53 protein-coding genes and 5 pseudogenes (2 of these 58 cut by a window edge) are annotated in these 57,671 nt (G+C 24.6%); 36 read left to right on the top strand and 22 right to left on the bottom strand.

All coding sequences use genetic code 11. The annotated features are described in order from the left end of the window. From J8J04_RS00540 to J8J04_RS00525, 4 genes and pseudogenes are all read left to right on the top strand, one after another. Window positions 1-179, top strand: the 3' portion of a protein-coding gene (locus J8J04_RS00540) for a thymidylate synthase (RefSeq protein WP_212330831.1). 688 nt of this gene lie to the left of the window's left edge; 179 of the gene's 867 nt are visible here — the last part of the coding sequence; its start codon lies off the left edge, out of view; its stop codon occupies window positions 177-179. Then, window positions 176-664, top strand: a complete 489-nt coding sequence (locus tag J8J04_RS00535; protein WP_212330829.1) for a dihydrofolate reductase — start codon at window positions 176-178, stop codon at window positions 662-664. Before J8J04_RS00540 ends, J8J04_RS00535 begins: the two co-directional genes overlap by 4 nt. Before the next feature lie 5 nt (window positions 665-669). Continuing rightward, window positions 670-1,473, top strand: coding sequence for a lysophospholipid acyltransferase family protein (locus J8J04_RS00530; RefSeq protein WP_212330827.1), 804 nt, complete (start codon window positions 670-672; stop codon window positions 1,471-1,473). A gap of 228 nt (window positions 1,474-1,701) precedes the next feature. After that, window positions 1,702-2,156: pseudogene (locus J8J04_RS00525) on the top strand (sigma-70 family RNA polymerase sigma factor); the annotation flags it as partial. 67 nt (window positions 2,157-2,223) lie between these two features. Here the strand turns inward: J8J04_RS00525 and J8J04_RS00520 are convergent. From J8J04_RS00520 to J8J04_RS00470, 11 genes are all read right to left on the bottom strand, one after another. Further along, complete coding sequence (locus J8J04_RS00520) at window positions 2,224-2,397, bottom strand: hypothetical protein (protein WP_212330825.1); 174 nt, start codon at window positions 2,395-2,397, stop codon at window positions 2,224-2,226. Between the two features lie 27 nt (window positions 2,398-2,424). Further along, the gene (locus tag J8J04_RS00515; protein WP_308705499.1) at window positions 2,425-4,635 is read right to left on the bottom strand and encodes a RelA/SpoT family protein; all 2,211 of its coding nucleotides are present in this window, start codon (window positions 4,633-4,635) and stop codon (window positions 2,425-2,427) included. A 103-nt stretch (window positions 4,636-4,738) separates the two neighbouring features. Beyond that, window positions 4,739-5,866 carry a tRNA 2-thiouridine(34) synthase MnmA gene (gene mnmA, locus J8J04_RS00510; protein ID WP_212330822.1) on the bottom strand — a complete coding sequence of 376 codons (1,128 nt, stop codon included), beginning with the start codon at window positions 5,864-5,866 and terminating at the stop codon, window positions 4,739-4,741. A gap of 126 nt (window positions 5,867-5,992) precedes the next feature. Continuing rightward, window positions 5,993-7,747, bottom strand: coding sequence for a nitrilase-related carbon-nitrogen hydrolase (locus J8J04_RS00505; protein WP_212330819.1), 1,755 nt, complete (start codon window positions 7,745-7,747; stop codon window positions 5,993-5,995). A 481-nt stretch (window positions 7,748-8,228) separates the two neighbouring features. Beyond that, window positions 8,229-8,735 carry a hypothetical protein gene (locus J8J04_RS00500; protein WP_212330816.1) on the bottom strand — a complete coding sequence of 169 codons (507 nt, stop codon included), beginning with the start codon at window positions 8,733-8,735 and terminating at the stop codon, window positions 8,229-8,231. 128 nt (window positions 8,736-8,863) lie between these two features. After that, window positions 8,864-10,477 (bottom strand): chaperonin GroEL, encoded by a 1,614-nt coding sequence (groL, locus tag J8J04_RS00495; RefSeq protein ID WP_212330813.1) that lies wholly within the window; start codon window positions 10,475-10,477, stop codon window positions 8,864-8,866. Between the two features lie 146 nt (window positions 10,478-10,623). Continuing rightward, window positions 10,624-10,893, bottom strand: coding sequence for a GroES family chaperonin (locus tag J8J04_RS00490; protein ID WP_212330810.1), 270 nt, complete (start codon window positions 10,891-10,893; stop codon window positions 10,624-10,626). Window positions 10,894-11,236: 343 nt separating this feature from the next. Further along, a complete protein-coding gene (locus J8J04_RS00485) occupies window positions 11,237-12,412 on the bottom strand; it encodes an extracellular solute-binding protein (RefSeq protein WP_212330807.1) in 1,176 nt (391 codons plus the stop codon). Then, window positions 12,409-13,218: an ABC transporter permease gene (locus tag J8J04_RS00480; protein WP_212330804.1), complete on the bottom strand. Its 810-nt coding sequence runs from the start codon at window positions 13,216-13,218 to the stop codon at window positions 12,409-12,411. Before J8J04_RS00480 ends, J8J04_RS00485 begins: the two co-directional genes overlap by 4 nt. Continuing rightward, window positions 13,208-14,056 carry an ABC transporter permease gene (locus tag J8J04_RS00475; RefSeq protein ID WP_212330801.1) on the bottom strand — a complete coding sequence of 283 codons (849 nt, stop codon included), beginning with the start codon at window positions 14,054-14,056 and terminating at the stop codon, window positions 13,208-13,210. The genes J8J04_RS00480 and J8J04_RS00475 overlap by 11 nt, the downstream gene beginning before the upstream one ends. Then, entirely contained in the window at window positions 14,053-15,309 is a 1,257-nt protein-coding gene (locus tag J8J04_RS00470) for an ABC transporter ATP-binding protein (protein ID WP_212330798.1), read from the bottom strand. The genes J8J04_RS00475 and J8J04_RS00470 overlap by 4 nt, the downstream gene beginning before the upstream one ends. Window positions 15,310-15,585: 276 nt before the next feature. Between J8J04_RS00470 and J8J04_RS03345 the strand changes: the two genes are divergently transcribed. From J8J04_RS03345 to J8J04_RS00450, 4 genes and pseudogenes are all read left to right on the top strand, one after another. Beyond that, window positions 15,586-15,720, top strand: a complete 135-nt coding sequence (locus J8J04_RS03345) for a hypothetical protein (protein WP_425305780.1) — start codon at window positions 15,586-15,588, stop codon at window positions 15,718-15,720. A 131-nt stretch (window positions 15,721-15,851) separates the two neighbouring features. Next, a pseudogene (locus tag J8J04_RS00460) lies at window positions 15,852-16,094 on the top strand (30S ribosomal protein S3); the annotation flags it as partial. Window positions 16,095-16,743: 649 nt separating this feature from the next. After that, entirely contained in the window at window positions 16,744-17,916 is a 1,173-nt protein-coding gene (locus J8J04_RS00455) for an NAD(P)-dependent malic enzyme (protein WP_212330795.1), read from the top strand. After that, the gene (locus J8J04_RS00450) at window positions 17,913-19,361 is read left to right on the top strand and encodes a 2-hydroxycarboxylate transporter family protein (RefSeq protein WP_308705497.1); all 1,449 of its coding nucleotides are present in this window, start codon (window positions 17,913-17,915) and stop codon (window positions 19,359-19,361) included. Before J8J04_RS00455 ends, J8J04_RS00450 begins: the two co-directional genes overlap by 4 nt. A 661-nt stretch (window positions 19,362-20,022) precedes the next feature. Here the strand turns inward: J8J04_RS00450 and J8J04_RS00445 are convergent. From J8J04_RS00445 to J8J04_RS00430, 4 genes are all read right to left on the bottom strand, one after another. Continuing rightward, a complete protein-coding gene (locus J8J04_RS00445; protein WP_212330792.1) occupies window positions 20,023-20,169 on the bottom strand; it encodes a hypothetical protein in 147 nt (48 codons plus the stop codon). A gap of 232 nt (window positions 20,170-20,401) precedes the next feature. After that, on the bottom strand, window positions 20,402-21,907 hold the full coding sequence (locus J8J04_RS00440) for a leucyl aminopeptidase (protein ID WP_212330789.1): 1,506 nt from the start codon (window positions 21,905-21,907) through the stop codon (window positions 20,402-20,404). Window positions 21,908-22,257: 350 nt separating this feature from the next. Then, window positions 22,258-22,632: a hypothetical protein gene (locus tag J8J04_RS00435; protein WP_212330786.1), complete on the bottom strand. Its 375-nt coding sequence runs from the start codon at window positions 22,630-22,632 to the stop codon at window positions 22,258-22,260. A gap of 1,134 nt (window positions 22,633-23,766) precedes the next feature. Then, the gene (locus J8J04_RS00430; protein ID WP_212330783.1) at window positions 23,767-24,084 is read right to left on the bottom strand and encodes a hypothetical protein; all 318 of its coding nucleotides are present in this window, start codon (window positions 24,082-24,084) and stop codon (window positions 23,767-23,769) included. Between the two features lie 314 nt (window positions 24,085-24,398). On the opposite strand from J8J04_RS00430, the gene J8J04_RS00425 reads away from it, so the two are divergent. From J8J04_RS00425 to J8J04_RS00390, 9 genes are all read left to right on the top strand, one after another. Continuing rightward, complete coding sequence (locus J8J04_RS00425) at window positions 24,399-24,983, top strand: hypothetical protein (protein ID WP_212330782.1); 585 nt, start codon at window positions 24,399-24,401, stop codon at window positions 24,981-24,983. Window positions 24,984-26,053: 1,070 nt separating this feature from the next. Next, window positions 26,054-26,536 (top strand): DDE-type integrase/transposase/recombinase, encoded by a 483-nt coding sequence (locus J8J04_RS03095; RefSeq protein ID WP_225885793.1) that lies wholly within the window; start codon window positions 26,054-26,056, stop codon window positions 26,534-26,536. Between the two features lie 35 nt (window positions 26,537-26,571). Beyond that, entirely contained in the window at window positions 26,572-26,748 is a 177-nt protein-coding gene (locus J8J04_RS03090; RefSeq protein WP_225885792.1) for a hypothetical protein, read from the top strand. A gap of 1,199 nt (window positions 26,749-27,947) precedes the next feature. Beyond that, the gene (gene pgsA / locus J8J04_RS00415; protein WP_212330779.1) at window positions 27,948-28,607 is read left to right on the top strand and encodes a CDP-diacylglycerol--glycerol-3-phosphate 3-phosphatidyltransferase; all 660 of its coding nucleotides are present in this window, start codon (window positions 27,948-27,950) and stop codon (window positions 28,605-28,607) included. 300 nt (window positions 28,608-28,907) lie between these two features. Next, complete coding sequence (locus J8J04_RS03340; protein WP_212330776.1) at window positions 28,908-29,003, top strand: hypothetical protein; 96 nt, start codon at window positions 28,908-28,910, stop codon at window positions 29,001-29,003. A 366-nt stretch (window positions 29,004-29,369) separates the two neighbouring features. After that, a complete protein-coding gene (locus J8J04_RS00405) occupies window positions 29,370-29,531 on the top strand; it encodes a hypothetical protein (protein ID WP_212330773.1) in 162 nt (53 codons plus the stop codon). Window positions 29,532-30,009: 478 nt separating this feature from the next. Continuing rightward, window positions 30,010-30,159 (top strand): hypothetical protein, encoded by a 150-nt coding sequence (locus J8J04_RS00400; protein WP_212330770.1) that lies wholly within the window; start codon window positions 30,010-30,012, stop codon window positions 30,157-30,159. Window positions 30,160-30,399: 240 nt separating this feature from the next. Beyond that, a complete protein-coding gene (locus J8J04_RS00395; protein ID WP_212330767.1) occupies window positions 30,400-30,558 on the top strand; it encodes a hypothetical protein in 159 nt (52 codons plus the stop codon). Between the two features lie 1,855 nt (window positions 30,559-32,413). Further along, complete coding sequence (locus J8J04_RS00390; RefSeq protein ID WP_212330764.1) at window positions 32,414-32,575, top strand: hypothetical protein; 162 nt, start codon at window positions 32,414-32,416, stop codon at window positions 32,573-32,575. A 5-nt stretch (window positions 32,576-32,580) separates the two neighbouring features. Here J8J04_RS00390 and J8J04_RS03085 read toward each other — a convergent pair whose 3' ends face one another. Continuing rightward, entirely contained in the window at window positions 32,581-33,324 is a 744-nt protein-coding gene (locus J8J04_RS03085) for a hypothetical protein (protein ID WP_225885791.1), read from the bottom strand. 230 nt (window positions 33,325-33,554) lie between these two features. Between J8J04_RS03085 and J8J04_RS00380 the strand changes: the two genes are divergently transcribed. Continuing rightward, window positions 33,555-33,761 carry a hypothetical protein gene (locus J8J04_RS00380; protein WP_212330762.1) on the top strand — a complete coding sequence of 69 codons (207 nt, stop codon included), beginning with the start codon at window positions 33,555-33,557 and terminating at the stop codon, window positions 33,759-33,761. 337 nt (window positions 33,762-34,098) lie between these two features. Here J8J04_RS00380 and J8J04_RS00375 read toward each other — a convergent pair whose 3' ends face one another. After that, window positions 34,099-34,305, bottom strand: a complete 207-nt coding sequence (locus J8J04_RS00375; RefSeq protein ID WP_212330760.1) for a hypothetical protein — start codon at window positions 34,303-34,305, stop codon at window positions 34,099-34,101. 315 nt (window positions 34,306-34,620) lie between these two features. On the opposite strand from J8J04_RS00375, the gene dnaX reads away from it, so the two are divergent. The 10 genes from dnaX (at window position 34,621) to tsaB (ending at window position 46,927) form a co-directional block, all read left to right on the top strand. Further along, window positions 34,621-36,441, top strand: coding sequence for a DNA polymerase III subunit gamma/tau (gene dnaX / locus J8J04_RS00370; protein ID WP_308705495.1), 1,821 nt, complete (start codon window positions 34,621-34,623; stop codon window positions 36,439-36,441). Window positions 36,442-36,480: 39 nt separating this feature from the next. Continuing rightward, complete coding sequence (locus J8J04_RS00365; protein ID WP_212330756.1) at window positions 36,481-36,765, top strand: YbaB/EbfC family nucleoid-associated protein; 285 nt, start codon at window positions 36,481-36,483, stop codon at window positions 36,763-36,765. 98 nt (window positions 36,766-36,863) lie between these two features. Continuing rightward, complete coding sequence (gene rpoE, locus J8J04_RS00360) at window positions 36,864-37,379, top strand: DNA-directed RNA polymerase subunit delta (protein WP_212330754.1); 516 nt, start codon at window positions 36,864-36,866, stop codon at window positions 37,377-37,379. Between the two features lie 165 nt (window positions 37,380-37,544). After that, on the top strand, window positions 37,545-38,192 hold the full coding sequence (locus J8J04_RS00355) for a CDP-alcohol phosphatidyltransferase family protein (protein ID WP_212330751.1): 648 nt from the start codon (window positions 37,545-37,547) through the stop codon (window positions 38,190-38,192). Window positions 38,193-38,265: 73 nt separating this feature from the next. Next, complete coding sequence (locus J8J04_RS00350) at window positions 38,266-39,135, top strand: phosphatidylserine decarboxylase (RefSeq protein ID WP_212330748.1); 870 nt, start codon at window positions 38,266-38,268, stop codon at window positions 39,133-39,135. Between the two features lie 123 nt (window positions 39,136-39,258). Then, entirely contained in the window at window positions 39,259-40,875 is a 1,617-nt protein-coding gene (locus J8J04_RS00345) for a CTP synthase (RefSeq protein WP_212330745.1), read from the top strand. Window positions 40,876-41,203: 328 nt separating this feature from the next. Further along, window positions 41,204-43,216: a DNA topoisomerase subunit B gene (locus J8J04_RS00340; RefSeq protein ID WP_212330742.1), complete on the top strand. Its 2,013-nt coding sequence runs from the start codon at window positions 41,204-41,206 to the stop codon at window positions 43,214-43,216. Between the two features lie 68 nt (window positions 43,217-43,284). Beyond that, a complete protein-coding gene (gene gyrA, locus J8J04_RS00335) occupies window positions 43,285-45,774 on the top strand; it encodes a DNA gyrase subunit A (RefSeq protein WP_212330739.1) in 2,490 nt (829 codons plus the stop codon). Between the two features lie 135 nt (window positions 45,775-45,909). Next, window positions 45,910-46,131, top strand: a complete 222-nt coding sequence (tsaE, locus tag J8J04_RS03080; RefSeq protein ID WP_334199379.1) for a tRNA (adenosine(37)-N6)-threonylcarbamoyltransferase complex ATPase subunit type 1 TsaE — start codon at window positions 45,910-45,912, stop codon at window positions 46,129-46,131. 184 nt (window positions 46,132-46,315) lie between these two features. Then, window positions 46,316-46,927, top strand: coding sequence for a tRNA (adenosine(37)-N6)-threonylcarbamoyltransferase complex dimerization subunit type 1 TsaB (gene tsaB / locus J8J04_RS00325; protein WP_212330735.1), 612 nt, complete (start codon window positions 46,316-46,318; stop codon window positions 46,925-46,927). A 1,313-nt stretch (window positions 46,928-48,240) separates the two neighbouring features. Here the strand turns inward: tsaB and J8J04_RS00320 are convergent. The 5 genes and pseudogenes from J8J04_RS00320 to J8J04_RS00305 form a co-directional block, all read right to left on the bottom strand. Next, a complete protein-coding gene (locus J8J04_RS00320) occupies window positions 48,241-48,972 on the bottom strand; it encodes an amino acid ABC transporter ATP-binding protein (RefSeq protein WP_212330732.1) in 732 nt (243 codons plus the stop codon). A gap of 1,296 nt (window positions 48,973-50,268) precedes the next feature. Further along, the gene (locus tag J8J04_RS00315) at window positions 50,269-51,084 is read right to left on the bottom strand and encodes a hypothetical protein (protein WP_212330729.1); all 816 of its coding nucleotides are present in this window, start codon (window positions 51,082-51,084) and stop codon (window positions 50,269-50,271) included. 581 nt (window positions 51,085-51,665) lie between these two features. Next, a pseudogene (locus J8J04_RS03075) lies at window positions 51,666-51,773 on the bottom strand (IS3 family transposase); the annotation flags it as partial. A 2-nt stretch (window positions 51,774-51,775) separates the two neighbouring features. After that, window positions 51,776-52,119, bottom strand: a pseudogene (locus tag J8J04_RS00310) (YqaJ viral recombinase family protein); the annotation flags it as partial. A 283-nt stretch (window positions 52,120-52,402) separates the two neighbouring features. Then, window positions 52,403-52,597: a hypothetical protein gene (locus J8J04_RS00305; protein ID WP_212330726.1), complete on the bottom strand. Its 195-nt coding sequence runs from the start codon at window positions 52,595-52,597 to the stop codon at window positions 52,403-52,405. 483 nt (window positions 52,598-53,080) lie between these two features. Between J8J04_RS00305 and J8J04_RS00300 the strand changes: the two are divergent. From J8J04_RS00300 to J8J04_RS00265, 8 genes and pseudogenes are all read left to right on the top strand, one after another. After that, window positions 53,081-53,539: pseudogene (locus tag J8J04_RS00300) on the top strand (DnaB-like helicase N-terminal domain-containing protein); the annotation flags it as partial. 11 nt (window positions 53,540-53,550) lie between these two features. Beyond that, window positions 53,551-54,150 carry a hypothetical protein gene (locus tag J8J04_RS00295; RefSeq protein WP_212330721.1) on the top strand — a complete coding sequence of 200 codons (600 nt, stop codon included), beginning with the start codon at window positions 53,551-53,553 and terminating at the stop codon, window positions 54,148-54,150. Continuing rightward, window positions 54,107-54,400, top strand: a complete 294-nt coding sequence (locus J8J04_RS00290; protein WP_212330718.1) for a hypothetical protein — start codon at window positions 54,107-54,109, stop codon at window positions 54,398-54,400. The genes J8J04_RS00295 and J8J04_RS00290 overlap by 44 nt, the downstream gene beginning before the upstream one ends. Window positions 54,401-54,417: 17 nt before the next feature. Further along, complete coding sequence (locus J8J04_RS00285; protein ID WP_212330715.1) at window positions 54,418-54,600, top strand: hypothetical protein; 183 nt, start codon at window positions 54,418-54,420, stop codon at window positions 54,598-54,600. Window positions 54,601-54,714: 114 nt separating this feature from the next. Next, complete coding sequence (locus tag J8J04_RS00280; protein ID WP_212330712.1) at window positions 54,715-55,050, top strand: hypothetical protein; 336 nt, start codon at window positions 54,715-54,717, stop codon at window positions 55,048-55,050. 187 nt (window positions 55,051-55,237) lie between these two features. Next, a complete protein-coding gene (locus J8J04_RS00275; RefSeq protein WP_212330708.1) occupies window positions 55,238-57,028 on the top strand; it encodes a hypothetical protein in 1,791 nt (596 codons plus the stop codon). Between the two features lie 89 nt (window positions 57,029-57,117). Beyond that, complete coding sequence (locus J8J04_RS00270; protein WP_212330705.1) at window positions 57,118-57,417, top strand: hypothetical protein; 300 nt, start codon at window positions 57,118-57,120, stop codon at window positions 57,415-57,417. Between the two features lie 76 nt (window positions 57,418-57,493). Continuing rightward, window positions 57,494-57,671 carry the 5' portion of a hypothetical protein gene (locus J8J04_RS00265; RefSeq protein ID WP_212330702.1) on the top strand. Its footprint extends 725 nt past the window's final position, so 178 of the gene's 903 nt are visible here — the first part of the coding sequence; it begins with the start codon at window positions 57,494-57,496; the stop codon falls past the right edge of the window.

Genomic DNA, 57,671 nt, shown 5'->3' with positions numbered 1-57,671 from the left:
CACACATTTACAATAATCATTTACAACAAATAGCAACCCAAATTAAAAGAGTTCCTAAAAAACTCCCTCAAATGATTTTAAATCCTAATGTAGCAGATATTCATCAATTTCAATTTAGTGATTTTACTTTAAAAAATTATATTTGTGATGAGATTTTGAAAGGAGATATTGCTATATGATTTATTTAATTACAGCTTTGGATAGTAATAATTTAATAGGAAAGGATAACCAATTACCTTGGCATTATCCACAAGACCTTTGTTATTTTAAACAAATGACGGTTAATCAAAATGTTTTAATGGGGTATGAAACTTATAAATCTTTAAAACAATATTTTAAAACTAAACCTTTTAATTTTAATAAAACTTATGTTGCCTCTTTTAACAAGGATTTACAATTACCAGATAGTGAAGTAGTTAATGATTTATCCATATTTTGGAAAAAATTTGTTAATCAAACAACCGCTAATCTTTTTGTTATTGGCGGTGGAAAAATTTATCAACAAGCCATACCTTATGTCGATATTTTATATATTACTCACATTCTTGAAAGACATCAAGGCAATGTTTATTTTCCTCCTATCAATTGGCAACAATTCCAATTGGTTACAAAAGTGATCCAACCACAATTAATTTTTGCAACTTATCAAAAAGGAAAGAAATAACCATCATGTTTATTTTAATATTTATAATTATTTGGCCTTTAGCCACTTTTTCCCTTTTTAAAATTCTTTGGTTAAACTCTTTTTATTTCTTTCCTTGTTATTTACTTTTAGCTTTTTTGTTATCTTTTTTAGTGATTTTTTTAGTTTTATTATTATCCCTTGTTTTGATGTCTTTTTTGCCCCCTAATCATCGTTTTAAAGGTTTTATCATTACAAGTATTTCTAACTTTATCAAATGTTTTTTAAGAATTAAAATAATTGTTAAAAACTTTCATTTACTTCCTTTAGACAAAAATATTGTTATTTATGCTAATCATAAATCACATATAGATCCTTTTGTCATTGCAAGTGCTCTTGCACCAAGAACAGTTGCATTTTCCCCCAAAGATAAATTTCGTTCTTTTTTAGGAAGTCAGCTATTTTTAAAATTAGCTTTTTATGCCTCTGATTGTATGGTGATTGTAAGAAGTGACATTAGAAAAACAGCTTCTAATTTGTTTCAAGCAGTTTCTAAAATCAAAACTGGTTTGGCTATGGTAATTTTTCCTGAAGGAGGAATTAAAGATCGCAATAACGAACAAGCAGTTCCTTTGTTAGGGGGAGCTTTTAAAATTGCTTTTAAAAGTCAAGCAGACATTGTTCCTGTTACTATTAAAGGAGCTAGTCGCATTAAAAATTACTTTTGGTGGCAACAAAAAACAATAGAAGTCATTATTCATTCACCTTTGGAATATAGGAGGTATCAAGAACAAAAAATGCCAGAATTAGTTGTTAATGTTCAACAAATAATTAATTCCGGTTTAAAATAAAAATTTATAAAGTTTAACAAAGATAATGCATATTATTAGCTTCATAATCGCCATCTAAATTGCGTATTTTATAAAAAATGAAGTTAATTACGGTGTTCCAAAAGTTTAGACATTTTTTATTTTTTAAAAATTCTTTAAGACTAATGATTAAGTCATTAGTCTTTTTTCTTTTCAAAGACTAAAATAATTTTCATATCTTTTCAAAAAATATTTTTTGAAAGGAATAAAATATTAAGACAAGAATTATTTAAAGAATTTTTAAAAAATAAAAAGAATTTAGAAATTCGTAATCAATTAATCGATTTACATTTATCGTTAGTAAATAAGATAGTAAACAGATTTAAATATTATCCGCGTTTATTAATTAGGAGAGGATTTATACCAAGAAAGAATCTTAGGATTAATCAAAGCCCTCAATAATTACCAAGATTTAGGTTATGACTTTATTACTTACGCAACTCCAAAAATCAATTTTAAAATCAGAGAACTGATAATAAAAAGCCACTCCCCTTCAATCCCTCAAAAAAATCATAAAACCAATAACACTTCTTTTCAAGAAGAAAAACACGTTTGGCATTATCAAATTCCTAATCCTTATTAATTGTGGCTAAAACAAGTAAACCATGAATTAATTGCTTAAAAAATTAAAAACCAAATTAAATAAAAACGAATTCAATGTTGTTATCCAATAAAGGTTTTTATTAATTTGTATTGTTAATTCTATTTTCTCTTTTTTTCTTTTCTGGATTATTATTGAATTTTTTTCTTTTCTTTTTTAAGTTTTTTAATAAAAGATGCTTGACCATAAATAGTTTCTCCAATAGCTAAAACAAAAAAACAATTAATCCCAAATATTATTAAATTCATAATTTTATTTTTTCTCTCTTCTCCTAAATAATTAATAATAAAATATATGTGAGTCATTGTTATCACTTTGAAAAACAAGAAATTTTAACGATTTCCTCTTTGAATTTGATAAATATTGGATATTTTATGTAAATTGGCCATTAAATTATTTAATTCTTTAATATCGATTACTAAAACTCGTAATTTCACAATAGTTTCTAATTTTTGATTATTAATGACATTAAATTCTAAAATACTAATTTTTAAACTATTCACTTTATTAATCACTTGTTGTAGTAAAGTATTTTTAGTAGTGGCTATTAAATTAATCCATACCGAATATTTAAAATTTACTGTATTCCCCCAACTAGCTATTACCATTCTTGTAGGTTCTGATTGTTTAAAATTAAGACATTCTTCACGATGAACGACAATACCGCGTCCTTTGGTTAAAAAGCCAGCAATAACATCACCCCAAACAGGAGAACAACAACTAGCTAATTTTAATTGAGGATTCTTAAGACCTTCGATAATTACCCCTGTTTCATTTGTGTGAGTTAATTTATTTTGCGATTTAAATATTTGTTTTTTTAAAAGGATTTCGCTTAAATTAGGACCTTTTAAAGATAATAATTTATTAATAACTGTTTTGATATTTAATTGTTTTTTACTAATTTCTTCATAAAATTCATTTAAAGTTTTAATATTGTAACGTTCGAAATGTTTTTGAATTAAATTTTGATCTAAAAACAACTCAATTTTATGCAAAGCCATTTCTTTTTCAATTATTTCTTTTCCCTTTTGAATGGCTAATAAATCTTCTTCTTTTTGGTCTTTTTTTAAAAAAGTTTTAATTTTTCTTTTAGCGTGAGTGGTTTTTACGATACGCAACCAGTCTTTATTAATAGATAGAATATTTTTATTAGTTTTAATAGAAATAATATCCCCATTTTTAAGTTGATAATCTAAGGGAACAATTTGACCATTAACAATAGCTGCTATCATTTTGCTACCAACTTCAGAGTGAATACGAAAGGCAAAATCAACAGGAGTAGAGCCTTTAGGCAGTTCAAAAACTTCTTGTTTAGGAGTGAAAACATAAACATTATCGCTTAAAATATCATTTTTAATAGCGTCAACAAAATCTTTTGAGGTTTCTTCGGGGTGATTTTGTGATTCATTAGTTATTTTCACCAGTTCTTGGTACCATCTTAATTTTTTAGCAATTTCAATTTGTTTATCTTTTTGAGAATAAATTTTATTTTCTTTGTAAGCCCAGTGCGCAGCAATTCCTTTTTCTGCTATTTCATCCATTTCTTTAGTACGAATTTGAATTTCAAATAAAGAACCATCTTTGGTTAAGACTGTTGTATGCAATGATTGATAAAGATTGGGTTTGGGAACGGCAATATAATCCTTAAATCTTAAAGGCAAGGGTGAAAAGTACCCATGAATAATCCCTAATGATTGATAACAAAGATCGACATTATGAACAATAATACGAATCGCTAAAAGATCAAAAATTTCTTCAAATTGAACTTTTCTTTGATTAATTTTTTTATAAATGCTGTAAATATTTTTAATGCGACCTTTGATAATAGCTTTTTTTAATTGATGTTTATCAAAAAGACTTTTAATATCTTGAATAATATTAATGACTGATTTTTCACGCTGTTCTTTTTTTAATTTAATTAAATTAGAAATGCGATAGTATTGTTCAGGAAGGATATATCTTAAGGACAAATCTTCTAATTGTGATTTAATTTGAAAAAGACCTAAACGATGAGTTAAGGGAGCATAAATTTCTAAAGTCTCTTTGGCAATCCGTTTTTGCTTTTCTTGTGGCATAATTCCTAAAGTTTGCATATTATGCAAACGATCAGCTATTTTAATAATAACTACACGAATATCTTTAGCCATAGCTAAAAACATATTTTGTTGATTATCAGTTTGTCCTTTATTTTGGTGAAAAGCAATTTTAGTTAACTTAGTAGCGCGATAAACTAAATAGGCAATATCTTGACCAAAAAGATCAGTTAATTCTTCCATAGTAGTTTGAGTATCTTCTAACAAATCATGAAGTAAACCAGCTATTAAAGTATTTGATTCACTGTTTAATTGAGCTAAAATTTTAGTAACAGCACAAAGGTGAATAAAATAAGGTTCACCTGTTAAACGCAATTGCCCTGCATGCTTTTTTTGAGCAAAAAGATATGCTTGAGTAATTTTATTTAAAATGTTAGTATCACAAATATTTTGCCTAATTAATTTCATTAAATCTTGATATAAAAGATCTTTTTCTAAAACTGCGATCACAATATCACCTTCTTTTTATAATTTTAATGGTTTCCCAACAATTATATTCATTTGAAATAACACATAATAAAAGAGCCAACAGAAGAACAGTTGTTAATATATTTTAAGCATATAATCGTTTTTGATTTTGGTAATAAACTTCTTGAATAAGACCGCCTCCATAACAAATATTTTGATCATAAAAAGCACAAATTTGACCAGGTGTAACAGCTTTAAGAGTTTGAGGGTAATAGATTTCTAAAGTATTATCGTTAATCCATGTTAAAAAAACAGTTTGGTTGGTTTGACGATGACGCATTTTGGCTTGCATTTTAGTTTTCTTGCAACTACCGCGCCAAATAACATCTACTATTAAAGCTTTATCGCTATATAAATAAGGATGAGATTTCCCTGTTTCAACATATAAAGTATTGGTTTTTAAGTTTTTTCCGACCACAAACCAAGGTTCATTAGTTCCTGCAATATCCCCTAATCCTAAATTTTTACGTTGGCCAATAGTATAATACATAACACCTTGATGATATTTTAAAAAAGTACCGTCTAACCTTTTAATTTCCCCTTTTTGAGCAGGTAAATAATTGGTTAAAAATTGGGAAAAATTACGGTCGCCAATAAAACAAATACCAGTAGAATCTTTTTTAGTAGCATTAATAAGTTGATTGTTATAAGCTATTTGTCTTACTTCAGGTTTGGTTAAATTGCCTAAGGGAAAGAGAATGTGTCTTAATTGTGAAGTTTTTAACTGAGATAAAAAATAGGTTTGATCTTTATTCGTATCAGAAGCACAAGCCAAACAAGGAATACCTTGGACATCATAAATAATATTAGCATAATGACCCATAGCAATATATTGAGGATTAAATTTTTGAAAGGCATAATCGATAAAAGTTTTAAATTTAATTTCATTGTTACATAAAATATCAGGATTAGGAGTTAAATTTTTTTTAAAAGCATCGATAAATGATAAAAACACTTTTTGCCAATATTCTTCAATAAAATCAACTCGATGTAAAGGGATTTCCAATTGCAAAGCCACTTGACAAGCATCTTGATAATCAAGTTCTTGAGGGCATGTTTTATTAACAGAAGGATTGCCATGAATATCAAAATTAAGATTACTATCCCAATTGCGCATAAAAACAGCTTCCACTGTATAACCAACTTGCTTTAAAAGTAAAGCAGCAACGGCACTATCAACTCCTCCTGATAAACCTACAATTACTTTTTTCATTTTAATTCTCACTTCCTTATTTTTTTAGTTTAATCATTGATAAAATTCTTCATTTTATTTAGTTATTTAGCAATTATCAAATATAGTTTATTCATTATGATATTTCTTAAAGTTTTTGATATAGTCTTATTGTCTTTGCAAATCAATTGGCAAACGATATTCATTTCGAGGAGAAAGACTATTTTCTAAAATTTTAGGTCCTGGAGCCATATATTGTCTTTTAAATTGACTTTGATGAAAAAGTTTTAAATAAGAAGTAACTAATGCTTGACTTTCTTTTTGATTGAAATTAAAAGTTTGTTCCAATAACCAAGCCATTTTGTCTTTTTCATAACCATTTTTAATATAGTTAAATAAAATAAAATCTTCTATTAATAATTTTTCAGAAATCATATTTTTGGTTTTTTGTTGGTAAAGTGATTGTAAAGTTTGATGATTTTTCCAAAAATCTTTTGTTAAATGAAAAAGAAGCAACTCTTTGATTAAAGTATTAGGAATGCCAACATTAACATTATAAAGGTGATCATAATATCCGCGAGTACTCATATTTCCTATTGCTATATTAGAAAAATTATTATTTTCTAAAAGTAAAATAGGAGGTGTTTGGCCGCTATTTAAAAAAGATAATAATTGCTTTTGATGAAAAAAATTATGTTCGCTAATATGAATAATTTTTTCAGAGATTAAAAAAGTTTTTAAAAGTTGATAATGATTTTGATCTTTAAAAGTTTGAGGATTAAGGACAATAATTAAATCATGATATGATTTGTGTAAAAGTGCAAAAGTTTGGCGCAATACCATAAAAGTTAAAAAATCATTATTATCATCAGTTATTTCTAAAATTACTTTCGCATCAACATTCTTTAATTTAGTTTTTAAAGCTAAAGTTTGAATTTTATTAGCTAATTTTAATTGATGTTCTAAAGGGAAAGCGGTAATAAAAGGAGTACGACTAAATTTATTTTCAAAACAATATAAAGGAATTTCTTGAATTGTAAAATAAGCTTTTAAAAAAGGAAATTCTTGTCCAATTCTTTGATCACCATAAGTAGTATCAATTCTTCTTTGAAATTTAATATAATCAATATCTACATCAACTAATAAACTATGATGTTCTTGGTTAAACAAATCCCCTTCACCTATTAATTGACCTACTACGGCAGCTATTTTATGATTAGAAAATAAATTATCAACAGTAGATTCAGTGATACCGCTACTAGTATAAAAATAACCGCCTATTTGTTTGCGCGAATGATCTAAAACCGCTATTTGGCGTGGAATAACTTTACCAATATGTTCTGTTGATGAGGAGAGATTAAAAATCAAATGAGCTCCATTTAAAGCAAGTATATCACTAGGAGAAAAAATAGTCCATAAATCTTGACAAATTTCTACTCCAAAAATAACATCATATTGTTGATTAATAAATAAAATATCTCCAAAAGGTACTTTTTGACTTAAAATATCAATATGTTGTGAACTCCATGTTTTTCCTGATTGAAACCATCTTTTTTCATGAAATTCTTTATAATTAGGAATAGTTTTTTTAGGAACAATTCCTAAAATTTTGTCTTTTTGAATAACCACAGCTACATTAAATAAAACCTCTTGTAAAGCCAAAGGCATTCCTAAAATATAAACTCCTTCATAAGTATTATTTTGTAATAACCAATCTAAAGCTTTTAAATTTTCTTTTAAAAAAGTAGTTTCAAAAAATAAATCTCCAGCGGTATAACTACTTAAACAAAGTTCTGGAAAAATCACGAAACTAGCTTTACTAATATTTAAAATTTGTTTAATGCTATAAGCATTAGCTAAAGGATTTGCTACTTTCAAAGAAGGACTTGATAATTGAATTTTGATAATACCGTTTTTATACATTTTGTTATTGTTAACTTTCTTAGTTTTTTTAGAAATAATTAATTATTATTATTTGTAGATACATTGGAAAAAGAAACATATGTTTTTGAAAAAAAAGCTTGGTGTTAATAAAAATAATTATATTAATTGCAATTATATTGCTATTTATCAGAATATATAAAGATGAAATAATTTTACTTGTTTGATAATAATTATATAATTATATTTGTGATTGCAAAAAACCATTATATATTATATATATTGTTAATCATAATTTTTAATAAAACCAAAACAAGAAAGCAATTTGCTAAAAGCAATACTGTATTTTTTTAATAAACATAAATTATTTAAAGAGTTTAAGATAACTTATCTTTATTAAAATTACTTTAATATTCTAAGCAAAAAAATTAATACATCAGGGATATAAAAAAAATAAAGAAAAAAAAGCTAGGTTTTAAAGCTAGCTTTTTAAAAAACATATTAGAAAAATTAATTAATTAAATTATTTTTGTTGTCTTTTTTTAATAAAGTAGTAAGAAACTCCGATGATTGCTATAATAACAGTTGCTATTAGAGTCCAAATCCACCATTTTTTGTAAAAAGGTGTTTCAGCGTTTTGTTGTTTTTCTTCTTCTTTATTAGCACTAGCACTTGGCTCAATGCGGTCTAATTCAAAAGCTTCTGAACTTAATATAGTGCTAGTTGATTTTGGTGTAACTTTGATTTTTGTATTGTTGCTGGTAAGTTCAACTTTTTCAATATCTTCTTTAGTAAGACCAACTATTTTTAGCTCATCAATTAGGTTAATTCCTGCTAAAACTTTTTCTACATCTTGAGCATCTTCTATTGATAATGTTACTTTTCTTTTATTGATATCTTTTACTATATCAGCAAACTTTCTTGGGGTAGCAAAAACAGAAGAAGTAACTAAACCTAAACTTAAAACAATAACAACAAATAAAGTAGTTAATTTAGTAATCAAAGACTTTTTAACGTTTTTGTTTTGCATGTTTTTTTTCCTTTCTTTTATGTTTTAAAAGTGTTTTAGTATATATTTCTAAGATAGAAAGATAACCAAAACCTACTATTATTTTAACATAAAAAAAGAAAAAAAGAAAAAAATTACTTAAAAAAATATTATTCAGGCATACTCATATTCATATCACTTGATATTTTCTCATCTTTTAAACTAACAACAGCGGCTTCAGTAGTAATCATTAAAGAAGAAATAGAAGCAGCATTTAAAATAGCTTGACGAGTAACTTTAGTAGGATCAATAATGCCTGCTTGAATCAAATCAACATATTGACCTGTTTTAGCGTTAAAACCAAAATTTATTTTTTGGTGTAACTGTTGTCTTACTATATGATCACCATCAAAACCAGCATTTTCAGCAATTTGATAAGTTGGAGTTAAAAGACTTTCAATAACTACATTAATCCCTTTTTGAATTTCTTTATGATCGCTTGATAAAGTATCTTTTAATTCTTGATAAACTTCAACTAAAGCTTTACCACCACCAACAACAGTTCCTTCAGTAATAGCTGCTTTAGTAGCGTTAAGAGCATCTTCAAGACGTAATTTTTTATCTTTTAATTCAGTATCAGTAGTAGCTCCAACTTTAATTAAAGCAATCCCACCAGTTAACTTAGCTAATCTTTCTTGTAATGTTTTCGTTTCGTAATCCAAAGTAGAATGTTTAATTTGCTTTTCTAATAATTCAATACGCTTATTTAAAGCTTCTGTCATAGCAGCTCCTACTAAGGTAGTATTATCTTTTTTGATAATGGTTTTATTAATAGTTCCTAAATCATCAATTTTAACATCTGTTAATTTCATATTTAATTCTTTCGAAACAAAAGTAGCTTTAGTTAAAACAGCAATATCTTGTAAAATTTCTTTTTGATTATCGCCAAAACCAGGAGCATTAGTAACAACTACATTAAAAGTACCTCTTAATTTATTAGCAACCAAAACTCCTAAAACTTCATTTTCGACTGATTCAGCCACAATTAATAAAGATTTAGATTCTTTCACAACACCTTCTAAAATAGGTAAGATTTCTTGAATAGTACTAATTTTATGATCAGTTACTAAAACTAATGGTTGGTTTAATTCAACTGCCATAGATTCTCTATCTGACGCAAAATAAGGAGAAGCATATCCTTTATCATATTGTAAACCTTGAACTACTTCTAATTCAGTTTCAAATCCTTTGGATTCATCTACATTAATAACACCATTTTTACCAACTTTTTCCATAGCTTGAGCAATAATTTTTCCAATTTCTTGACTTCCTGAAGAAATAGCTGCTACATTTTGAATATCCTCTTGAGCTGCTACTTTTTTAGTTTTAGCTAATAATTTTTGAGAAACTGCTTGCGAAGCTAATTCAATTCCTTCTTTGATTAAAATAGGATTAGCTCCTGCATCAATTGCTTTAAAACCACGATGAATCATACTTTGAGCCAAAACAGTTGCTGTTGTAGTTCCATCTCCTGCTTTATCATTAGTTTTAGCAGCTACTTCATAAACTAATTTAGCACCCATATTTTGATAAGGGTTTTTTAATTCAATTTCTTTAGCAATCGAAACACCATCATTTACAATTATAGGTGATTCATAATTTTTTTCCAAAATAACATTACGTCCTTTTGGCCCTAAAGTTACTTTAACTACATCAGAAATGGCATCAACGCCTTTTAATAATGCTTTTCTAGCATCTTTACCTAAAAGTATTTGTTTACTCATTTTTTTACTCCTTTAAGATTTGTTTTTATTGATGATTTTAGTAAATCAGTTAATGTGATTTATTAACTATTTAACTATTAATTATTTTTAGATATATATATACTATAATATTAATTGCTATATAGTAAAATCATATTATTAAGTTTTTAAGCTTTAATTTGTGCTAAAATATCTTTCATAGCCAAAATTAAATATTCTTCTTGATTTAAAGTAATTTTACTACCAGCATAACTTTTATAAACTACTTCATCATTTTGACAAAGTCCTTCAACTTTAGGACCTATATTAACCACGATGCCAACAGAAGATTTTTCTTTTTCAGATAAAGCCAAAAGAATACCACTGTCAGTTTTAGTTTCTTCCATTTTTAATTTTAAAACAACATTATCATGTAAAGGAACAATTGTTTTCTTCATTTTAAATTCTCCTTTTAGTTTGAATTTGATTTTTGAAAATATTTTAAATATTGAAATATAAATGCGAAATTAAAAAATTATTATTTTGGCAATTATATAAGGTTAGTGCCAAACCAACTTTATTATAACTGAAAATAAAATAAATGTCAATCATTTAAAATAGTAAGCAATATGAGATAATTGCTTTTGATATAAGTGTTTTAGTTATTTTAAAATAAAGGTAGCAGATAGGTGAATCATTTAATGATAAATTAAAAGAAGACCAACTCAAAAGTTAGTTTTAATATGGCGAAAAGGTTTTTAAATGAATTTTAATTTTAGAATAAAGCACTTTGCAACTAATTTAATCTGAGTAAAGCCTCTTTTTAAACTTATAAATCAAATAAATTCCAAAAGTACTTGTAAAAATTAAGAAACTTAAAAGAAAAAGCAAATAATCTTTTTGACTAGGAAAAGCGATGATATCATTCCAATAAGTATTGATTAATTTTTGATTGTTGGCGTTATATTGATAAATAGTGTCCTTGTCTGTGATTTCAATTGATTTGTGATTCTCAACTTCATAAGGAGAATTATATTTCATATATTCTAAATTAGCAAGATAATTTTCTTTTTTTCTTAAAAAATTAATAAATTGATAAACTAAATCTTGTTGACTTCCTTTAGGAATTACTAAAGCATCAACCCAAACATTAGTTCCTTGTAAAGGAGAATCTAAAATAGCTAAATTCTTATTTTTTTCTTTTAAAAACTGAGCATCTCCAGAATAAGCAACAACTACATCATATTGTTCTTGATTTTCTTTATACATACGATCAATTATTTGATCATTAATAAAAGCTAAATTAGGTTTTTTCTTTTTTAATTCCAAAATCCATTCTTTAGCCTTTTTTAAGTTTTCTTCATTTGTTTGAGAAGCTGCTTCTGTTACTTTTAAACCCACCATTAAACCATCACGTGAATTATTACATAAAGCAACTTTTAAATCTTTTTCTTCTAAGATGTTAAAACCTTTGGCTTCTATTATTTTTTGTTGTACTTTTTCTTTGTTATAAAGAAGTACTACTTTTCCCATAAAATAAGGAATAGCATAGAAATTAAATTGAAGGGGCAATTTCTTTGATATGTTGGTGTTGAATTGATTACTATATTCATGATAATAATCTTCTGTTTTTTCTAATTTCTTTGTATCCAACTTTTCTAACTTTTTTTCTTGCATTAATTGATCAATGGCGTATTCACTTAAAATAACTAAATCATATTGATTATTACTTTTAATTTTAGTAACCGCTAATTCATTGGAAGCAAAAAGTACTTGTTTTACTTGAATATTAGTTTCTTTTTCAAATTTTTGTAAAATAGCTGGATTTAAATATTCTCCCCAATTAAATAAAGTAAGTACTTGTTGCTGTTTTTTATTATCTTTAGAATTGATCTTAATAACACTTAAAGTTATTATTAAAATAACCATAACTACAAAGATCAAATACCAAAATAAAGAAAATCTTGTTAATTTCATTTTAATCTTTTAACTGTTCTTTTTTGATACATCACTAAATCAAAAATAACTTTGGAACTAGTTAAAATAATTAAAATAGTAGATAAAGCATTAACAGTAGGATTAATAGTTCCCTTAAGGCTATAAATATAGGCAGAAATATTTTGATATTCAGCACCACCAACAAAATAAGATATCATAAAATCATCAAAAGATAATGTGAAAGATAAGGTGGCACCAATTAACATAGCTCCTTTTAATTGAGGTAAAATTACTTTGGTTAAAGCTTTTAAAGGGGTAGCTCCTAAATCATAAGCAGCTTCTAAAGAATTAGGATTAAGACTAATAACTTTAGGATAAATTGAAACAACAACAAAAGGAGTACAAAAAGAAATATGAGTTAAAAGCATTTTCCAAAAAGAGGATTTTAAACCAATAAAGCCAAAAACAACAAACAAAGATAAAGCAGTAATAATTTCAGGAACAACAATAGAAAAATGACTCATATTCAAAATCATATTACGCCATTTTTTTTTTAAAGTTTGAGCTAAACTAATAGCTGCAAAAGTTCCTAAAAAAGTCGATATAATAGTAGTTAAAAGAGCAATTTTTAAAGTAATTACAATAGATGAATTAATAGTTTTATCTGTCCATAATTTTTGATACCATTGTAAACTAAAACCATTCCAATTGATTAAAGAAGTCATTCTGCCTTCCCCTCGATTAAAAGAAAAGATAATTAAAGATATAATAGGAAGATAAATAAAAATTAACATAATGGCAATATATAAAATATTAATTTTTTTAGGTTTAAATTTAAGTTTCATTATGTGCTCCTACAAAACTGGTTTTTTTAAAAAGATGAAAAATTAAAAACATAGTTAAAGATAAATAAATAGCAATAGCACAAGCTTGTTTAATTTCTCCACTTAATAAAGTTTTATTTTCAATTAATTCAGCAATAGTAATTTGATTAGTAGCTCCTAAATAACGAGGGGCTACAATATTAGTAACTGCTTGTAAAAAGACTAAAGAAACCCCAGCTATCACTCCATTAAGAGATAAAGGCCACAAAATTTTTTGAAATACTTGCCATTCACCCGCTCCTAAATCTTTAGCTGCTTGAATTAATTGAGGATTAATCTTAATAATAGCTGTATAAATAGGTAAAAACATAAAAGGTAAAAATAAATAAATTAATCCTAAAATCATAGCAAAATTAGTTTCTAATAATCCTATTTTTAAAAAATTTTGTAACATATCTAATATTTGAACTAAAGCTTGAATTTTAATAATCATATTAATCCACATAGTAGCATTAATTAAAATAACTAAAAAAGTTTGTAAAGTAGGATTTAAAAGAGAAATAATATAGGCTAGAGGATAGACAATAATTAACAGCAAAAAGGTAACAATAATAGAAATGGCAACAGAACGCAATAAAACATATAAAAAAGAAGTATTAGTTAAAAACTCTTGATGATGAATAAAAGTAAAATGAGTAGGGAAAATATCTGGTGTTAAGGCATTATTTTGAAAAGAATCAAGAAAAATAAAAACCATTGGCAAAAAAATTAACCCTATTAAAAGAAGATAATAAGGCAGAATTAAAAAACGATATAATTTTTGATTATCTTTAAAAGTATAAATATTATTATTTTTCATTGCCAAATCTCCATTACATGAATATCTTCGGGATTAAAGGTAATATCTACTTCTTTATTAATTGAGACATGATCTGTTGTTTGAATCGTATAAGTTCTTTTAAGAGTTTTAACATCAATCTCCCAATAAACTCCTTTAAAAACAACAGATTCCACTATACCTGTAATTAAACCTTTTCCTTTGGAAACAATATCAATATCTTCAGGACGAATCACTATATCTACTGTTTCATTTTTATGAAATCCTTGATCAACACAAGTAAAATCTTGATAATCAAAATGGACTAAAAAATCATTTTTCATCACACCTTTGATTAAATTAGATTCTCCTACAAATTGAGCAACAAATCGATTAGCAGGTTCATTATAAATTTCTTGAGGAGTCCCTATTTGTTGAATTTCACCATGATTCATCACAACTACTTTATCACTCATAGTAAAAGCTTCTTCTTGATCATGAGTCACAAATAAAAAAGTAATTCCAGTGTTTTTTTGAATTTCTTTTAATTCATATTGCATTTCTTGCTTTAATTTTAAATCCAAATTTGATAAAGGTTCATCTAATAATAATACTTGTGGTTTGTTAATTAAAGCCCTTGCAATAGCAACTCGTTGTTGTTGTCCTCCTGATAATTGCTCAATCATTCTTTGTCCTAATCCTTGTAAACTCATGATTTTAAGATATTTTAACACTTCATTCCTAATTTTTAATTCTTGAGTTTTTTTGTCAAGTAAGTTATTTTTTAATATTTTTTGTTTATTTTCAAATTGTTTAGTTAACTTTTTTATTTGTTCTTTTAATTTTTGATTTACTATTTGTTTTTCTTGGGAACAAGATGTTAAAGCTATTTCTTTTTTCCCTTTTTGCAATAATTGTTCTTTCTCATGATTATATTGAATTTGGTTATGCTTCAAACTCTCTTTATTTGTTAAATTAAAATCCTTTAAACGCAATCCAAAAGCAACATTTTCAAATACATTTAAATGAGGAAACAAAGCATATTTTTGAAAAACAGTATTAATTGGTCTTTTATGAGCAGCTAAATTTAAAATACTTTTTTGTTGAAATAAAATTTCTCCACTACTAGGATTTTCAAAACCACCGATAATTCGCAAAATAGTAGTTTTACCACAACCCGAAGGCCCTAATAAAGTAACAAATTCATTTTGTTTAATATCTAGATTAATCCCTCGTAAAATTAATTGATTATCAAAAACTTTAGTTAAATCTTTTAAAGTAATTAATGTTTTCATGTTACCATACCTACTTACTATTTTATAAAATTTATCAATTTTAATAAATTAATTATTGCTAATTTTAGCATATCATAAAATGATAAAATTAAGAGTATAAAAAATAATTTTTAACAAATAAATACAATGACAAAATAATGACAAATCAACAAATTGATCATTTTGAACTTTGATAATTTAATCATTATTGTCTTAATCATATAAAAAAATGAACTGCTCAAAAAAAATGGAACCAGTTAAAAACAACAAAATAGCCAAATTGAAAAAGGAGGATAAATGTTAGAAGCGGAGCAAATATTATTAGCAATATTTTTTCACTTTTTTATTTTTCTGTTTCTCATGGTGATAGCTATATCAGCTAATTGGATCATTTCAAAATCATTAGGTCCATCACCAATGCAAATTAATTAAAAAAATATTTATTAATATTAATCCAGCAATTACCTATTGAAATATCAAAAAATAAAAATATTAAATAATTATTTACAAACAGTTAAAACCTAATTAGAAGGTTTTATACAAAATACTAAAGGAGGTACAAGATGGGTCAGAAAATCAATCCTAATGGTTTAAGATTAGGAATTATTAGAACTTGGGATTCTCAATGTTTTGTTCAAGATAAAGAAATTCCTGTTTTTAATTAAAGAGAAGATTGTTTAATCCGTGAATTAATTAATAATTTTAGCAAAAAAATCGCGATTAGCCAAATTGAAATTTAACACTTAAAAGAAAAAACTAAAAATCGTATTAAAGTTCATATTCATACAACCAAATCCACCTTAATTCCGTATCCGTAAAAATGTCATTTCTGATCATGATTTTAATCAATTAGTAGGACTTTCAACAGTTTTTAACAATCTTTGAAAAGAATAGGTGATAAGTGAATAAAGTTATTTTTTCAGCTTCTAAAAATATAAAAAAACGGAGATTTAAAATGGCAAGAAATATCAAACGTTATTATTCTAAAATAAAATATTTTAGAAGAAAAAATTTGTATTTATCTAGTTTGTTTGGATATAATTGGAATAATTATGGGGATTTTAATTTATGAGGATTTAAATTGCTGATTAATTCTTTGATTTTGTTTTTTGGTTTGGTTTTTATAGTTAACTTGGAAAATATCTAAATGTGTTTTAAAGGTGTTTAATAAAGCGGTTGAGGGTGTTTTTTTTAATAGATGCAAAGTTTTATTGTTAATGAGGTTGTTATAAAAGTAATTAATAGATAATTTGTTTTTTGAGAAAAAATGTTGTTCTTAATTGGTTCCATTTTTTTGGAGTTTATCATTGTTATCAATTACTTGAAAAAAAGGAAAAATTTTTAAATAAAAAGGGGGAATAAGGTATAAAATATAAATGGATGATTATTTTTGTATTTCTTATTATAAATATAGTTATTCCTTGAAAAATAAAGAAAGAGTTTTATAAAATAAAAATGAATGTAAAAGAAAAAGCTTTAGAATTGCATGAAAAACACCAAGGAAAATTAGCTATTGTAAGTAAAGTTAAAGTCGAAAATCTGAATGATTTATCATTGGCTTATACTCCTGGAGTAGCAGAGCCTTGTCTTAGAATTAAAGCCAATCCCGAAGATGTTTATCGTTACACTATCAAAGGCAATATGGTAGGAGTAGTTACGAATGGAACTGCTGTTTTAGGCTTAGGCGATATTGGAGCAAAAGCTTCTTTACCAGTAATGGAAGGCAAAGCTATCCTTTTTAAAGAATTAGCTGGAGTTGACGCTTTTCCTATTTGTATTGATTCCAAAGATTCAGCAGAAATTATTAATATTGTTGAAAAAATTGCTCCTGTTTTTGGCGCTATTAACTTAGAAGATATCAAAGCTCCTCAATGTATTGAAATTGAAGATGCTTTAAAAGAAAAACTTGATATTCCTGTCTTTCACGATGACCAACATGGAACTGCTATTGTGGTTGCTGCAGGTATTTTAAATGCTTTAAAAGTAGTAGGAAAATCTATTCATCATGTTGAAATTGTTATTAGTGGAGCTGGTTCTGCTGGTATGGCAGTAGCTAAAATGTTGTTATTGTTAAAACCTAAAAATGTTGTGTTAGTTGATAAAAAAGGCGCTTTATATCACGGCGACAATACATTAAACTCATCACAACAAAAATTAACACAAGTTACTAATAACAAACAAGAAAAAGGTCTTTTAAAAGACGTTATCAAAGGAAAAGATATTTTTATTGGTGTTTCAGCTCCTGGCATAGTTACAAGTGACATGGTAAATACTATGAATAAAGATGCTATTGTTTTTGCTCTTGCTAACCCTATTCCTGAAATTATGCCAGATGAAGCTAAAAGTGGTGGTGCTAAAGTAATTGCTACAGGTAGATCTGATTTCCCTAACCAAGTAAATAATTGTTTAGCTTTTCCAGGAGTTTTCCGTGGTGCTTTAAATGCTAAAGCTACTAAGATTAACGAAGAAATGAAAAAAGCTGCTGTTTATGCTTTAAAAGGGATTATTAAAGAAAGTGATTTAAATGAACAAAATATTTTACCAAGTACTTTTAATAAAGAAGTAGTCCAAAAAATATCTTTAGCAGTAGCTAAAGCAGCTGAAGAAACAGGGGTTATTCGCAAGTGAACTTCTCTCAGGAACAAGAAAATATAGCAGATAAAAAAGGAAAATCCCCTAAAACTATTATTTTAGGTTTTAGTATTCCTGTTTTTGGAATTATTGTAACTATTACTTTAATGCAAGTATTATTGCCAATAATAGGAGGACCTGCGGTTGGGCACCCTTTAATTACCCCTTTATTAATCACTATGCTTTTAGCTGCTATTTTAAAAGCTATAGGCAAAAAGATTCCTATTTTAAAAGATATTGGAGGAGATGCTATTTTATGTATTATTGTTCCTTCTATTTTATTTACAGTTAATTTTTTTCCTGAAAAACATATATTTACCGAAATACAAAAAAATACATTAGACGGTATTAAACATTTAAACAAATCTCAAGGGGGAATTGGATTTACTACTTTTTTTGTTTCTGCTTTGATTATGGGAAGCTTCTTAGGAATGAATATTAAATTATTAAAAAATTCTTTTAAAAAATTTATTCCTTTAATTTTAATCTCCTTAATCACAGGTGCTTTGGTAGTAGGAATTTTAGGTTATTTTTTCACACCTATTAAAGGAATAGTGGCAGATGGTAAACCAACAATTTCTAAAGGCCCTTTTTTAGATGCTCTTTTTTATATTTTTATACCTTTAGCAAGTGGAGGAATTACTACAGGAATTATCCCTTTAAGTAAGGTTTATGGAACTAAAAACGATATTGTTAGTGCAGCTAATAGCCATATTTTCCCCGCTTTGTTAATAGGTGGAGTTTTTAGTATTTTGTTATCAGGGATTATTAAAAAACTTTTTTCAAAAAGTAAATTTAGTGGTAATGGAAAATTAGAAATTAATAATTCGTTATTAATTAATGATAATAAACCAACACCTAAATCTCCTGATACATTTAATTTATCTCAGTTTAGTACTGGATTAATATCTATTTTTGCTTTATATACATTTAGTATCGTGATTAAAGAAATATTAAACAAAATATTTCCTCAAGCTCAACCTTACTTCCCAGATACTATTGTCTTTATTGTCTTTATTGTTATTATCATTAAACTATTTAGCTTAATTTCTGATTATTATATTAAATGCATTAATCAAGCTGCTAAATTTATTACTGTTAATTTTATTTCAGCAATTTTAGTAATTTTAGGATCTACTTTAGAAATTAAAAAAGCTTGGGTTCATTTAAGCAACATTAATTTTATTGTTACATGTATTATGTGTGTCCTTTTAGTTGCCTTAATAGCTGGATATTGTGGTAAAAAATTAGGTTATTATCCTTTAGAAGCTTCTGTCATAGCAGGACTTTGTACAAATAGTATTGGAGGGGTTGGTAATATTGCTATTTTATCGGCATCTGATTTAATGGAATTAATCCCTTTTTCCCAAATTACTACTCGCATTGGAGGATCTTTTATTGTAATTATTGCAAGCATTGCTTATCCTTTAATATATAGTTGATAATTAACTAAATAATGTTTATATAAATTAAATTTTAAATAAAAAAAGTTGTTTAATTTTGGCAAAAAGCTTATTATTGTTTTTACTAAAGTTATAATGACTTTTTTTTATATTTATATAAAATATGAATTTATTAATATCAAAAAAAACTAACTAAAAAGTTAGTTTTTTATATAATGAACAAGGGGTTTTTAAAGTACACTTAGATATATCTAGATATCCTAACAAAATGGTAAATATTTATAATTATAATTTAACTATTTTCTATTTTGTTGTTGTTTCATTTTTTGTTTGAAAAAATTCATATATACGATAAAAAAACAACAAATACCAAAATTAAGAAAAATTTACTAAAATAAATATTTTATCAGCTAATAAATTCATCATATTATGAGCTATTAATTGTCATTTAATATAACACGAGAAAAGAAACAATATAGAAAACAATTGTCAAAAAAAACAATTGTAAATGGTTTTGTTGTATGATCTATTTTTTTCACATTTTTTTGGTTTTTTACAATAAATTGGTTTAAGTATTAAATAAAAACATATAGCTTTGTTTATGGAAGAAACTACTGCTGACCATAAAGTCATTAAAAAACTAAAAATAAAAATTATACTATAAATAAATTGAATAATATTTTTTAAAATTTTATTGCTTTCATAATTTATTTGAGTAAAAAAATATATGCTGATAAACAAAATAATAAACCAAAAAAATATTTAATAAATAAGTACGACAAAAAGTTTTATCTTCATCTATTTTTTTACCATTTTGATCTAATTCTTTTTCAAAGATAACAAACATTTTGGAAGCCCCTTTTTATATTTTTTTAATTAATATTGACTATAAATTTAACACTTAAAATAAAATTATTTCTCTGTATCAATAATGTTTAGTATTATAATAAATCAATTATGATAAACATAAAAAAAACCCAATCAAAGGGGTTTTTATATTAAGTAAAAATATAGAAAGCTATCTTTTAATCCAAATATTTAAAGAATTAATAAAATAAATTAATTAAAAAAATATATGATTAATCATTTTTTTCATAATAAGTTTTAATTAAATCATTTAATAAACGTACACCAAATCCTGAAGCCCAAGAATTATTAAATTCATTTTTTGGTTGCAAACAAACTCCTGCAATATCAATATGTGCCCAAGGAATAAGGTCGCCTACAAAACGTTTTAAAAATTGAGCTGCAGTAATAGAACCTGCACCACCACAAACTGAATTAGTCATATCAGCAAATTGACTATCAATTAATTGATCATATTTTTTATCTAAAGGTAATTGCCATATTTTTTCTGATGTATTTTTACCTGATTGAATTAATTGTTTGGCTAAATTATCATTATTAGCAAAAAGTCCAGCATATTCTTTGCCCAAAGCAACTTGAATAGCACCAGTTAAAGTGGCTAAATCAATAATTAATTGAGGTTTAATAACGGTTTTACAATACCATAAAGCATCACATAATACCATTCTACCCTCAGCATCAGTATTAACAACTTCAATTGTTTGACCAGACATGGAAGTAACAATATCACCAGGTCGTTGAGCTTTGGAACTAACCATATTTTCAACTAAGCCTACAATTCCAATAACATTAACTTGAGCTTTTCTAGTTGCTAAAGTATGCATTAAGCCAACAACAACTGCAGCTCCTCCCATATCACTTTTCATCTCTTGCATTTTAAAGGAGGGTTTAATAGAAATTCCTCCAGAATCAAAAACTACCCCTTTACCAACAACAGATAATGGTTGACTTTCCTGGGATGTTTGATCACCCTTCCATTTCATTACCACTAAATAAGGAGGTCTATCAGAACCTTGAGCTACCGCTAATAAAGCATTCATTTGTAATTGTTTTAATTGTGGTGCCTCTAAAACTTCAACTTCAATTCCCATTGTTTCTAATTCTTTAATTTTTTGAACAAATTCTTTGGTTCCTAAAATATTAGCTGGTTCATTAATTAATTCTTTCGATAAATTAACCCCTTCAGCAATAGCTTTAATTTCTTGCATCTTTTTTTGACAAGCATCAACTTTTTGAGTCACAACTTTAATTTCTAAATTACTATTTGCTATTGAGTTTGTGTTAGTATTTTCTTTTTTATAAGTATGATAACGATCAAAGGAATAACTTTTTAATAAAATCCCTAAAACTAAATTCATAATTTGAGTTTCTGTCACACTAGCACCTAAAGCATCAGCAAAAATAACTACTTTTTTATTTTTTTTAATAGCATCATAACAAATGCCACCTATTTTAAGCCAATTTTTATTAGTTATTTCTTCTTTTTTACCTAAACCTAATACTGTTACACAAGAATAAGGAGAAGCTTCCAAAGATAATAATTTAATTTGCGAACCCCAAGTTCCTTCAAAATTTTCAACTTCATAACTTTTTTTAATAATATTTTTAGGATCGACTTTTTCTAAACCAAATAGTTTATTTTCTTTTTGAACTTGTAAAAGGATGGCAGCATTAATACCATTAGGTTGTTCTAATTTTGTTATAAAAGAAATTTTCATATTTTTTAATACTCCTGATATTTGATGATTTTTTAATTTTTAAATTATTTTAAATTGCAAAATAGACAAGAAAATAAATATATAAATATAATATATTTTTTCATAAATAATAATACTCAAAATAAAGGAAAGGAAAAAGAGTTAATTCTTATAAAATAGCACTAACGCTAACAAAGCAAGAATTAAATTGTAACAATTAATAATTATCATAATTAACTTATTAATTACTTTCAGTATAACATATGAGAAATAGTTTATGGCAAGAAAATAAAAAATAGATATTTGATTTTTACTAAATTTCAACTCATTTTTAAAAACTTACCAAAAAAGAAAAAAGATAACCTCAAAGGCTATCTTTTTCTAGTATACTTTCTTGTATGCTTGCTAAAAAAAATAATCAGCAATATTAATAATATCAAGACATATAAAATACCAAAAATCCAAGAAAATAAAATTAAATTTGTTTGCGTAGGAGATGATATAGATGATATAGATGAGAGAGATGAAGGATTGGTAGTATTGAGCGGATTTTCACTAGTGAAAGTATTGTATTCAACATTTAATTCATCTATCTTCAACATTATATCATTTAAGTTGCATGTTTTTGCTAAAAGGATTTCTATTTTATCTATTTTTTTCCTTAATTGCTCACAAAAATCTTCATTAGCAAATCTAGCATTTTGGTCTTTTATATCATTATTTATTTGTTTCAAATTACTTATCATGTTATAAATCCACTTCAAAGTTTCTACCCATTTTTTACAATGTGAAGCTACTTGATTAAAATTAGAACTATTTTTTTGAGTTAATTCTTCAAGATAAAAAGCAAGGTTAAATATTGCATTTTTGATGTCTTCTAAATATTTTTTTATTGATTCTAAAAGGATTTTATCATTTTCGTTTTTAGTATTAGTTTCGAAACTTTTTATTTTTGAAATATCATTGTGATAGAAACAGAACGCTTACAGTTTAAAACTGGGTTTTTCTGAGCCTCACACAACACCGTACAAGCAAGTTTCCAAGCATACGGCGTTTATATATTAATTAATACAATCATTAAATATTGATAATATAAACATGAAAAAATACATAATTAAAACATTATAAAGGCATGTATTAATCAAGTTTTTCATAATTTTTATCTAATAGTTGATCAATAATGAAAATAAAATTTCAAAAGTAATTAGATTTGTTTGATATTATTTATTAACAATTTATATGAGATTGATGTGAGATTATCAAATGCATAAAAAAATATGAAAAAATTGATATATAATATATTTCCTCTTTCGCCTTGTACTTGGCTTTCCCAAGCTCTTAAGTGAGTCAGTCCAATTAAGTATTCCAACTTAATCTTTGAATATCTCACGACTACTATGATTCTGCTTTCTCCTTGAGTCCCATAATCATAAAAATGGTTTTTCTAGTTTTTTTAAATTAAAAAAGTAAATAAATACTAGATACTTTTAGGAGGATACAAGTTACTCAAATTATCTACCTATCAATAGTTTTAGGTGAGAAACCTCAAAATAAAGTAATTATCACAAGGAGAGGTGATATTTTAGGTAATATATCAAAGCTTTTGCTATGATGGTAATTTTTAATACACGTAAACAATGTATAAAACGCCCTAAAATTACGGTTTTAGTTACCACCGCAAGCTTTTAAAAAAAACTATCCTTAATTCCCTTAGACTTCTTTCAAAGTTTATCCATGACTATTTTTCAACTAGCAAAAACACTAAATTTTTAGTTTTTTAGTTTTTTGCGTTTTTTTTCTGCTTTAATCTAGACATTCTTTCGTCTGCTAGACCGAAAAAAGGTTGTACTGCATTACCACAACAGTTGTAATTGGTTAAATTACTCGATAATTTGGCCTCTTTGTCGCCCGTTTACAATTTTTTGATCTTCTTCATTTAAATTTTTTAATATTGCTTTTTGATGAGTTGTTGCCATATTTTTCAATTTATCTTTAATTTCTTGCATGTTTTTTAACATCTGTTCGCATTTATATTCGATTTCATTTGTTTGATTTTTTTTATTTAAAATTGAAGTTATTGTTTTTTCCATATCTTCGTCTTGTTCAGAAGCAAAAATAACATGATGCTTACCAAAAAGAAAAATAAATAAAAACCCTAATAATATCAAAATGATAATATGATTTTTATTTTTTACCATATATTTAAAAAAAACACCTACTTTCTTTTTAAAAATTAAAAATTATTTCCAAGAAAAACTTGAAATACTTGAAATAAAAGAATGAAAAGCCAAATCACTAATCCATATCTAATAAAAATTATCATAACCTAATCATTCCAATTGCAATTATAACATAAAATAGAGAGTATTTAATATGACAAGATCATATTTTTCTGTCTTTATCAAACAAAAACCACATTTAATAATTGCTTTAAGCAAAAAAAATGATATAATTAAATTGCATGAAGAAAACAATACTGTATAGAATTTTTAAAATTAGGAGGTTTAAATAATTGTTAAAAAAATTAATTAAAAATAATTATTTAAAATGTTTGATATTAATTGCTTTATTGCTTGCATCTTGTTTAACTACAATAGCTACTAACAAGGTTTTTGCATTAAAAAATAATGAACAGACAGATTCCAATCAACTAAACAATTTAAAACTTTCTAGTGGTACAACACAATATTATGAACTTGTTTCAGAAGATATCAATTCTTTAAAAGAAAAAGTTACATTAGGAATATCTAAAACTGCTTATGAATTAAAAAAACAATTACTACAGGCACTCCCTTCAACCGAACAAAGACACCTTATTAATAGTTATATGAATAAATTACATGAAGAAGTTTTAGATATAGAAAATTGGGACGACTGTAATATTGATAACTATACTAAACATACATATGATGAAGAATGGATGAAACAATTTACACAAGATGCTATAATTAATATTTTAACAAAAGCTGTTAACTTAACCAAAATTGATACCAATTATAGTGAATATAACACTGTTTATGAAAAAATTACAACATTAAAAACAATACCTTCTTTAGCTATTAACACCTTAAGATCTCTTTGGTTTTCATCTCATTAATTTTATCATTAAATCACTTTATCAAACTATTTATGCGAATAACACTCATAAATAGTTTTCTTATTATAATAAGATAAATTTATGGTAAGATAACAAATATAAAAAAACAAGTAAACACTCAGATATAAAAATTATGTGATCAATAAAACTTGTTTTTTTTTTTTTTTGATAATGTAATAATTATAACGATAATTATTTAAAATAGTAATTAATAGTTATTCACACATTAATATTGATAAAAAGAAAGGAGATTATTTACCTCATCAAAAAGCTATTGATATAGAAAAAATATTATTAATAATTAGGATAAAAGTAAACGTGATTTTTGAAATTTTTTTTTAATCATCTCTATAGAAAGAAAAATAATATACATGCCTCAAAACATATATTTAATGACAATCATTTGTATTGTTTTTTCTTCATTCTTTATATCAATTATAATATATAAAAATAAATCAAATGTAAGTAAACAAAACAACAAATTCGTGATTTAATGAAACCAAAAATACATTTTTATCACGCCATTTATTACGAATTAAAAAAAAATAGATTCCATTATTATTAAAATCTAAACACTTCATCTGAAAATGGTGTTATTATATGATTCATTTCATGAAATAGTAGTTGTTGCGGTATTAAAGTAATTTTTTGAGATGGTTTATCATTTTTATTTGTATTAGCAAAAATATTATTATTTGTTAATAATACAACCATAATTAAAATAAAAAAATAACTTAAAATTTATTTTAAAAAATTTTTATATTCTTTTTTCATTAAAGAAACAAAAATTCTCCTTTGTTTAATAATTTTATAAGAAAAAAAATTAAACTGTTAATAAATCATAAAGAAATTTTTTTCTTATAGAATTATTATATAACCAATATTTAAGTTTTAATAATTATTTTCTATTATTCTGTTTTTTTTGAATTGTAAGTGTTCAAAAAATGTGATAATTTCTATTAAAATAGAACAAGTTAATAAAATGGCTAAAAATTTCTAAAAATAGTTATTATCGGTGGCTCAAACAAAGTATTAATCCTTAAAGGCCACATAATGACTTGGAAAAAGCATTGTTTCAAATATGCAAACAAAACTCATATATTATAACTACGGTAATTAGAAAAAAACGTTTGGGATATCGGGTGGTTCATCAAGAATTAAAAGGGATTGGTTTTAAGATCAATGCTAAAATAGTATTAAAGTTGATGCATAAATTTGTTTTATTATCTGAAAGAATCAAACGCAAACAACGATATTATTATGTTTTGGCTATTAAAAAAGAAAATAACTTAAATAACCTTCTTCAAAATAATTATGAAGCAAAGTATTTATTAGCAAAATTATGTACTGATATTACTTATATTCCCTTTGGGTTTAATAATAAAAAATTATTTTTTTCAGCTGTTGTGGATTTACATAACCGCGAAATAATTAGTTATAATATTTCTAAAGCTGCAGATGTTAATTTTGTTTTAGATATTTTAAAAAATATTCCTAAATTAAAAAAATCTGATGTTATCTGTTCTGATAGAGGTAGTGTTTATGACGTCTAAAAGATATCAAACTTATTTAAAAGAAAATAAATTAATTGGCAAGTTATTCAGCAATAGGTACGCCAACTGATAATGCATGTATGGAATCATTTTGGGCAAATATGAAGTGTGAAACTATCCATTATGAAAAAATGCAAAATCTTAATGAATTTCAAGTTAAAGAAATTATTAATGGATTTATATTAAATATTACAATGTTTATCGAAAAATAAATAAATGATTAAATTTTATGCCTTTAATTTGTGTTGTTTTTTTTATTCTTATGGTTAAAAAAATGGTTTACATTAAACAACTAAAATATCTATAAAATACATTATTTTGATCCTATATGATGTTTTAAAAAAATAAAATTAGAAGTTTTTTATACTACTAATTAAAAATATAAATCAATTTAAGAAATAATATAATAAAAAATAATTAACAAACAATTTATTTTTTCTTAAAAAGTATTGTTTTTATCCAGTGTCATTTCGTGGAGCTTATCCATCTATTAGTTCGTTTTTATGAATTTACCTCAGGTACCACAATATTAAAAATATTCAAGGAGAAAATTTATGAAATCTAATGGACGTTGTCTTACAAGATACTTGGATTTTTAAAGTAATTATCTTTGAAAATATTCAATACGGTAACTTAAAAGCAGCCAAATATCAAAAAATAAATTAACCACAGCCAAAAAAAGCTAAATATACATCACTTTATTATGAAAAAAGATGGTTACAATAACTATCATAAGCAAAATGAAGCAAGTAGTTTTTATTCCAATGCAAAAAAAAAACAACTTATTAATATTATCCGAATTTTATTACACAAACCTGCTATTTTAATTTTAGACGAAGCCACATTAATTGTTGGTACACAAATTAAAACTAGCCTTTCAACAATCTATCTAAAAATTATTATCTCCAAAAAAAAACATCATTCATTTTTTCCCATAACTTATCAACTATTATCAATGCTGATAAAATTTTAGTATTAAATCGTGGTGCTATTATTGAACAAGGCATACACCAACAACTTTTAGTTAATAAAGGTTTTTATTATAAGTTTTATCAAAGCCAATTTTGCCAATAAAACCAAAATCCTTTATAAAATATAATTAACAATTATCATAATTATCTTCAAGTTTTTCAAAATTAAAATATTTCTAAAATAAATATATGCAATATTTGATTCTTTCGTTCTTTGATTTTAATCTATTTTTATTTTTACCCAAAAAAACAACTTATTAAAAACATATTTTTTTATGAATAGTTGTTATAATAATAGTAGTATAGTAATGAAATCATTATTTTGGATTAAAAAGAACATATTTTTCAATTTTTTTATTTTCATTATGTTCCCGATAATAACTAACATACTAGTATGATTTCATAAAATCATCAAATAAATATTAAAAGAGAGGTTTGTTGTGTTCCCTTTGTTGGCTAATTTAATTACTGTTTTTCGCATTGTTTTAATTTTTTGTCTGCTCCCTTTAATGATTAATCATCAATATCCATGGCAATTTGTACTAATTTTTCAAATTATTTTTTTAGCTGCTATCATTACCGATTATCTTGATGGTTATATTGCTAGAAAATACAAACAACAAACAGTTTTTGGTAAATTTTTTGATCCTATTGCTGATAAACTTCTTGTTATTATTGCTCTATTTTATCTTGGTCATTTCCGCTTTTCAAAACCACCAATACTATTTATCATTCCTGTCGAAATTTTTCCTGTCATCTTAATGATTATTGTAATACGAGAATTTTTAGTAACAGGAGTTAGGTTATTAGCTTCTGATAAAGGAATTGTTGTTAGTGCTTCTTTTTGGGGAAAAGCTAAAACTTTATTTACCTTTTTAGCAATATTTTTTCTTTTTTTTGGATTATATTGTAATCTCGATCTTCAAACCTTCTTTCCCAAAATATTTAAAATATTTACCTTTTTTAACAAAATTGGCGATATTTTTTTAATTTTAGCAATATTTTTAACCATTATTTCTGGAGTTGACTATTTTTACAAAAATTATCATATTATTGTTAAAAATTTTTCTCCACAAAATAATACTAATACCAATTCTTAATATAAATTTAAACTAAAAACAAATTTTTGTATACTTTTATGAATTTGTTTATTTTTTATTTTTTCATAAATGTGTTTTTCATTTTCTTATTAATTTTGCCTATTTGGCTTTCATTATTTTTTTTTTATTTAATGTAAAATTGTTGTAAACTAGCAAACTATATAAGTTAAACAGTAATAATCATCGCTCAAAAAATACAGATAAAGATAAACTAATTTAACTTTTTAAAATTAATAAAAATCAAACAAAGAAAATGAAGTTATTTCAATAGGATCCTTATCACTTGATATTGTATGAGGAATGGGAGGTTATTCCAAAGGCCGTATCGTTGAACTTTTTTGCCCCGAAAGCTTAGATAAAACTACTTTAGTTTTACATGCTTTCGTAGAAGTGTAAAAAAGCCATGAGAAATATTGCTTTTATTGATGCTGAACATGCAGATGCGTTTTATATATGCCAAATTTATTGGCGTAGATAGGAATAAATTTTATTTATTATAACCTAATTCCGGAGAACAATTTTTAAATATTTCTTTTAAATTAATCGATAGCGTTCATATTAGTTTATTAATTGTCAATTTTGTTTAACGGGTCTTAGTCCCTGAAGCTGAATTAGTAGGCAATATGAGCAGCAATTATATAGTTCTTCAAGGTTAGAATGATGGGTTAAAGCCATGCGTAAAAACAGTTAGACATTATTGCCAAAACTAACACAATTGTTATTTATATCAATCAATTAATAGAAAAAAACTGGAATTAATGTTTGGCAATCCCGAAATCACCCCTAAAAACAGCTATGATTGATATTGTTTATGGTAAAAGAGATATACAAATAGTAGGAGAAGTTGTAGAAATAACTACTAGACACAATTTAATGCAAAAAAAAGGATTTTGTTATAGTTATAAAGGTGAGAAGATAGCCTAAGGGTTATGAAAATACTAAAAAATATCTAATTGCTAACTCCAAAATGTATTATTATTTATTAACAGAAATTAAAAAAATATATAATATTTGGAAAAATTAAAACGTGTATAAAAGTTTTATTTATTATTTATTTTGTTTTTTTTGATCTATTTTTAAACAATGGTAATGATGAGGCATTACAATTATTTTAAAAATAAAACAGTTAGTTTGTGTTTGATATTCTTTTTATTATTTTTTTATACATCATGTTTTAATCATCTCTTATTTTAACAAAAGCAAATATAACTAGAAAACAATGATATAAAGCCAAAAGAGTGAATCAATAAGAAAATATTTGAAAAAGTAGTAGTAGCAGAGGAATCGGGTGTCCCTTTTTTTCTTACAATGGAACCGATTTTTTACAAATAATTCATGGTGCTAGTGTTTACAAAAGTCAAAAGGGTATTTAAAGAATCCTATTTAGAAGTTGAAAACAAAAATGAAAATAATTCTCCTAAAGGAAGTATTATTTTTATTGATGAAATTTATTTTTTTTTTTTTTTGGAACCAGCAAAAACGTTTTCATCAAAAAGAAAAAGAAGTTCTAACCACGTTTTTGATTGAAATAGATGGTTTTAAATCCAAATAATAAATAGCTCTTGTTATTGTAATAGCGATTACCAATGGATTTGAATTTCTAGACTCTGCTTTATTGCGTTCTGGAAGATTTGATTATAAGGTAAAATTGCTACTCCTTGATTTTGAAGTAAGAAAAGCTATTTTATCCCTTCATGCAAAAAAATAAAAAAAGGGATGATCCTCAAAAATATAGAACAATTTGTTCAATAAACTCAAGGTTTCAGTGGCGCTCAATTAAAAGCTATTTTGAATGGAAATGGCTATTTTACAAGTAACTGGTGATTTTGAAGAAATTAACGATGAATTAATGGCCAAAGTTAAAGATAATATTTTATTAGGGATTCTTAAAATTAATAAATATAATGAAGCTGAAAAAAATCTGTTGCTATTCATCAAGTTGCTAAAATAATAGCTAGTTAAGTATACCAAACTTATTTTTTAAATTCAGTTACTTTAATTCCTTGATTTAATGATAAAGTTTTTAACTTTGTTTCTCGCAAACGAAAACTAAAATATTAAATTTAGTGATGTTTTGTTAAAAGAAATTATAGTGAATTTATCAATAAAAGCAGTTGAAGAAGTTTTATTAGAAAAAACTGTTGATAAATTTTTTCAAGATTTTCAAGGAGGAATAGGTGATAAATGCTAAATAATTTGAAAGTTATTTATTTTTGCTTTGGGAATTAACATTTATAACTAACCTTTATCTTTCACTATTTATACCTATATTATTACCTTAATTTTAAGGTTTTATAACATAAAAATGTAAAAAAAACACCAAAAACCCTCTAAAAAAGAGGGTAAAATATATGATAATTAAATTAAAAATAAAATCCTTTCTTAATATTTATATAATTAAGTAAATCGTTGATATAAAAAATTAATATAATTATTAAATTGAATGTATCTTATTTGTTTGTCTAAATTATTACTAAATTTTTTATAAGTTTCTAATTTATTAAGATTAAAACATTTATTTAATAATAAACATGTCTTAAAATATTTTTTACTATTAAAATAATTTTTAAACAATTTTTTGGCATAAAAAATAGTTCCATAAAAAAAAGATAATTTGCCTTTAAATTTAATATATTTAGATAAATATTGATTCTTATTTTTTTCAAAATCAATTGAATTTAAACTATTTTCTTTAAAACAAACTTTTTTATTATTTGTTCTTAAAATATCATTTCTTAATAATTTAAAAAATGGATGACCTTTTTTAAAATCTAAAATATTTATAAGATAAAAACCTATTAAATGATATTGAGATTGTGTTTAAATCGAAAGGTAAATATTTTATAGTTTTAATAATAGGTAATTTTTTACAACTTAAAGAAAATTGAAATAAATGTTTATAATTTATTAGTTTGTTCATTATCTTTATAAAATATTTATAAATTTTGAGAACGTGGATTTAATCGTTTTAAATTAAATATTCCACTTTTGCTATCGACAATATCATCCCATAATTTAAAAATATTAGGAATAATTAAATTTTTTATTTTCACTAATTCCCCATCCATTATCAATATTATCTTTATCTTTGCCAATAATTAAACAAATGTTTTTTTTATAAATTGAATTTAATTTTTTATCATTATTTTCTAATTTTGAATAATATTCATCATCAAAATAACTTTTAAAATCGTTAAATTGAGGTAGTTCTTTTATTTTATCTCTAATAAATTGTACTTTTTCTTTATTTATTTTTTAAATTATAATTAGTTTTAGCAAGAAAATACCAAATCATCTAATAATATCAGAATTAAAAAAATTATAACCAAATTCCTTTAATTCACGATTAATAAAAGCTATTTTTGTTTTTTTAAGTTTTTTTAATCTATTATCTTGCGTTGATGAAATAAGACGATAAAAATATAAATTAGTAAAATGAGAAATACAACCTAAACCAAAATCAGTAGTTTTGAAAAAAATAAATTATTTTGATAATCTTTTTCATTTTTTTCTTTTTCAAAATTACTTAAATTTTTATTATTATTAATTGAATTAAATATTTTTTTAAGCATGAAAAGATAATTTAACATCTTCTTTATTCATTGTAAATTCATTTAAATATAATATAATTATTTTTCATTTATGATTTTATAAATATAATATAGCTTAGTCACTTCATTTATCCGTCTTATCAATCCTAACCCACAATATAACATTAAGCCCAAAATCTCACATAAAAAAATCCTTTTTTTACATTCGATTTTGGTGTACTTAATGTTTTAAATATTGTGAGGATTGACAAGCGGATGAAGCGACCAAGCTCTCTTAAAAAAGACACTTTTAATTATATGAGGATTAAACAAACAGAATCAGCAAACACAGATCTAAAAAAGAATGAAGAGGGAGGGAGAAAGAATGGTGCATTACTTAATATGTCTTCCCTTATTGCTGAACATAAACTTGATTAATTATTTTAAATTGTAAATCCTAAACTTCTTAATTGTCCACGTGTATATCCTGCATCTACTAATTCTTTAGGTAAATATTCTGCATCTACTAATTCTTTAAGTGTATATCCTGCATCTTTTAATTCTTTAAGTGTATATGCTTCATTTCTTGCTTCTTTAGCTGTATATTTTGCATCATTTAAATCTTTAGCTGTAAATCCTGCATTTTTTAAAGTTAATATTGATCTTGTATCTAATATTTCTTTAGCTGTAAATCCTGTATCTTTTAATTCTTTAACATTATATTTTGCATCTACTAATTCTTTAAGTGTAAATCCTAAATCTTTTAAATCTTTAAAAGTTGCTCCCAAATTTTTATAATAATTAATATCTAATTCATTAATTTTATGAAAAATAACTTTGTTATCTGATTTAATAGTTTTAATTAACTTTTTATTATCTGAAGTATAATATTCTATATCTCCGTTTGTTTTTATAATTTGATAAGGTTTAAATTCTAAAAATTTATTTTTATTTTTTAATTCCTTATTTTCTTTTTCTAAATTTTTATTTTTTTCATGTAATGAAACATTAAGTTCTTTTGCTTTTTGTTCAATATCTATATTTTGTAATTTACGTCTTTCCTTGGTTGCTAAATGATAACGATAAGCAGCTGAGGCAATTAATAAAAAACAAAAAATTAAAACACCAGTAATAATTAAAAAAGGAATTAAATGATAATATCTACCTTTTATTTTAATTAATCTCATAAATATATATTCCTTTCTAATAATAATTTTGTTTTATATTAATTTATTCAAAAGCAAATAAATAAATAAAATTCATTAAAAATGATAAAACAAAACTTAAAATTATTATAACATTTTTTAATAATAATAACCATATTTTAAGAACAATTACAAAAACATCTAATATTCTTAAAGCAAAATTAATCATCAAATAAACCACATTAATAAAAAATTTAATTAAAAAAGATTGAATGCTTATAATACATAACATAATAGCATTTGCAATTTTAATAATAAAAATTCCCATTTTACAAGCAGTACTAGTCATTTTATCAAAAACATTTGCAACATCACCAACAGGACCATCAACAACACTGGAAACAGCAGCAGAAAGAATAGTAAAAATAACAGTTTTTCCACTTGTTAATTCCTCAGGAGTTGCTGTTAAATATTTTTGATTACTAAGAATATCAAAAAAAGATTTAAGATGAATAATAATACCATTGAAACTATTTTTAAAAACATCAACAAAAATTTGTTAAAATATCAATTAAAAAATTAAACAAAGAAGAAAATAGTTTTAAAGGATAAATTAAAATAGTTAGTTGTTCCCATATAAAAAAAATATCACTTTAATAAAATTAAAAATATTAATAAAATTTTTATTCCAACCAACCTCATAATTAAATAAAAAAGATGGTTTAGTTAAAAAAATATTATAAAATAAATCATATAATAAATAATAAAAATCTTTTAAAACATTAAAAGTAAATAAATATTTCAGAAAATCAAAATTTAAAAAACATTTTCATTATCTTCTATATTTTCTACTATTAAAGGATTTTTTAAATTAGATAATCTTTTTTTTAATTTTAAATTTTCTTTTAATAATTTATCTAAATCATTTGATTCATCTTTTTTATTTTCTTTATCATGCTCTTTTTCATCAAAAATACCTTCGGAAAAATTAAGACCACTATGTTCTCCAAATTCTTTAATCATTCTTTGAACATGTTATTTATATATTCCTAAATAATTACACATATTAACTACTATCTAATTAATTGATATTATCAATTTTTTACAATAATTACATATTATTAAGTGCATCTTTTTTGATAATATTTTAGTATCATGAAACTAGTCATTTGAAAATGATAATAATCAAAAAGTATTTTTATTTTCTTCTCATAATATGTTATAATAATTAAGAGATTTTTTTATATTTAAATATTTAATATATGCGTGATTTGATTATTTATTAAATTTATTAATATCATAATTATGATAAAGATAGTTATGCCAAGGGAGTTGATAGTGTCTTATTTAGTTTTATATAGAAAATATCGTCCTCAAACTTTTAAAGATGTTGTCGGTCAAAAAATTATTATCCAAATTCTTAAAAATACTATTAGATATCAAAAAATTAATCATTGTTATCTTTTTAGTGGTAACAAAGGAACTGGCAAAACTACTTTAGCCAAAATATTTGCCAAAGCTATCAATTGTTTTCAACCTCAAGCAGGAGATGTTTGCAATCAATGTCAGTCGTGTCAAAATAATATGACAACTAATACTGATGTTTTTGAAATTGATGGAGCTTCTTATAATGGAGTTGATGAAATTAGAGAAATTCATGATAAAATCCAATATAAAGCTCATGTAGGAAAATATAAAATTTATGTTATTGATGAAGTACATGTGCTTACTTCTAATGCCTTTAATGCTTTGTTAAAAATATTAGAAGAACCACCGCAACATGTTATCTTTATTTTAATTACGACTGAAATTTATAAAATTCCAGAAACTATTTTATCGCGAGCTCAAAGTTTTTCTTTTGAAAATTTATCATCAAAAGATATTATTGGGCAATTACAAAAAGTGACTCATTTAGAAAAAATTGTGATCACTGATGATGCTTGTAAAACTATTGCTAATTATGCTGAAGGTAGTATGCGTAATGCTTTGAGTTTATTGGATCAAATTAGCTCTTATCAAAATAATTTAATTACTTCAGAAGATGTTTTAGAGGTAAAAGGACTTGTTTCAGGTACCTTTTTAAAAAATTTGTTGCAATCTTTGATGGATAAACAACCTCATAAAGCTTTGCAATTATTAGAACAAGCTTGTGATGCGGGTAAAAATTTAGAATTATTAATTATTGATTTAATTACTTCTTGTAAAGATTATCTCTTCTTACGTTTAGCAGATGTTAACCAAGTGACTTTTAAAAATACAAATACTAAAAATACAATGACTAATCAACCCTTATCCTTAAATTATGATGCTTTTCATCATATTGATGTCATTGTTAAAACTTTGATTAAATTACAGCAAGATCTTAAAAAAAGTGTACAAAAAAAGGTTTTTGTGGAAATTGCCTTTTTACAAATTTGTATGATTGATCACAAAATCTCTAAAAAAGAAACTTTAACCTCTTTAAACCCTGTGTCTTCACCTTTAGATGATAGTCAAAAATTCCCATCAACTAAAACAATTCATAGTGCACAAGCAAAGCCTTTAACTAAGTTATTGCTCAAGGATAATTCAACAAATCCTTATCTTTTGGAAAAACCCCCTTTGAACTTCGCTAATAAAACCCAATTCTTGAAGCAAACATTAACACCAGATTATGATATCTTTTCGATTAAAAATTTACTGATGACAGTTTATAATATTTTGTTGCAAGATAACCAATCTCAAAAACAAATGATTGTCAATTTTTGGGATAAATTACAAAATCATTATCAACATTCGTTTAAAAAAACTACTGCTACACTTTTGTATAAAGGGAAATTAGTAGCTTTGAGTCAAACTAAAGAAATGATTTTGGTATATCAAGATAAAATAGCTTGTCAACAAATGTTGAAAAAGACTATGAAAGTTAATGTGCTTAATCTTTTAAATGCCAAAAGCGAACTAATTAAAAATTATGTTTGCCTTTTAGAAGAAGATTGGCAATCTTTAATGACTTTTTTACAAAATAATGCTAATAAGTCGATTGATGTTTTTTTAACAAATTGTAATTGGGATATTAATTTTTATAAAACTAAAGCTGCATCATCCATTAAAATGCCTTTTATTGTACAATTAGCTTATGATTTTTTTGGTAAAAATATGGTAGAAATAATTAATTAACAAATAAAGAGTTAATTAGGGGTTAATAAAAGAGGAAACATGGAAACTAAATCTAATATGTTGACAAAATTACAAAAAATACAAGAAGCAATTGAAAGTGCTCAAAGAACATTAGAATTACAAGAATTTATTGGTAAAGCTGGTAATGTTATTATTGTTTTACAAGGAACAAAACAAGTAATAGATGTTATTATTGAAAAAAATAGTAATACAGAAATATTACAAGAAAGTATTTTATTAGCCTTTAACGCAGCTTTAAAGAAATTAGAAAAAACTTCTAAAGAAATTATGGGTCGAGTATCAGTTGACTTAACAGAATTTTAAATTATTTGGCAACTATTAAGTTTTTTTGATGAGTGTTGTTAACATAATAACAAATTTTATAAATTAAAAAAATTATTAAAAAGAGGTGATCATGAATTATGAAAATAATAAAAACTTCTAAATCACTTTTAGAAACTGCTTATGAAATTATGCAAAAGCAACATAAGCCTATTGCTATTTATGATTTATTAAAACAAATATGTAAAAAACACAAAATTAAAGATTTTAAAGATGTGCAAACTATTAATCAACTTTATTTAGATATTACTTTAAGTGGTCAATTTGTTTTTTGTGATGATCATTCTTTGTTTATTAAAGAAAATAATAAAGCCTATTGGGATCAAGATTTTTTTGAAAAACCTTATGTGGAACAACTTGAATCTAACCCTGATGAAATTGCGGTTAAAAATTTAGATTTTATAGATTTTATGGTTGATAAATCAGAAATTGATGAAAATGATTCTAATAATCAGAATGAATTAGAAAATAATTTTTTGGAAAATGAACAAGATAATTCAGAAGAATCCAAAAAGAATACTGATGAAACATCAGATGATAAAAATAACAATTATGATGATTCATTTGATGATTATGAATATTTTTATGATAAATAAACATTATTTTGGCAATTTTTAAACTCTTATTCTTTATTCATTTGTTGGATAAAGGATTTTTTATATTTTTCCTTTCTGCTTAGAGTTTGCAAAAAGAAATAAAAATACCAAGGTTAAAATGATGAAAAGAACAATTTTTTAAAAAATTAGTAAATGAGGTTTAATGTGTTTTTAGGTTTATACAATTATACTACTTATTTAACTTATCTTAATTTAATAAGTGGTTTTTGTGGTATTGGATTTGCTGTTCATGGTAAATATTCATATGCTTTAATTTTTCTTTTAATTTCAGGAATTTTAGATATGTTTGATGGGTTGGTCAGTAGAACTAAAAAAAATCGTACTTTATTGGAAAAAAAATATGGGGTACAAATTGATTCTTTAGCTGATATGATTAGTTTTGGCCTTTTGCCTGTTTTTATTAATTATACTTTATTGCCGCAAGATAACATACCTACAATAATTTGGTTTTTTTGGAGTTTATACATTTTGGCCGCTTTAGTTAGATTAGCTTATTACAATGTGTTAACTGAGGAGCATATTGCTTCTTATTCTCAAGTTCAAAAATTTATTGGTATTCCTGTAACCACTTCAGCTATTGTTTTTCCTTGTTTAGGTTTGTTACAAAAGATTTTTAAAAACGTGTTATCAACTGATAAAAGTACTTTTTTTTGGATTCATTTCGTTTGCCTTCTTCTTTTAACTTTTTTATTTCTTTTTAAAAAAATTGAATTAAAAAAATTCAAAAATAAAAAAATTATGATTATTATTTCTGTTTTTTTGGGAAGTTTTTGGATCATTTCTGTTTTATAATGTTCAAATTTGCGAAATGGTTAAGTTGCAATGTATAAAATTTGTCTAAAAATACATTAAAGTGAGTAAAAAAATGAAAATTGTTAATTTACAAGGAGAAACGATTACCAAAGATTCTGCTTCTGCTATTCAAAAATTTTTATATCACAATATAGAAAAAAATCTTTTTAAAAGAATTCTTGTAAAAATATTAATTACAAGACCTATTTCATGGATTGTTACCTTATATTGGTACACTCATTGGTCTTGTCGGTATGCCCAAAAAATTATTAAAAAACATCAAATTATGATTAATAATTTTGAAAAAAATAAATTTAAATCTTATAATGATTTTTTTACTAGAAAATATAAAACAATTACTTTTGAACGCGATAATGCCGCTTTTATTAGTCCTTGTGAAGCTAAATTAAGTATTTATCCGATTACCAAAAATGCTTTTTACTGTATTAAAGATACTGATTATAGTTTATTTGATTTATTGCAAAATCCATCATTGGCTAGTCAATATCAAGAAGGTTATTTGTTGGTTTTTCGTTTAGAACCTCATGATTATCATCGCTATCTTTTTGTTGATGAAGGAATTTTTTTAGGGAAACCTCATAAAATCAAAGGGAAATTGCACACAGTAAATCCTATTGCTTTTCAAAGTTTTAATGTTTTTAAAGAAAATACAAGAGAATATAGTGTTTTACAAACTAAAAATTTTTATCAAATTGTTCAAATGGAAGTAGGAGCTTTATTGGTTGGCAAAATTAAAAATCATGTTTGTCAAAGTTTTCAAAAAGGTCAAGAAAAAGGTTTTTTTGAATGTGGAGGTTCTACTGTTGTTATTTTAGTAAAAAAAAATATTGTATCTTTTGATCCTCGTATTTTAAAACATACTCAACAAAATTGGGAAACTCAAATTAAAATTGCTGAAGTAATTGGTAAAAAAATAGCTTAATAAAGTTTATTTTAATTTTGGCTTTCTTCTTTCGATAGTACTTATTTTTCGTGTTTGTTTGCAAAAATATTTAAATTTTTGGTATTATTATAAATAATTGTTATAAAGAAAGGACTTAAGTGCTTGAATCATCAACATTTAAAAACTAAATTTATTTTTATTACTGGAGGAGTTGTTTCTAGTTTAGGCAAGGGGATTTCTGCTGCTTCTATTGGGATAATTTTGAAAAATAGAGGTTTAAAAGTTAGTTTGCAAAAATTAGATCCTTATATTAATATTGATCCTGGAACTATGAGTCCTTATCAACATGGAGAAGTTTTTGTTACCGATGATGGCGCTGAAACCGATCTTGATTTAGGGCATTATGAAAGATTTTTAGATGAAAATATGAGTAAAAGATCTAATGTGACAGCAGGACAAATTTATCAAAGTGTGATTAATAAAGAAAGAAAAGGATCCTATTTGGGAAAAACTGTGCAAGTGATCCCTCATATTACTGAAGAAATTAAACATAAATTAAAAGAAGCAGCCTTTTTTCATCAATCAGATGTAGTGATTGTTGAAATTGGGGGAACAGTAGGAGACATGGAGTCAGCTCCTTTTTTAGAGGCTATTAGACAATGTAGACATGAATTTGGATATCATAATGTGTTATATTTACATACTACTTTAATCCCTTATTTGAAAAAAGCTAAAGAAATTAAAACTAAACCTACGCAACATAGTGTGAAAGAATTACGTTCTTTAGGAATTCAACCACAAATTTTAGTTTTAAGAAGTGAAATTCCTATTCATCAAGAAACTAAAAAGAAGATAGCATCTTTATGTGATATTGAAGATAAAGCTATTTTTGAAGCTTTAGATGTTGATGTCTTGTATCAAATTATTCTTAATTTACATCAACAAGGGATTGATGATTTTATTTTACAACATTTTCAATTATCAAATAATAATCCAGCTGATTTAACCAAATGGCATCATTTAGTTAATAGGATTCAAAATTTAAAGGAGAAAGCAGTAATTGCTTTAATTGGAAAATATGTTGTTTTACATGATGCATATTTATCTATTGTAGAAGCTTTAAAACATGCGGCTTATGATAATAATTGTGATCTTGAAATTAAATGGATTGATTCTGAAAAAGTAAATCAAAAAAATATTGCTTCTTTGGTGCAAGGTTGTTATGGTATTTTAGTTCCTCATGGTTTTGGGGCTCGCGCTATTGAAGGTAAAATTATAGCTATTCAATATGCTCGCGAAAATAATATCCCTTTTTTTGGAATTTGCTTTGGGATGCAGTTAGCAGTGATTGAATATGCTCGTCATGTTTTGGGCTTAAATTATGCTAATTCAATTGAAATTGATCAAGATACCCCTCATCCAGTTATTACTAAAAAAATTACTACTACGGATTTAGGAGGAACTTTGAGATTAGGTTCTTATCAATGTGATTTTGAAGAAGGAAGTAAAAGTAAAACTATTTATCAACAAAAGACAGTTTATGAAAGACATCGTCATCGTTTTGAAATGAATCCTGATTATTTTGCTTTATTTGAAAAAACTAATGATTTTATGATTACAGGTGTTAATTTAGAAAAAAATCTGCCTGAAGTAATTGAGCTTAAGAATCATCTTTGGTTTATTGCAGTGCAATTTCATCCTGAATTTTTATCAAGACCTTTAAGACCACATCCTTTATTTAAAGATTTTATTAAGACATCTTTGCAAAATCAAAAATAATTAAAAGGTTGTTACTATTTGCTGATATCAATGTCAATTCTTGAAAGGGATTGAATTAAATAAAATAAACCATCATTGGTGATGGTTTTTTCTTTTTTAAAAATAATCTTATAACTCATTTATAATTGCTATATTACTATTCAAAAAATAAAGATAAAAAATCGATTAATTCCAATATTTAACTACATATTTTTACCATGACTACCTCTTTTATGCTATAATATCTTAAGATTGGAATTATAAAATAATCTTATTTTTATATTTTTTTATCTATTTATCTAAAAAAAGTAAATTATCAAATAAACTTAAAAAAGGAGCACTCATTCTTTTGAAAAAATACAATGCTGATAGTATTCAGATTTTAGAAGGTTTAGAAGCAGTACGAAAAAGACCAGGAATGTATATTGGTTCTACTGCTGCCAAAGGATTACATCATTTAGTTTGGGAAATTATTGACAATTCTATTGATGAAGCTTTAGCAGGACATGCTAATGAAATTACTTTAGAAATTATGCCAGGAGATGTTATTAGTGTTACTGATGATGGTCGAGGAATACCTGTAGGAATTCACCCTAAAACAGGGAAACCAGCGGTAGAAACTATTTTAACCACTTTGCATGCAGGTGGAAAATTTGATGGTTCTGTTTATAAAATTTCTGGTGGACTTCACGGTGTGGGGGCTTCTGTTGTTAATGCTTTATCTAGTTGGTTTACTGTTGAAATTCATTTAGATAAAAAAATCCATTATCAAAAATATGAAAAGGGTGTGGCTGTTACCCCCTTAGAAATCGTTGGAAAAACTAATCGTAAAGGGACTATTATTAAATTTTTAGCTGATCCCAAAATTTTTAAAGAAACCACTGTTTATAACTTACAAATTTTAAAAGATAGATTGCAACAATTATCTTTTTTAAATAAAAAGCTAAAATTAAATTTAATTGACAACAGAAAAGATGAAGCTGTTAGCTTTAGTTTTTATCATGAAGCTGGGTTACAAGATTATCTTAATTTTATTGATCAAACACATCATCAAAAATGTTTTCATGATATTTTTTATTTAGAAAAAGAGCTTCCTGGTTTGACCTTAGAAGTTGCTTTTGAATATACTGTTGATCAAAAAAATAAAAAACAACAAATGCAAGAATCAAATAAAGATGTAGAAACAGATGATCAAATAGTTCAAAATTATACTCAAACACAAAAAATTTACTCTTTTGTTAATAACATTCATACTCACGAAGGGGGAACTCATGAAGAAGGGTTTAAATTAGCTTTAAATCGTAATATTTCAAAATATGCTAAAGAATTTAATCTTTTAAAAAAAGACGAACATTTAATGAGTGAAGATATTTTAGAAGGAATTACTGCTATCATTTCTTTAAAACATCAATATCCTCAATTTGAAGGTCAAACTAAAGCTAAATTAGGAAATGTAGAAGTAAGAGCTATTGTTTCACAACTTTTTGGTGAATTTTTAGAAAAATTTTTATTAGAACATCCTCAAAGTGCTAAAAAAATAATTGACAAATGTTTACTTTCAGCAAATGCTAGATTAGCGGCTAAAAGGGCTCGTGAAATTACTAGAAATAAACCTCTTGATTCTTTAGGGTTTGCTTCTAAATTAGCTGATTGTCGTAGTAAAGATCCTCAAGTTTCTGAATTATATATTGTTGAAGGTGATTCTGCTGGTGGTTCTGCTAAACAAGGAAGAGACTCACGTTTTCAAGCTATTCTTCCTTTGCGTGGAAAAGTCCTTAATGTTGAAAAAACACAATCTTCTAAAATTTTAACCAATAAAGAAATTAAATCCTTAATTCAAGCAATTGGGGTTGGCGTTAACGTTGGTAAGACCAAAGAGATTCCTTTTGAAAAAATCCGTTATCATAAGATTATTATTATGACAGATGCTGACGTTGATGGTGCTCATATTAGAACTTTGCTTTTAACTTTCTTTTTTAGAAACTTTAGAGTTTTAATTGATAAAGGTTATATTTATTTTGCAAGACCTCCTTTATATAAATATCAAAAAGGTAAAAATATTACTTATTTTTATGAAGAAAAGCATAAACAAACTTTTGCTTTACAAAAAAATATTAAAGAGGGATTCCAAAGGTATAAAGGTTTAGGAGAGATGAATCCTGATCAATTATGGGAAACAACGATGAATCCAGAAACAAGAACCCTTTTAAAAGCTACTTTACAAGATGCTTTAACAGTGTTAACTCAAGAAGAAGCCATGAAAGAGGCTGATCAAACCTTTAATACGTTAATGGGTAAAAAAGTTTTACCAAGAAAAAATTTTATTTTAGCTAAAGCCTTAGAAGCAGAACTTGATGTTTAATTGTTAAAATAAACATTAAAAAATAAGACATATAGATATATTAAAAAAAATAAAGAGGTTAAAGAAATATGAGTGATGATAAATCCAAATTAGAACAAGATATTTTTAACCAAGGGAATATCGAAAACGTTAATCTTAGCGATGAAATGAAAAAATCTTTTTTAAGTTATGCTATGAGTGTTATTGTTTCAAGAGCTCTACCTGATATTAAAGATGGTTTAAAACCTGTTCAAAGACGTATTTTATATGGAATGAAAGAATTAGGTGTTTATAGTCATTCTAGTTATAAAAAAGCTGCTCGTGTTGTCGGGGATGTTATGGGGAAATTCCATCCTCATGGTGATTCTAGTATTTATGAGGCAATGGTACGTATGGCTCAAGATTTTAGTTATCGTTATCCTTTAGTTGATGGTCATGGTAATTTTGGTTCTATTGATGGTGATAAAGCAGCAGCAATGCGTTATACTGAAGTTAAAATGGCTAAAATTGCCATGGAATTAATTAAAAATATTGATAAAGAAACTATTGATTTTGTTGATAATTACGACGGTAGCGAAAAAGAACCTTTAGTTTTGCCAACTACATTTCCTAATTTATTAATTAATGGAGCTACTGGGATTGCTGTGGGAATGGCTACTAAAATACCGACTCATAATTTGGGTGAAGTGGTTGATGGTTTAATTAGTTATATCCATAATAAAGAAATTTCTCTTCATGAATTAATGCAACATATTAAAGGACCTGATTTTCCTACTGGTGGTGAACTTTTAGGTTTAAAACAACTTGAAAATGCTTATAAAACAGGTCAAGGAACAGTTATTCTAAAAGCTAAAGCTCATATTATAACTGAAAGAGGACGTACTTCGATTATTGTTACTGAAATTCCTTATCAAGTTAAAAAAAGTGTTTTAATTGAAAAAATCGCTCTTTTGGTGAAAAACAAAATAGTTGACGGGATTACTGACTTAAGAGATGAATCTAATCGCCAAGGAATGAAAATAGTAATTGAATTAAAAAGAGATGCTAACGCTAAGATCGTCTTAAATCAATTGTATAAACACTCTCAATTAAGAGTTTCTTTTGGTGTTAATATGGTAGCTTTAGTTGACCGTAAACCTCAGTTAGTTTCTTTAAAACAAATTTTAGAAGCTTTTTTTCATTTCCGTATTAATGTTATTAATCGTCAAAAAATGTTTGAATTGCAAAAAGCTAATGCTCGTAAACATTTAGTGATAGCTTTTTTAACTATTTTAAAAGATATTGAACACGCCATTCAATTAATTAAAAAATCTGCTGATGTTAAAGATGCTCAACAAAAATTAATGTCACAATATCAATTTGATATTTTCCAAAGTAAAGCTATTTTAGAAATGAGTTTACAAAAATTGGCTAATCAAGAAACTCAAAAATTAATCATAGAAGAAGTTAATTTAACTAAAGAAATTAATGAATGTGAAAGTATTATTAAGTCTCAAACTAAAAAAGAAAAAATACTAGAAAAAGAACTTTTAGAAATTAAAAAGAAATATCAAGATCCAAGAAAAACAGTCCTTAATTTTGATTCTTTGCTTGATTATCAAGATGAAGATTTGATTGAAGAAAAATCTCTTATTATCACTATTACTAATAAAGGTTATATTAAAAGTATGGAAATAGATACTTATAAACAACAAAAAAGAGGTGGTCAAGGAGTATCTGGGATGAAAGTTTATGAAGAGGATTTCATTGAACATTTAGCTATTACTTCTACTCATGATTATCATTTGTTTTTCACTAATAAAGGAAAAGTTTATCAATTAAAAGGACATGAAATACCTTTAGGTTCAAAACAATCCAAGGGAACTCCTTTAATTAATTTTTTACCATTTGAAAAGGGAGAATTTTTAACTTCTTTCACAAATGTTAAATCTTTTAACCAAATCCAAGATTATTTATTTTTTGCTACTAAAAAAGGAATAGTTAAAAAAACCCCTTTAAAAGAATATTATAATATTAAAAAAAGAGGTTTAATTGCTATTAGGTTAAAAGAAGGAGATGAAGTGTTAACAGTTAGTAAAACTAATGGACAACATACTATTGTTTTAGCTTCTAATAATGGTAATGCTATTTGTTTTGATGAGATGCAAACTAGAAAAACTAGCCGTAATAGTATGGGAGTTATGGGTATGCGTTTAAGCTCAGAAGAATTCTTAATTGGGGCTGCTGTTTTTGCTGATAATTCTTTAACCCAAAGTATTTTAGTGATGACTGAAAATGGTTTTGGCAAAGTTACTAATATTAATCAATACCGTATTCAATCTCGTAATGGTAAAGGTTCTAAAACTATTAAAGTGAATGCTGAAAAAGGACAACTAATTGCTTTAAAAGTTGTTTTACCTTCTGATGAATTAATTATTTCTTCTGATAAAGGACAAGTAGTAAGGGTTTCTATTGAAAATATTAAAAAAACTAAAAATAAAGCGACACAAGGAACTAAAATTATTAAATTAAAAAGCACTCATAAAGCTGTTTCAGCAGCTATTATTCAAAAAGAAGATTCTTTAAAAATTAATGTTTAATTGTGATTGATTTTTTTCCCTTTTTTCCACCAACATCAAGACTATTAAAAAAGTGGTTTAAAAATGATATATTGTAATCAATTAACTAATTCTTTTTAAGAAACTAAAAAACTAGGTTTTTGGTTAGGTCAATAAATTCCTAATCGAATTCAAAAAACTATTATTTTGTTACAAGGAACTGTAGGTTCTGGTAAAACAATTTGTACTAAAGGTTTGATTCAATCTTTGGGAATTAATGAAATTGTTACTAGTCCTACTTTTGTCTTTATGAAAACTTATGAAACTACTAATCATAAAGTTTATCATTTAGATTTATATAAAGTACCCTTAGAAGAAGAATTTTTAGAGAAGTTATAAGAAGAATTTATTAATCCTGATATTTTAATAGTTGAATTTCCCCAAGACCATCGCTATCTTTTTCCTAATTTTATTTTTTTGATTAAAATTAATTTTATTAACGAAAAGCAACGAATAATTACTATGACACAAAATATATAATTTTCTTTTTTGGGTAACAATTTTTTAAAAAGGTAATTTCATTATGAAAACAAAAAATATTTTAATCCTAGATTCTTCTAGTAAAGGTAAAATAATTATTTTAAGCAAAAATAATCAAATTAAAACCTTAAAACAACCACTTATATCAAAAGATTATGTCGCTTCTATTATCTCTTTAATAGATACCGTTTTAAAAGAAAATAACATAACTTTAAAAGACCTTGATTTTATTATAGTAGGTGTTGGCCCTGGTTCTTACACTGGTACAAGAGTATCTGTTTTAACTGCTAAAATGTTAGCTTGGACTTTACAAATTCCTTTATATCAAATTAGTAGTTTAATTCTTTTAACTAGTGGTTATTCTTCCCAATTTTTAACTCCTTTAATAGATGCTAGAAATAATTCTTTTTTTGCTTTAAGTTTAAACTTAAAGCAAATTTGTTTAAAAGAAGGACGCTATGATAGTTCCTTTTTACAATCTTTTAAAAATCATATCTTAATTTCTTTAGAAAGCATTAAGATATCGCTTGATAATATTTATCTTTTTATGACACAAGTTTTAAATCCTCATTTATTGGTTCCTAATTATTTAGTAAAAACTCAAGCTGAACGTCAATTAAAAGATCAAAAGATAATTAAAGATAATATAAAATAAGGTGCATTGTTTCGTTTTTTTATACAACTTTTGTCTTTAAAAACTATTAAACTAAATTATAAATATTTTTCTGTTGACATAAATCTATTTTAAGTTATAATGAAATTAATTAATAGACAATTTGTTTTTTGAGAAAAAATTATATTTTTTTTCTTAAAAAGTGTTGTTCTTAACTAGTGTCATTTTCATGAATCTTATCAAAGTCAGTAATTTTGTTATTTAAAGGTATGGTGTTTTGAGGTTGAGTTTGGCTTAAAGGATTAATAATTTAAAAGAGTTTGTATTTTATTAGTAGATACCATAGTTTTAGGGATAATTTTAAATAATAATAAAAAATGGTGAATTGCAAATAAAATATGGAATTATAAATTAATACAATTATATAAATATCCTTCTATGGTTAAAAGTTTTGGGGCATTAACAAACTGAAGGCGCATATATCATGCGTCTAAACCTATAGTAATTATGATATCTAGATTAACCAATTATAAAAAGAAGGGCTTCATAAATGACATTATTTTAAATTTCTTAACGGATGGTTTGTTATAATAAGTGTTAATATGATTAAATTTATTTATTTTTTTGTTAAAAGTGTTTAGGGTTTTAATATTTTTTTAATCCCTATGACATTAGATCTAATTTGAGAATTCATTGTTTCTAAAGTAATTTGTTGTTGTTCTGATAATTTATAAGTATGTCCAATAATAAAGATTGATATATTAATATAGAAATAGCCATAATAGCACTACATGATAAGGAAAGATAGGTGCGGCAGATAGAATAAAGATAAATCATTAGCATAATAAAGGGCTAAAATGGTGATTTTATAAAAAAAAGAAATAAAACCAATTATTTAGTTGATATTAAAAAAACTACGATTCATTAAAACAGAAATACCTAATATTTGTACTTTGTTAAGAGAAAAAGTTTGAATTTTATTAAATAAATTTACACTTAAATCATAAAAAATTAAAGAAGATATTTTAGAGGCACAAAATTTAATGATTAAATAATCTAAATATACCCAATATGACAAATAATATTAAAAGTTTAATTACGTTTCGAAATTGTTCTATTTTCATATAGCGATTATCACCGATACATTCCATAAGATAGGGCATTCTTATTTTTGTAAAAGTCATTAATAATACATCTATTATGTTAAGAACATAATTTTTTTATATTTAAAAAGATATTTAAATATTATTTTTATAATATTATGTGATTAATTTTTCTTAAAAAGATTAAAAGGAACAAAAAGGATAAAATTTTCGATAAATAAGGTTAAAATATTTTTATTTATGATAATTAATTTAAAATTCTTCAAAAAAAGCTTTTGATTTAGGATATTTATTAGTTTCGAAAATTTCTTTAGAAGGCCCTTTTTCAATGATTTTACCTTTTTCTAAAAAACAAATAGTATGCGAAACTTTTTTTGCAAAATTCATTTCATGAGTAATGATGACTAAAGTAATTTTTTTGTTATTAGATAGTTTTTGTAATACTCGTAAAACTTCATGAGTAGAATCAGGGTCAAGAGCTGAAGTAGGTTCATCTAGTAAAAGAATTTGAGGTTTCATACATAAAGCTCGAGCAATAGCAACCCGTTGTTTTTGTCCTCCTGATAATAAGTTAACATCATAATTAACATAATCTTCTAATCCCATTTCAGTTAATTTTTCAATAGCAGTTGCTTCGGCGTTTTCTTGTGATACTTTTAAAACTTTTATAGGAGCCAAACAACAGTTTTCTAAAACAGTTTTTCCTTCAAATAAATTAAAACTTTGGAATACCATTCCTACTTTAGTTCTTAATTCTGATAATTTAATACCTTGATTTAAAATATTTTGTTTATCTATTATAATCGCTCCTGAATCAGGGGTTTCTAAAAGATTTAAACACTTTAATAAAGTTGTTTTACCTGAACCAGAATGTCCAATAATCGTAATAATTTCCTTATCTTTAATTTTCAAATTAATATTTTTTAATATTTTTTGATCATTAAATTTTTTTTGTAAATTTTGGATTTCGATTAAATATTCCATTTTTTTACTTCCTTTTATTTTTCTGTTTTTTTGTTAAAGATAAAACTAATATCATGAAGGTACAGTTTACTTTTGTTTTATTTTTTAAATTATTTTTTTAGTTTATCAAAAACGTTATTATGATTGCAATACAATTTAAAAATAACTTTAATATAATTATATACTTTTGAATTTTGAGAATTATTTTTAATAAAAAAATAATAAAAGTATATTAATTATAATTATACATCATTTTTTTTTATTAGTCAAGAAATTTTTAATATTTTTTTAATAAAAAGTATAAAATAATTTCAAAAAAGGAGTTTGGGTGATATTTTTGAGTCATTCCAAAAGTTTAGACACTTTTAGAATGATTCATATTATTTCATGAAAGTTAATCTTTATTTATAAAAAAACAAGTTACTACTTTTTATCCTTTTTTTACTTATTTATCTAATTTTTTAAAAGAAAAAATGAATTTTGATTTTAAACAATTTAAAATAAATAATTTATCTATGTAAATTAATTTTATTAAACCTGATTTTATTTGTGTTTATTATGATAAACTATCTTTAGATGAATTACCTAACTATTTGGAATAGCAAAATGGAATTATATTTAATAATTAAACCACCAAGTGATACCTTTAGGGTTGTTTACAAGATATTCATTGGGTCTCAACTGCCCCAAAAAAATGAAACCAGTTAAGAACCAAAAAAATAGCCAAATTGTTTATTAATTAATAATAAACGTTTTGGCTATTTTTTTATATCCAAACTGAAAAAGGAGGATAAATTATTAGAAGTGGAGCAAGCATTATTAGGAACATTGTTTTTAAACCCTAAAAAAATGTAATCAATTAAGGACAACACCTTTTAAGAAAAAAAATATAATTTTTTTTCAAAAAAAACAAATTGTCTATTGATTATTTTTATTATACTCTTTATATTAAGACTCAGTATGGTAAGTATAATTTAAAGTATATATTACTTCATATATATTATTCATCAAAAAAATATCCGTATTTTTAATGACTAATATCATCTTTATTTTATTATTTATTTCTATTTATTTAATTCTTATTATTTAATCTGATTACTATCTTTATGTTATCAAATGCATTTCTAAAGACTCAAATAAAAGAATAATCAAATTACATTTTAATTTTTAGACAAGATAAATAAATTTTTTTATTTTTTCTAAAAAAACAAAAAAAATCAACTTAAAAGTTGATCTTAATTGCTATTTTTTTATATATATTATATAAAATTTTAAAATATACTTCGAATTTTACAAATCAAAATTTGATAATTTTTACTAATTTTGATGCATAATTTCAACAATACTATTATTTATATATTTTTCAATTTTATTTATTTCTCCTTTTGTGTTATATATATTATGGTAAATAATTTTTTTACTTTTTTCGCTAGAATTATTAGAGGGTTTTATATATATTATAAATAATAATTTTTTTGTAGGGCCATCATATATATATTCATATAAACAATTTAATGTATTATCTTGATCATATATGTGAACATTATCTAATAACAATTCATTATTTTTATTTAATTCATAAGTAGGAACATATCTCATACATATATCACCTAAAAATTTTGCATTGATATTTATTAATTTTTGGTCTTTGTTATAAAAACTTTCAAATTCAAAATTCATTGATTTAGAATCTATTGTCGCAACTTTAATTTGTTCATCAGAATTATATTTATAAACAAATGAATAGTCAAATTTATAATCATCTTTATTATCATTAATATTATTTATATATTCTTTAATTGATTTTAACTTGTTTCTTTCGTTATGACAAAAAACAAATTTACGATTCTCGAAAACCCCTTCTTCATTGTTGTGAGGATATAATAAAATATTTAATTTATTAACAAAAAAACTAGGCATAGGTATTGATATAAAAACTTCATCTGAAAATGGTGTTATTATAGGATTCATTTCATGAAATAGTTGTTGCGGTATTAAATTAATTTTTTGAGATGGGTTATCATTTTTATTTTTATTAGCAAAAATATTATTATTTATTAATAATAAAGCTATAATTAAAATAAAAAATAACTTAAAATTTATTTTAAAAAAATTTTTATATTCTTTTTTCATTAAAGAAATAAAAATCCTCCTTTATTTAATAATTTTATAAGAAAAAAAATTAAATTGTTAATAAATCATAAAGAAATTTCTTCTTATAGAATTATTATATAATAAATATTTAAGTTTTAACAATTATTTTATATTATTCTGTTTTTTTTAATTGTAAGTGCTCAAAAAATCTGATAATCTCTATGAAAATTAAAACAAATTAATAAAATGGATTAATATTAATAAAAATAGTTATTATCGGCGGTTGTGCACTGTTCTTTTTTAATACAACTTTTGTCTTTCAAATTGTTCTTTAAGACTAAAAAAATAAGTTGATAATTTCATATCTTTCCAAACTAACAAAGCATTTTGATTAGATTAAAATGTGTCTAATGTTTTTTCATAATTTGTTAGTTTCAAAAGATATTTTTACTAATATTTTATCCCTTCATTATATAATTAGGTAAAAAAAGTTAAAAAATCTCCTACAAAATGAAAAGAAAATAATTTTTATTATTAATAATAACATTTTATTAAAAAAAAGGCGCAAAAAAGTCACCTTTTTTTAAAAGGTCTGGTTTTAGATAATATTTTAAAATGATTTATCTTAAACTTTGAGGATATTGAAGAGTCGAAAGATGATTTAATTTAGTTAAGAGCCATTTTTTATTCCAAAAAGAAGGGAATTGATTAATAATTTTACTTATTTTGGAATTGGAATCTTGATTTGCAAAAAAAAACCGTTCCAAGATGTTGATATGTTGTTGTTTTCATCAACATAAGGGCATTTGATTTCTAAGAGGGTGTTGGTTTTAGCATTATAACCGTCAAGGGAGAATGGAAACATTTGGATTTTGTCATCAGTAAAAATTGTATCAGGGAAATTTAATTGAGTGGTTTTTTCAAAGAAAGTACGGGCGATAGGTTCCATTTTGTTACCATGTTCGGTGTATTTGTTGCTTGTGAAAATAGTGCCAAATATTTGTCATGGACTAATTGTTCTAAAGAACGGAATTTGTCATTGCCTGTGATATTGCCGATTTCAGAAGCGTTGATAAATTTTTTACGATGTTGATACTATTCTTTGGTACGTTGGGATAATTTGATTTCCATCGTTATTTCCCTTTCTTAAATAATAAGATGATATATTTAAAGAAATAATAAATGAATTTAATTATATAATGTAAAGATTTAAAAAGAAAAATCAATTAAACATAATATATGAGGTAAAAATAATAAAATAATAATTAATAAAGCTAATTTAAGCCATTGTTTTTGATAAGTTAAGAAATAATTATTGACAATATTAAAACCATTGTTTAATTTAGCTAACCAAGTATTAATTAGGTTCCACATGATTGTGATTTTTATTAGTAGTTAGATATTGATAAAATTGAACTACTATTCCCTTCTTTAATCTTTGGATGCTTAATTGATAAGTGAAGAGGTAGAATTTGATTAAATAATTAATAAAAAAGATAATGATTAAAAAGATGATGTTATTTGGTAAAGAGGTTAATATTTTTTTGAACATATTTTTAATTAGTTCCTTTCTTTTTTTAAATGATGGTGTAATAAAAAAAGACCCTAGAAAAAGGTCTTAGTTTTATGATTAATTTAATTTACTTTTAAAAAAATAATTCTTTTATAATTTTTAAAAATATTTTTATGATTTTTTTGTTGTTTTGTTTTTTTAAATATTATTTTGATTAAAAAATAATACTAATTGATTTAATTCTTTTAATTTAGATTTTTCTTTTTTGAATAAATCTTCAGGAATATTTACAAAAGTATTTATATGTTGGTAATTTTCTTTTAATTCAAAAATTAAATTTCGTTGTTTTTCTAGATTTTTGATTAATAGACAGTATTTATAATATCTTTCGCTTAATATATTATAATGAAGTGCCCCAAAAAAATAGAACCAGTTAAGAACAACAAAATAGCCAAATTGTTTATTGATTAAAAATAAACAGTTTGGCTATTTTTTTATACCCAAATGGAAAAAGGAAGATAAATGTTAGAAGCGGAGCAAGCATTATTAGGAACATTGTTTTTAAACCCTGAAAAACTAGATGCTGTTATAAGTTTGATTAATACCAACAATTTTAATAATCTAAGTCATCGTTATATTTTTGAAGCAATGAAACAACTTAAAAAACAAAATCATGATATTGATTATATTTCTGTAAGTTCTATTTTAAAAAATAACAATCATTTAAATAAAATCGGAGGAATTAATTATTTAATTGAGTTAACTGAAATGACTCCTTCGAGTCAATATTTAGAAACATATATTGATTTAATTAAGGAAAATTCATTAAAAAAAGATTTATTAACTTTGATCCAGCAATTACCTAGTGAAATATCAAAAACTAAAAATATTCATAATTATTTACAAACAGTTAAAACTCAAGTAGAAGGTTTTATTCAAAATACTAAATCACCATTTATATCAGTTTCCACACTTATTCCTACTTAAAAACTATGGCAAAAAAATTAGTTGAATATAATCAAACCAAAAAAGAAGCAACAGAAAAAATTTCTAACCGTGATTTAACTACCTTAATTGAAACTGCTTATTATAAAACTAATACTCATAAATCAGAATTAAGAGAAAAAAATCAACCAATTGAACTTCATGAAGTCATGTTACCTTCTGATTTAGATGAAGCTTTGGAAGATGTTATTTTAAAAACTAAAACTCCATTACAAGAAGTTGAAAAAAGAAGACAAGAATGTGAAGAACAATATCAATTATGGCGTCAAGGAATAGTTCAATATCTGCAAAAACAAGATAAAACTATTATAGAAAAATCTTGGACTTTTGATAGATTAAATGGAATTTATAATGAACTTCGTGAAAGATATGTTGTGATGAAAAACAATATTGAAGGCGAAAGAAGAGCCAAAATTGAAGCCATTTTTGATAAAAAGAGAATCCCCAAAGATTTATTAATGGGAGAGATGGATGATGTGTTTTTGGATACTCCTTTTTCAGAATGGAAAAGTTACTTTGGACGATCAGGGTTTTATCCAACTGATGATAATTTATTATGGGTTCATCATTCTACTTGTAAACTTTGACATCGAACACCCCGAAGACCCCAATATTGTTAAAATCAGCTACAAAGGACCTAAATATTTAATTGATTTAGATAAAGATTATTATATTGGTGGCACTATTTTAAACACTAATCAATTTTATTATGATCGTGGTGTGAAAATGACTGTAAGCAAAACTTATCATCTCCATTTTAACCCAGTCCGCAATACCATCAGCGTTTTTACTGAAAAATTTAATACTGGTAAAACTGATTTAATTGAAAATAAGTAAAAAGAAAGGAAAAAACAATGAAACGAATAACTAAATTAAACAAGCAAAAAAAAATAAAAAAACAAAAAAAGATTAAAAAAATAAATTCCAAAAACAAAAAGAAAGCAACTATTCCAAAATCTCAAAAAAAAGTTACTGTTCAAAATAATAAAATCCCCACCAAAACAAAAGATAAAAAAATCAAACAAAACCAACATTAAAAAATAATAGTTGAAACAAAACAAAAAAGTTGGTGGCCTAAGTTTACTAATGTTTTATTTAAATTGGTACCATTTATATTAATTTTAGGTCTTCTGGGAATTGGACTTTATAAAGTGTTTCCAAAATTTGCTGAAGTAATTGATGAAGGTTTTAAAGGCATTAAAGTGGCATGGAATGGCGCCTCACAACCTTTTACAATTATAATGAGATATATTAAAGATTTTTTCCAAAATAAGTTAAATATTGGCGAAACAGTAAGCAAAATTATAGCTACAGTTGTTATTATAGCAATTACTTTTTTTATCGCAGTTTTATTTTGGGTAATCCCTATTATAGGTCCATTTTTGAGTTTAGTAGTTACAGCATTAGCAACAACAGGAATATTTAATTTTTGGCAAATTAAAGATGAAGATACAACGACTTCCCCCAATCTCAATCACAAGAAATAGTTGAAAAACATTTTAATAAAGCAGATATCGATAGGTTGCCCGAGGGAGAGGAAAAAGAAAAATTAAAGAAAAAGTATAATGAAGAATATGAAAAAGAGCTTCAAAAAAAAAAAAAAATAAAGAATCAGGAGTAAATTCTACTCCTGAGGATTCTTTTTCAACACCAAAGCAAAAACATGAAATCTTTTTGCAAAAACCAGAAATTAAAGAAGAAATAGAAAAAAAAGTAGCAGCAGAAAAGTTGCAACAAGACCAAAATTTAACTGAACAAAAATATTTAGAAGCTTTGCTACAAAGCCAAAAATTAGAATTAATGAATTTTGAACATGACAAAACTTTTTTGCAAAACTCATTAGAACAAAAAAATAAAGAACTAAAAGAAAATCAAACTTTAAGTCAAGAAACAAAAGATAAATTACAAAAAGAAATTGCTAATAAAACCATTGAACTTAATGATTTAAACAACACTATCAATAGTAAAAATAATGAAATCACTCAAATTAAAATTAAAGTTGAAACTTTAGAAAAAACCATAAAAGAAAAAGATCAAGATTTAGAAAAATTAAATAATGAAATTAACGATAAAGAAATTTTAATAAGACAAAAAGAAAATGAATTATTAAAAAATCAACAATTATCATTAGAAGAAAAATCAAAATTACAAAACACTATTATACCTCTAAAACAAGAATTAGAAGAAAAAATCATTAATTTCGAAGTTCAATTACAAATAAAAGATGAAAAAATCAAACAGTTACAAAAAGATAAAAACGATTTAGAACAAGAATTAACTCAAACACAAAATGAACAAATAAATTTAAGGGAACAGCATCAAAAAACCCTAGAAGTAATTCAAAGCCAAATCAAAAACTACAAAAATACTGTTACCCAATTGGAAAAAGAAACTGAAGATTTAAAACAACAAATTGAAAAAAATAATGAAGATGCCAAACAATTACGAGAGAAATTAAAAGAAAAACAAATTAAAATAAACAATATTAACCAAGAATTAGGAAAACTTCAGGAACAACAAAATATTTTACAACAAGAAATGAGTAAAACATTACAAGATTATAATGATTGGAAAGAACAAGCAGAAATAAAAGCAAATGAAGGTTTTTTCCTCAATAGTGGAAAAATGAAAGATTTAGTGGTGTATTATTCTCCTGTTCCTTTTGAAATTAAAGTTTCTCCTATATTGAACGCAGAAGATATGAGAGATGCTAGGGCTAATCGAGATTTTACAAAAGATAAAGTCCAAATAATGTCAAGTAATCCAATAAAAATTGATAACAAGGAATTATTTTATATAAGAATTGATATGTATTCCAATCATTTTAATAGTGTAACACCTGCATTTAATAATACAAAAACAACCATATCTAGTTATAAATTTTATGAAGATGGACCTAACAAACAAGTAACTTGGGAATTAAATCCTGGCAGTGAATTAAGTATTACTCCTCCAAAATATAATTACCCAGAAAAAACTTTAGAAAAAATAAGAATTTCTAATAAAATTTTTGATGAACTAAAAGTAAAAACTCAAGAATTAGGGGCTTGTCAACAAGAATATAATGATTTATTAAATAATCAGCAACCAGATCAAACCTTAGAAATCGAAATCCGAAATAAAGAAAGTCACATCAAAACCTTAAAAGATGAAATGCAACAACTAGAAATCAAAGAGCAAGGTTTTAGAAGTGAAATTGATGGTTTAAAATTAGAAAATAAAACTTTAAGAGATAAATATACTAATGATTTAAATAAAATACAACAACAACTTCATGAATCAAAAACCGAAAATGATCAACTAGAAAAAGAGATGCAAGAAATACAAGATGAATTATTAAGAAACGGTAATGCGAACGAATTTTTAGTGAAACAACTAGAAACTAAAAAAGAAAAAATAAAAGAGTTTAAAAAGAAACTATTAAAACTAAAGATGATGAAATTGCTAGTCTCCAACTTCAAGTAACAACTTTAGGAGATGAAGTTAATCGTTTAGGAGAATCATTAAAAAACTCACAAGAAGTAATTGAAAAACAAAATCAACAAATCAAAGAAATGGAAGGTGAAATTAAAGGATTAGAAGGGGCTAAAAAGTTACTAGCACAAGAAAATAAAGAATTGCAAGCAGAAATTAATCGCTTAAATGCTGAATTGATAACAGTTAAAGAAGATAGGGATGAAAAGCAAAAACAAAAAGATATACTTTTCGAAAAATTAATGGCTAAACAAAGAGAAGTTGATACAGCAATGAAAAAATTAAAAGATCAAACAGAATGGACTAACAATCAATATAAGACACCTGATATCCCTTGGCTTTCAAAACCAATTGATAAATTATTAGATTGGTTTAAATGATAAGTTTTTTCAAGCAAAAATTTTTGTTTATGTGTTAAAATATTTAATATTGATAAACAAAGGAAGAAAAAATTTAATGAAAAAATTATTTTCTAAAAATAAGATTATCGTTTTTATTATTTTAATTTTAATCACATTAACAATTAGTTTTTTTATTTACAAATCTAATTTACCAAAAACACCTAAACAAAGGAAAATAGTAGCCATCCCAGAGACAAAAGTAAATACTATTAAAGAATGGGACGATTATATCA

Origin of the sequence: 'Fragaria x ananassa' phyllody phytoplasma (assembly GCF_018274325.1) — a bacterium.
In the GTDB taxonomy this organism is placed as follows: Bacteria; Bacillota_I; Bacilli_A; order Acholeplasmatales; family Acholeplasmataceae; genus Phytoplasma.
Note: the sequence above shows the minus strand (reverse complement) of the source record. Positions and strands in the feature narration are given on the sequence as shown.

What these genes read in the sequence shown, in the direction of transcription:
- J8J04_RS00535 (WP_212330829.1), top strand. Translation starts at nt 176, where the DNA reads ATGATTTATTTAATTACAGCTTTGGATAGTAATAATTTAATAGGAAAG.
- J8J04_RS00530 (WP_212330827.1), top strand. Translation starts at nt 670, where the DNA reads ATGTTTATTTTAATATTTATAATTATTTGGCCTTTAGCCACTTTTTCC.
- J8J04_RS00520 (WP_212330825.1), bottom strand. Translation starts at nt 2,397, where the DNA reads ATGACTCACATATATTTTATTATTAATTATTTAGGAGAAGAGAGAAAA.
- mnmA (WP_212330822.1), bottom strand. Translation starts at nt 5,866, where the DNA reads ATGAAAAAAGTAATTGTAGGTTTATCAGGAGGAGTTGATAGTGCCGTT.
- J8J04_RS00505 (WP_212330819.1), bottom strand. Translation starts at nt 7,747, where the DNA reads ATGTATAAAAACGGTATTATCAAAATTCAATTATCAAGTCCTTCTTTG.
- J8J04_RS00500 (WP_212330816.1), bottom strand. Translation starts at nt 8,735, where the DNA reads ATGCAAAACAAAAACGTTAAAAAGTCTTTGATTACTAAATTAACTACT.
- groL (WP_212330813.1), bottom strand. Translation starts at nt 10,477, where the DNA reads ATGAGTAAACAAATACTTTTAGGTAAAGATGCTAGAAAAGCATTATTA.
- J8J04_RS00490 (WP_212330810.1), bottom strand. Translation starts at nt 10,893, where the DNA reads ATGAAGAAAACAATTGTTCCTTTACATGATAATGTTGTTTTAAAATTA.
- J8J04_RS00485 (WP_212330807.1), bottom strand. Translation starts at nt 12,412, where the DNA reads ATGAAATTAACAAGATTTTCTTTATTTTGGTATTTGATCTTTGTAGTT.
- J8J04_RS00480 (WP_212330804.1), bottom strand. Translation starts at nt 13,218, where the DNA reads ATGAAACTTAAATTTAAACCTAAAAAAATTAATATTTTATATATTGCC.
- J8J04_RS00475 (WP_212330801.1), bottom strand. Translation starts at nt 14,056, where the DNA reads ATGAAAAATAATAATATTTATACTTTTAAAGATAATCAAAAATTATAT.
- J8J04_RS00470 (WP_212330798.1), bottom strand. Translation starts at nt 15,309, where the DNA reads ATGAAAACATTAATTACTTTAAAAGATTTAACTAAAGTTTTTGATAAT.
- J8J04_RS03345 (WP_425305780.1), top strand. Translation starts at nt 15,586, where the DNA reads ATGTTAGAAGCGGAGCAAATATTATTAGCAATATTTTTTCACTTTTTT.
- J8J04_RS00455 (WP_212330795.1), top strand. Translation starts at nt 16,744, where the DNA reads ATGAATGTAAAAGAAAAAGCTTTAGAATTGCATGAAAAACACCAAGGA.
- J8J04_RS00445 (WP_212330792.1), bottom strand. Translation starts at nt 20,169, where the DNA reads ATGTTTGTTATCTTTGAAAAAGAATTAGATCAAAATGGTAAAAAAATA.
- J8J04_RS00440 (WP_212330789.1), bottom strand. Translation starts at nt 21,907, where the DNA reads ATGAAAATTTCTTTTATAACAAAATTAGAACAACCTAATGGTATTAAT.
- J8J04_RS00435 (WP_212330786.1), bottom strand. Translation starts at nt 22,632, where the DNA reads ATGATAAGTAATTTGAAACAAATAAATAATGATATAAAAGACCAAAAT.
- J8J04_RS00430 (WP_212330783.1), bottom strand. Translation starts at nt 24,084, where the DNA reads ATGGTAAAAAATAAAAATCATATTATCATTTTGATATTATTAGGGTTT.
- J8J04_RS03340 (WP_212330776.1), top strand. Translation starts at nt 28,908, where the DNA reads ATGGGAGGTTATTCCAAAGGCCGTATCGTTGAACTTTTTTGCCCCGAA.
- J8J04_RS00400 (WP_212330770.1), top strand. Translation starts at nt 30,010, where the DNA reads ATGAAAATAATTCTCCTAAAGGAAGTATTATTTTTATTGATGAAATTT.
- J8J04_RS00395 (WP_212330767.1), top strand. Translation starts at nt 30,400, where the DNA reads ATGGAAATGGCTATTTTACAAGTAACTGGTGATTTTGAAGAAATTAAC.
- J8J04_RS00390 (WP_212330764.1), top strand. Translation starts at nt 32,414, where the DNA reads ATGAAGCGACCAAGCTCTCTTAAAAAAGACACTTTTAATTATATGAGG.
- J8J04_RS03085 (WP_225885791.1), bottom strand. Translation starts at nt 33,324, where the DNA reads ATGAGATTAATTAAAATAAAAGGTAGATATTATCATTTAATTCCTTTT.
- J8J04_RS00380 (WP_212330762.1), top strand. Translation starts at nt 33,555, where the DNA reads ATGCTTATAATACATAACATAATAGCATTTGCAATTTTAATAATAAAA.
- J8J04_RS00375 (WP_212330760.1), bottom strand. Translation starts at nt 34,305, where the DNA reads ATGATTAAAGAATTTGGAGAACATAGTGGTCTTAATTTTTCCGAAGGT.
- J8J04_RS00365 (WP_212330756.1), top strand. Translation starts at nt 36,481, where the DNA reads ATGGAAACTAAATCTAATATGTTGACAAAATTACAAAAAATACAAGAA.
- rpoE (WP_212330754.1), top strand. Translation starts at nt 36,864, where the DNA reads ATGAAAATAATAAAAACTTCTAAATCACTTTTAGAAACTGCTTATGAA.
- J8J04_RS00350 (WP_212330748.1), top strand. Translation starts at nt 38,266, where the DNA reads ATGAAAATTGTTAATTTACAAGGAGAAACGATTACCAAAGATTCTGCT.
- gyrA (WP_212330739.1), top strand. Translation starts at nt 43,285, where the DNA reads ATGAGTGATGATAAATCCAAATTAGAACAAGATATTTTTAACCAAGGG.
- tsaB (WP_212330735.1), top strand. Translation starts at nt 46,316, where the DNA reads ATGAAAACAAAAAATATTTTAATCCTAGATTCTTCTAGTAAAGGTAAA.
- J8J04_RS00320 (WP_212330732.1), bottom strand. Translation starts at nt 48,972, where the DNA reads ATGGAATATTTAATCGAAATCCAAAATTTACAAAAAAAATTTAATGAT.
- J8J04_RS00315 (WP_212330729.1), bottom strand. Translation starts at nt 51,084, where the DNA reads ATGAAAAAAGAATATAAAAATTTTTTTAAAATAAATTTTAAGTTATTT.
- J8J04_RS00305 (WP_212330726.1), bottom strand. Translation starts at nt 52,597, where the DNA reads ATGTTCAAAAAAATATTAACCTCTTTACCAAATAACATCATCTTTTTA.
- J8J04_RS00295 (WP_212330721.1), top strand. Translation starts at nt 53,551, where the DNA reads ATGGCAAAAAAATTAGTTGAATATAATCAAACCAAAAAAGAAGCAACA.
- J8J04_RS00290 (WP_212330718.1), top strand. Translation starts at nt 54,107, where the DNA reads ATGATAATTTATTATGGGTTCATCATTCTACTTGTAAACTTTGACATC.
- J8J04_RS00285 (WP_212330715.1), top strand. Translation starts at nt 54,418, where the DNA reads ATGAAACGAATAACTAAATTAAACAAGCAAAAAAAAATAAAAAAACAA.
- J8J04_RS00270 (WP_212330705.1), top strand. Translation starts at nt 57,118, where the DNA reads ATGGAAGGTGAAATTAAAGGATTAGAAGGGGCTAAAAAGTTACTAGCA.